The organism is Methyloversatilis universalis FAM5 (assembly GCF_000214035.2).
In the GTDB taxonomy this organism is placed as follows: Bacteria; Pseudomonadota; Gammaproteobacteria; order Burkholderiales; family Rhodocyclaceae; genus Methyloversatilis; species Methyloversatilis universalis.
The window spans coordinates 507,271-561,599 of sequence record NZ_AFHG01000052.1 but is presented as its reverse complement, the minus strand read 5'-3'; the positions used below and the strand labels follow the sequence as shown (position 1 = coordinate 561,599).

The 54,329-nt window shown below is 67.0% G+C and carries 59 protein-coding genes and 3 tRNA genes (2 of these 62 only partly in view); 18 read left to right on the top strand and 44 right to left on the bottom strand.

Annotated elements, in window-relative coordinates; genetic code table 11:
* Positions 1–726, top strand: the 3' portion of a protein-coding gene (locus tag METUNV1_RS13560) for a rhomboid family intramembrane serine protease (RefSeq protein ID WP_008062732.1). Its footprint begins 426 nt before the window's first position; the window shows 726 of its 1,152 coding nt (coding positions 427–1,152); its start codon lies off the left edge, out of view; it ends in the stop codon at positions 724–726.
* Positions 727–733: 7 nt separating this feature from the next.
* On the top strand, positions 734–1,918 hold the full coding sequence (gene dinB, locus METUNV1_RS13555) for a DNA polymerase IV (protein WP_008062725.1): 1,185 nt from the start codon (positions 734–736) through the stop codon (positions 1,916–1,918).
* 51 nt (positions 1,919–1,969) lie between these two features.
* Here the strand turns inward: dinB and METUNV1_RS13550 are convergent, their stop codons facing one another.
* Entirely contained in the window at positions 1,970–2,590 is a 621-nt protein-coding gene (locus METUNV1_RS13550) for a PEP-CTERM sorting domain-containing protein (protein WP_008062723.1), read from the bottom strand.
* A gap of 231 nt (positions 2,591–2,821) precedes the next feature.
* On the opposite strand from METUNV1_RS13550, the gene METUNV1_RS13545 reads away from it, so the two are divergent.
* On the top strand, positions 2,822–3,157 hold the full coding sequence (locus METUNV1_RS13545; RefSeq protein WP_043359922.1) for an HNH endonuclease signature motif containing protein: 336 nt from the start codon (positions 2,822–2,824) through the stop codon (positions 3,155–3,157).
* A 63-nt stretch (positions 3,158–3,220) separates the two neighbouring features.
* Here METUNV1_RS13545 and fae read toward each other — a convergent pair whose 3' ends face one another.
* The 5 genes from fae to METUNV1_RS13520 form a co-directional block, all read right to left on the bottom strand.
* Positions 3,221–3,769 (bottom strand): formaldehyde-activating enzyme, encoded by a 549-nt coding sequence (gene fae / locus METUNV1_RS13540; protein ID WP_008062719.1) that lies wholly within the window; start codon positions 3,767–3,769, stop codon positions 3,221–3,223.
* A gap of 168 nt (positions 3,770–3,937) precedes the next feature.
* Positions 3,938–4,711: a class I SAM-dependent methyltransferase gene (locus METUNV1_RS13535; protein WP_051165241.1), complete on the bottom strand. Its 774-nt coding sequence runs from the start codon at positions 4,709–4,711 to the stop codon at positions 3,938–3,940.
* Positions 4,704–5,186 carry a MarR family winged helix-turn-helix transcriptional regulator gene (locus METUNV1_RS13530; protein ID WP_008062715.1) on the bottom strand — a complete coding sequence of 161 codons (483 nt, stop codon included), beginning with the start codon at positions 5,184–5,186 and terminating at the stop codon, positions 4,704–4,706. The genes METUNV1_RS13535 and METUNV1_RS13530 overlap by 8 nt, the downstream gene beginning before the upstream one ends.
* A 73-nt stretch (positions 5,187–5,259) precedes the next feature.
* Positions 5,260–6,558: a carbohydrate porin gene (locus tag METUNV1_RS13525; RefSeq protein ID WP_242059662.1), complete on the bottom strand. Its 1,299-nt coding sequence runs from the start codon at positions 6,556–6,558 to the stop codon at positions 5,260–5,262.
* A 158-nt stretch (positions 6,559–6,716) separates the two neighbouring features.
* Positions 6,717–7,208, bottom strand: a complete 492-nt coding sequence (locus METUNV1_RS13520; protein ID WP_232416222.1) for a ribonuclease HI family protein — start codon at positions 7,206–7,208, stop codon at positions 6,717–6,719.
* Positions 7,209–7,343: 135 nt separating this feature from the next.
* Here METUNV1_RS13520 and fabI point away from each other — a divergent pair, with 135 nt between their 5' ends.
* The 5 genes from fabI to METUNV1_RS13495 all read left to right on the top strand — a co-directional run bounded on the left by fabI (position 7,344) and on the right by METUNV1_RS13495 (position 12,339).
* Positions 7,344–8,129 carry an enoyl-ACP reductase FabI gene (fabI, locus tag METUNV1_RS13515; protein ID WP_008062711.1) on the top strand — a complete coding sequence of 262 codons (786 nt, stop codon included), beginning with the start codon at positions 7,344–7,346 and terminating at the stop codon, positions 8,127–8,129.
* A 288-nt stretch (positions 8,130–8,417) separates the two neighbouring features.
* Entirely contained in the window at positions 8,418–9,032 is a 615-nt protein-coding gene (locus METUNV1_RS13510) for a LemA family protein (protein ID WP_008062710.1), read from the top strand.
* Positions 9,033–9,035: 3 nt separating this feature from the next.
* Positions 9,036–9,890 carry a TPM domain-containing protein gene (locus METUNV1_RS13505; RefSeq protein ID WP_008062709.1) on the top strand — a complete coding sequence of 285 codons (855 nt, stop codon included), beginning with the start codon at positions 9,036–9,038 and terminating at the stop codon, positions 9,888–9,890.
* Positions 9,891–9,903: 13 nt separating this feature from the next.
* Positions 9,904–10,398: a TPM domain-containing protein gene (locus METUNV1_RS13500; protein ID WP_008062707.1), complete on the top strand. Its 495-nt coding sequence runs from the start codon at positions 9,904–9,906 to the stop codon at positions 10,396–10,398.
* A gap of 63 nt (positions 10,399–10,461) precedes the next feature.
* The gene (locus tag METUNV1_RS13495; protein ID WP_008062705.1) at positions 10,462–12,339 is read left to right on the top strand and encodes an ABC transporter ATP-binding protein; all 1,878 of its coding nucleotides are present in this window, start codon (positions 10,462–10,464) and stop codon (positions 12,337–12,339) included.
* Positions 12,340–12,356: 17 nt separating this feature from the next.
* Here the strand turns inward: METUNV1_RS13495 and METUNV1_RS13490 are convergent, their stop codons facing one another.
* From METUNV1_RS13490 to earP, 3 genes are all read right to left on the bottom strand, one after another.
* Positions 12,357–12,608 carry a hypothetical protein gene (locus METUNV1_RS13490; protein ID WP_008062704.1) on the bottom strand — a complete coding sequence of 84 codons (252 nt, stop codon included), beginning with the start codon at positions 12,606–12,608 and terminating at the stop codon, positions 12,357–12,359.
* 270 nt (positions 12,609–12,878) lie between these two features.
* Complete coding sequence (gene efp, locus METUNV1_RS13485; RefSeq protein WP_008062698.1) at positions 12,879–13,436, bottom strand: elongation factor P; 558 nt, start codon at positions 13,434–13,436, stop codon at positions 12,879–12,881.
* Between the two features lie 111 nt (positions 13,437–13,547).
* On the bottom strand, positions 13,548–14,678 hold the full coding sequence (gene earP / locus METUNV1_RS13480) for an elongation factor P maturation arginine rhamnosyltransferase EarP (RefSeq protein WP_008062692.1): 1,131 nt from the start codon (positions 14,676–14,678) through the stop codon (positions 13,548–13,550).
* A 113-nt stretch (positions 14,679–14,791) separates the two neighbouring features.
* Here earP and METUNV1_RS13475 point away from each other — a divergent pair, with 113 nt between their 5' ends.
* Entirely contained in the window at positions 14,792–15,004 is a 213-nt protein-coding gene (locus METUNV1_RS13475) for a hypothetical protein (protein ID WP_008062690.1), read from the top strand.
* A gap of 80 nt (positions 15,005–15,084) precedes the next feature.
* Entirely contained in the window at positions 15,085–15,993 is a 909-nt protein-coding gene (locus METUNV1_RS13470; protein ID WP_008062688.1) for an HDOD domain-containing protein, read from the top strand.
* Between the two features lie 51 nt (positions 15,994–16,044).
* On the opposite strand, the gene METUNV1_RS13465 is transcribed toward METUNV1_RS13470, so the two are convergent.
* From METUNV1_RS13465 to METUNV1_RS13450, 4 genes are all read right to left on the bottom strand, one after another.
* Positions 16,045–17,193 carry a PEP-CTERM sorting domain-containing protein gene (locus METUNV1_RS13465; RefSeq protein WP_008062686.1) on the bottom strand — a complete coding sequence of 383 codons (1,149 nt, stop codon included), beginning with the start codon at positions 17,191–17,193 and terminating at the stop codon, positions 16,045–16,047.
* Positions 17,194–17,450: 257 nt separating this feature from the next.
* Entirely contained in the window at positions 17,451–19,355 is a 1,905-nt protein-coding gene (locus METUNV1_RS13460; RefSeq protein WP_008062685.1) for an ATP-binding cassette domain-containing protein, read from the bottom strand.
* A 76-nt stretch (positions 19,356–19,431) separates the two neighbouring features.
* Positions 19,432–20,364 carry a lysylphosphatidylglycerol synthase transmembrane domain-containing protein gene (locus METUNV1_RS13455; protein WP_008062684.1) on the bottom strand — a complete coding sequence of 311 codons (933 nt, stop codon included), beginning with the start codon at positions 20,362–20,364 and terminating at the stop codon, positions 19,432–19,434.
* Complete coding sequence (locus METUNV1_RS13450; protein WP_008062683.1) at positions 20,361–21,359, bottom strand: glycosyltransferase family 2 protein; 999 nt, start codon at positions 21,357–21,359, stop codon at positions 20,361–20,363. Before METUNV1_RS13450 ends, METUNV1_RS13455 begins: the two co-directional genes overlap by 4 nt.
* Positions 21,360–21,439: 80 nt before the next feature.
* Between METUNV1_RS13450 and METUNV1_RS13445 the strand changes: the two genes are divergently transcribed.
* The 3 genes from METUNV1_RS13445 to METUNV1_RS13435 all read left to right on the top strand — a co-directional run bounded on the left by METUNV1_RS13445 (position 21,440) and on the right by METUNV1_RS13435 (position 23,793).
* Complete coding sequence (locus tag METUNV1_RS13445; protein ID WP_008062676.1) at positions 21,440–22,879, top strand: ArnT family glycosyltransferase; 1,440 nt, start codon at positions 21,440–21,442, stop codon at positions 22,877–22,879.
* Between the two features lie 30 nt (positions 22,880–22,909).
* Positions 22,910–22,984: transfer RNA gene (locus tag METUNV1_RS13440), tRNA-Arg, on the top strand.
* 248 nt (positions 22,985–23,232) lie between these two features.
* Positions 23,233–23,793: a putative metalloprotease CJM1_0395 family protein gene (locus METUNV1_RS13435; protein ID WP_008062674.1), complete on the top strand. Its 561-nt coding sequence runs from the start codon at positions 23,233–23,235 to the stop codon at positions 23,791–23,793.
* A 20-nt stretch (positions 23,794–23,813) separates the two neighbouring features.
* Here the strand turns inward: METUNV1_RS13435 and METUNV1_RS13430 are convergent, their stop codons facing one another.
* On the bottom strand, positions 23,814–26,018 hold the full coding sequence (locus METUNV1_RS13430; RefSeq protein WP_043359831.1) for a RelA/SpoT family protein: 2,205 nt from the start codon (positions 26,016–26,018) through the stop codon (positions 23,814–23,816).
* 128 nt (positions 26,019–26,146) lie between these two features.
* Between METUNV1_RS13430 and METUNV1_RS13425 the strand changes: the two genes are divergently transcribed.
* From METUNV1_RS13425 to fliR, 5 genes are all read left to right on the top strand, one after another.
* The gene (locus METUNV1_RS13425) at positions 26,147–26,338 is read left to right on the top strand and encodes a YqaE/Pmp3 family membrane protein (RefSeq protein ID WP_008062672.1); all 192 of its coding nucleotides are present in this window, start codon (positions 26,147–26,149) and stop codon (positions 26,336–26,338) included.
* A 123-nt stretch (positions 26,339–26,461) separates the two neighbouring features.
* On the top strand, positions 26,462–26,884 hold the full coding sequence (gene fliO / locus METUNV1_RS13420; protein ID WP_008062671.1) for a flagellar biosynthetic protein FliO: 423 nt from the start codon (positions 26,462–26,464) through the stop codon (positions 26,882–26,884).
* Positions 26,885–26,931: 47 nt separating this feature from the next.
* Complete coding sequence (fliP, locus tag METUNV1_RS13415; RefSeq protein ID WP_269746559.1) at positions 26,932–27,639, top strand: flagellar type III secretion system pore protein FliP; 708 nt, start codon at positions 26,932–26,934, stop codon at positions 27,637–27,639.
* Positions 27,640–27,652: 13 nt separating this feature from the next.
* Positions 27,653–27,922, top strand: coding sequence for a flagellar biosynthesis protein FliQ (gene fliQ, locus METUNV1_RS13410; RefSeq protein WP_008062669.1), 270 nt, complete (start codon positions 27,653–27,655; stop codon positions 27,920–27,922).
* A 10-nt stretch (positions 27,923–27,932) separates the two neighbouring features.
* A complete protein-coding gene (gene fliR / locus METUNV1_RS13405; protein WP_008062668.1) occupies positions 27,933–28,706 on the top strand; it encodes a flagellar biosynthetic protein FliR in 774 nt (257 codons plus the stop codon).
* A gap of 307 nt (positions 28,707–29,013) precedes the next feature.
* Here the strand turns inward: fliR and rpoS are convergent, their stop codons facing one another.
* The 30 genes from rpoS to pheA all read right to left on the bottom strand — a co-directional run.
* A complete protein-coding gene (rpoS, locus tag METUNV1_RS13400; RefSeq protein WP_008062664.1) occupies positions 29,014–29,967 on the bottom strand; it encodes an RNA polymerase sigma factor RpoS in 954 nt (317 codons plus the stop codon).
* Between the two features lie 5 nt (positions 29,968–29,972).
* Complete coding sequence (locus tag METUNV1_RS13395) at positions 29,973–30,980, bottom strand: peptidoglycan DD-metalloendopeptidase family protein (protein ID WP_008062662.1); 1,008 nt, start codon at positions 30,978–30,980, stop codon at positions 29,973–29,975.
* Complete coding sequence (locus METUNV1_RS13390; protein WP_008062646.1) at positions 30,977–31,633, bottom strand: protein-L-isoaspartate(D-aspartate) O-methyltransferase; 657 nt, start codon at positions 31,631–31,633, stop codon at positions 30,977–30,979. Before METUNV1_RS13390 ends, METUNV1_RS13395 begins: the two co-directional genes overlap by 4 nt.
* Positions 31,630–32,373, bottom strand: a complete 744-nt coding sequence (gene surE / locus METUNV1_RS13385; RefSeq protein ID WP_008062643.1) for a 5'/3'-nucleotidase SurE — start codon at positions 32,371–32,373, stop codon at positions 31,630–31,632. The genes METUNV1_RS13390 and surE overlap by 4 nt, the downstream gene beginning before the upstream one ends.
* A gap of 283 nt (positions 32,374–32,656) precedes the next feature.
* A tRNA-Pro gene (locus METUNV1_RS13380) sits at positions 32,657–32,733 on the bottom strand.
* Between the two features lie 68 nt (positions 32,734–32,801).
* On the bottom strand, positions 32,802–33,170 hold the full coding sequence (locus tag METUNV1_RS13375) for a MerR family transcriptional regulator (protein WP_008062641.1): 369 nt from the start codon (positions 33,168–33,170) through the stop codon (positions 32,802–32,804).
* Entirely contained in the window at positions 33,154–33,462 is a 309-nt protein-coding gene (locus METUNV1_RS13370) for an integration host factor subunit alpha (RefSeq protein ID WP_008062640.1), read from the bottom strand. Before METUNV1_RS13370 ends, METUNV1_RS13375 begins: the two co-directional genes overlap by 17 nt.
* A 33-nt stretch (positions 33,463–33,495) precedes the next feature.
* Complete coding sequence (gene pheT / locus METUNV1_RS13365; RefSeq protein ID WP_043359828.1) at positions 33,496–35,865, bottom strand: phenylalanine--tRNA ligase subunit beta; 2,370 nt, start codon at positions 35,863–35,865, stop codon at positions 33,496–33,498.
* 12 nt (positions 35,866–35,877) lie between these two features.
* Positions 35,878–36,909, bottom strand: coding sequence for a phenylalanine--tRNA ligase subunit alpha (pheS, locus tag METUNV1_RS13360; protein ID WP_008062638.1), 1,032 nt, complete (start codon positions 36,907–36,909; stop codon positions 35,878–35,880).
* A 69-nt stretch (positions 36,910–36,978) separates the two neighbouring features.
* Entirely contained in the window at positions 36,979–37,338 is a 360-nt protein-coding gene (rplT, locus tag METUNV1_RS13355) for a 50S ribosomal protein L20 (RefSeq protein ID WP_008062637.1), read from the bottom strand.
* Positions 37,339–37,350: 12 nt separating this feature from the next.
* Positions 37,351–37,548 carry a 50S ribosomal protein L35 gene (gene rpmI, locus METUNV1_RS13350; protein ID WP_008062636.1) on the bottom strand — a complete coding sequence of 66 codons (198 nt, stop codon included), beginning with the start codon at positions 37,546–37,548 and terminating at the stop codon, positions 37,351–37,353.
* A gap of 158 nt (positions 37,549–37,706) precedes the next feature.
* Positions 37,707–38,237, bottom strand: coding sequence for a translation initiation factor IF-3 (gene infC, locus METUNV1_RS13345; protein WP_081471364.1), 531 nt, complete (start codon positions 38,235–38,237; stop codon positions 37,707–37,709).
* Between the two features lie 19 nt (positions 38,238–38,256).
* The gene (gene thrS, locus METUNV1_RS13340) at positions 38,257–40,179 is read right to left on the bottom strand and encodes a threonine--tRNA ligase (RefSeq protein WP_008062632.1); all 1,923 of its coding nucleotides are present in this window, start codon (positions 40,177–40,179) and stop codon (positions 38,257–38,259) included.
* Between the two features lie 196 nt (positions 40,180–40,375).
* Positions 40,376–40,452 (bottom strand) — tRNA-Val (locus METUNV1_RS13335).
* A gap of 65 nt (positions 40,453–40,517) precedes the next feature.
* On the bottom strand, positions 40,518–41,309 hold the full coding sequence (locus METUNV1_RS13330) for a 3'-5' exonuclease (protein WP_008062630.1): 792 nt from the start codon (positions 41,307–41,309) through the stop codon (positions 40,518–40,520).
* Positions 41,310–41,344: 35 nt separating this feature from the next.
* The gene (locus tag METUNV1_RS13325) at positions 41,345–41,755 is read right to left on the bottom strand and encodes a YdbL family probable chaperone protein (RefSeq protein WP_008062628.1); all 411 of its coding nucleotides are present in this window, start codon (positions 41,753–41,755) and stop codon (positions 41,345–41,347) included.
* Positions 41,752–41,925 carry a hypothetical protein gene (locus tag METUNV1_RS13320; RefSeq protein ID WP_008062627.1) on the bottom strand — a complete coding sequence of 58 codons (174 nt, stop codon included), beginning with the start codon at positions 41,923–41,925 and terminating at the stop codon, positions 41,752–41,754. Before METUNV1_RS13320 ends, METUNV1_RS13325 begins: the two co-directional genes overlap by 4 nt.
* Positions 41,926–41,948: 23 nt before the next feature.
* Entirely contained in the window at positions 41,949–43,964 is a 2,016-nt protein-coding gene (locus METUNV1_RS13315; RefSeq protein ID WP_008062624.1) for a hypothetical protein, read from the bottom strand.
* Positions 43,948–44,850: a cysteine synthase CysM gene (gene cysM, locus METUNV1_RS13310; protein WP_008062623.1), complete on the bottom strand. Its 903-nt coding sequence runs from the start codon at positions 44,848–44,850 to the stop codon at positions 43,948–43,950. Before cysM ends, METUNV1_RS13315 begins: the two co-directional genes overlap by 17 nt.
* Before the next feature lie 27 nt (positions 44,851–44,877).
* Entirely contained in the window at positions 44,878–45,585 is a 708-nt protein-coding gene (locus tag METUNV1_RS13305; protein WP_008062622.1) for a ComEA family DNA-binding protein, read from the bottom strand.
* Between the two features lie 36 nt (positions 45,586–45,621).
* Positions 45,622–46,572, bottom strand: coding sequence for a D-glycero-beta-D-manno-heptose-7-phosphate kinase (rfaE1, locus tag METUNV1_RS13300; RefSeq protein WP_008062621.1), 951 nt, complete (start codon positions 46,570–46,572; stop codon positions 45,622–45,624).
* A gap of 24 nt (positions 46,573–46,596) precedes the next feature.
* Positions 46,597–47,772 (bottom strand): lipopolysaccharide assembly protein LapB, encoded by a 1,176-nt coding sequence (gene lapB, locus METUNV1_RS13295; RefSeq protein WP_008062620.1) that lies wholly within the window; start codon positions 47,770–47,772, stop codon positions 46,597–46,599.
* 12 nt (positions 47,773–47,784) lie between these two features.
* The gene (locus METUNV1_RS13290) at positions 47,785–48,024 is read right to left on the bottom strand and encodes a LapA family protein (RefSeq protein ID WP_008062619.1); all 240 of its coding nucleotides are present in this window, start codon (positions 48,022–48,024) and stop codon (positions 47,785–47,787) included.
* 10 nt (positions 48,025–48,034) lie between these two features.
* Positions 48,035–48,340, bottom strand: coding sequence for an integration host factor subunit beta (locus METUNV1_RS13285; protein WP_008062617.1), 306 nt, complete (start codon positions 48,338–48,340; stop codon positions 48,035–48,037).
* Between the two features lie 97 nt (positions 48,341–48,437).
* Positions 48,438–50,144 carry a 30S ribosomal protein S1 gene (gene rpsA / locus METUNV1_RS13280; RefSeq protein ID WP_043359825.1) on the bottom strand — a complete coding sequence of 569 codons (1,707 nt, stop codon included), beginning with the start codon at positions 50,142–50,144 and terminating at the stop codon, positions 48,438–48,440.
* Positions 50,145–50,273: 129 nt separating this feature from the next.
* On the bottom strand, positions 50,274–50,948 hold the full coding sequence (gene cmk / locus METUNV1_RS13275) for a (d)CMP kinase (RefSeq protein WP_008062614.1): 675 nt from the start codon (positions 50,946–50,948) through the stop codon (positions 50,274–50,276).
* Positions 50,945–52,240: a 3-phosphoshikimate 1-carboxyvinyltransferase gene (gene aroA, locus METUNV1_RS13270; protein ID WP_008062612.1), complete on the bottom strand. Its 1,296-nt coding sequence runs from the start codon at positions 52,238–52,240 to the stop codon at positions 50,945–50,947. The genes cmk and aroA overlap by 4 nt, the downstream gene beginning before the upstream one ends.
* Before the next feature lie 37 nt (positions 52,241–52,277).
* The gene (locus METUNV1_RS13265; protein WP_008062610.1) at positions 52,278–53,156 is read right to left on the bottom strand and encodes a prephenate dehydrogenase; all 879 of its coding nucleotides are present in this window, start codon (positions 53,154–53,156) and stop codon (positions 52,278–52,280) included.
* On the bottom strand, positions 53,153–54,250 hold the full coding sequence (gene hisC, locus METUNV1_RS13260; RefSeq protein WP_008062608.1) for a histidinol-phosphate transaminase: 1,098 nt from the start codon (positions 54,248–54,250) through the stop codon (positions 53,153–53,155). The genes METUNV1_RS13265 and hisC overlap by 4 nt, the downstream gene beginning before the upstream one ends.
* A protein-coding gene (gene pheA, locus METUNV1_RS13255) for a prephenate dehydratase (RefSeq protein WP_008062599.1) crosses the window boundary here: on the bottom strand, positions 54,247–54,329 show its 3' end. The gene runs 1,015 nt beyond the window's last position; only the last 83 of its 1,098 coding nucleotides appear in the window; its start codon lies off the right edge, out of view; the stop codon is at positions 54,247–54,249. The genes hisC and pheA overlap by 4 nt, the downstream gene beginning before the upstream one ends.

Here is a 54,329-nt window from a genome sequence, read left to right as displayed (position 1 = left end):
GGCGCGCTGCTGGCCTTCCTCTGGCAGCAGCGCGACACGCTGGACAGGCGCGAATTCGTGCGCCTGTTCTGGGGAGCCGGGCTGTTCGCGGCCATCACCATCGTGCTCGGACTGAACATTCCGGGCATCGACAACGGCGCCCACATCGGCGGTTTCATTTCCGGCCTGCTGGCCGGCGCCGCGCTGGTGCGGCCGCTCGATGCCGACAGCCTGCTCGGCCGCTACCGCCAGCCGCTGGCGTCGCACGGACAGTGGCTGGCCGGTGGCGCGCTGGCGCTGCTCATCGCGGTGCTCATCGTCGCCATTCCGGCCCCGCGCTACCGCTGGAGCGAAGAACTGATGGCGCGCAACGAAATCAGCGACTTCATAGGTCAGGACCGCCAGCTGGTGCGGCGCTGGCAGGCGCTGATCGGCGATGCGCAGCGCAGCGGCGCGAGCTTCGACGAACTGGCCGGCCGCATCGAGAACGAGATCGCCGCACCTTATCAGCAGGGCTTCGACGACCTCAGCGAGCTGCAGCTGAGCCCGTCCGCCCCGTCGGCGCCGACGCTGAGCGCGCTGCGCCAGTACGCCGAAGCCCGGCGCGACGCCTCGCGCGCGCTGGTCGATGGCCTGCGCGCGCACGACATGGCGGCGGTGCGCGATGCGCTGGAGGCCGCCAGCCGGGCCGGTTCGCCGGCCCCTCAGTCACCGTCGCCCCGTACCCCCGCACCGCGCCCCCGCTGACATCGCCATGCGCCGCTGGATCGCCCATCTGGACATGGACGCCTTCTTCGCGTCGGTCGAACTGCTGCGCTACCCGGAACTGCGCGGCCAGCCGGTGGTGGTGGGCGGCGGCAGCCGGCACCCGCCGCTCGTGCAGCCGGACGGCACGCGCCGCTTCGCGCGGCTGCGCGACTATGCAGGCCGCGGCGTGGCGACGACTGCCACCTACGAGGCGCGCGCCTTCGGCGTGCATTCGGGCATCGGCCTGATGAAGGCCGCCGCGCTGGCCCCCGACGCGGTGCTGCTGCCGACCGATTTCGACGAGTACAAGCGCATGTCGCGGCTGTTCAAGCAGGCGGTACTGGAACACGTGGCGCAGATCGACGACCGCGGCATCGACGAAATCTATTTCGAACTGACCGACCTGCCGGGTGCGCAGGACGCCGTCGGTGACGACCCGCACGGCGGCGTCAGGGCGATCGCCGCACGCATTCAGCAGGCGGTGCAGGCGGCGACCGGCCTCAGCTGCTCGATCGGACTGTCGCCGAACAAGCTGCTGTCGAAAATCTGTTCCGATCTGGAAAAGCCGCGCGGCCTCACGGTGATCACCGAAGCCGACATCGCGGCCCGCATCTGGCCGCTGCCGGCGAAACGGATCAACGGCATCGGCCCGAAGGCGAACGCGAAGCTGGACAGCCTGGGCCTGCGCACCATCGGCGACCTCGCGGCGGCCGACCCGCAGGGGCTGATCGAACGTTTCGGCCGCAGCTACGGCAGCTGGCTGACCGAAGCGGCGCACGGCCGCGACGACCGGCCGCTGAGCTACAGCCGCGACCCGAAATCGATCAGCCGCGAAACCACCTTCGAGCGCGATCTGCACGCGAAGCACGACCGCGAGGAACTGGGCGCGCTGTTCACACGGCTGTGCGAGCGGCTGGCCGACGACCTGAAACGCAAGGGGGTGGTGGCCAAATCGGTGGGCGTGAAACTGAGGCAGGACGACTTCCGCATCGTCACCCGCGAACTGACGATGGACCGTTACACGGCCGACGCCGCGGTCATCCGCCGGCATGCCGGGCTGTGTCTGAAGCGCATGCCGCTGGAGCGGCGCTTCCGTCTGCTGGGCGTGCGAGCCGGCCATCTGCTGGCGGCCGATCAGGCCGCCGAGATGCCGGCCGGGCAGGAAGAAGGGCAGCTGGCGCTGCCCTTCTGAAAGGGCGGCAGCGGGTCAGCCCCGACACCGCCCACTTGCCGCCTGCAGACCTCAGATCGGCAGCGCCTGACGCCGGCGACGCACCATCAGCGCGATCGCGCCGAGACCGGCGATCATCATCGCGTAGCTTTCCGGCTCCGGTACCGCGGCCACCGGGCTGGTGAGCGCGAAGCCGAGCTGGGCGCCGGCCAGATTCGGAATGCCGAGGAAGCTGTTCAGCGCCGCACCGGCGCTGTCGGACAGGAAAAGGTTCAGGCCGGACAGCGTGAACAGCGGCACGTCGTTCAGCACGGTGGCGCCGACCGTCACCTGACCGAATATCGTGTCCTGGGCCAGCGTGGTGTCGATCAGGAAGTTCTCCAGATCGACATCGACGCCGTTGCGCGACAGCCGCAGGCCGCTGCCCACGTGTTCGACCTGGGCGTTTGACAGGTCCGGGTCGAGATAGCCGCCGGTGATCGGAAACAGCCCGACCGCGTTGCCGGAGGCATCGAAGGTCAGCGTGCCGCTGCCGAGCGCGGCGACGCCGACGCCCGCACCCAGCAGCGTGGGCGTGGCGGTGAGCACGGTGACGGTGGGGCCGACCGGGGCGATCGGCGTGGCGGCGGACGCGGCCAGCGGGACGGCGGTGAAGGCGGCAAGGGCCGAAGAAAGAACCAGCTTCTTCATCATGAGGTGGACGCTCCTGTGGATAGATGGATGGATGCCGGTCGGGCCGGCCTTGTTGTGTCTATCCTCCCTGCGTAGCCGGCCCTCAGCGTCGACGGCCGCTACGACTTCGTGAGCACACGAAGCGATCCATAGAGCAGGTCACCCGCGCGGCGGTTCCTGAGCCGGATGTCATGTCGGATTCCGCCTACACGGAACCGGTTTCGCCGTCGCCGGTCGATGTGCACCGTGAAGATGCACAGACGCCAGCGCACGCAACTGCCGCCGCTTCCGGTCGCGCCGGCGCGCGCGGACTGTCCGCTGTGCGGGCGCCCTCTGATACCGGGCCCGGCGGTCGATCTGCACCACCTGATACCGAAATCGCAGGGGGGTCGCGAAACCGTGGCCATGCACCGCATCTGCCACCGCAAGCTGCACGCCCTGTTCAGCGAGACCGAACTCGCGCGCGACCTGCACACGCTGGAAGCGCTGCGCGCGCACCCGTCGGTCGCCGCCTTCGTGCGCTGGGTCAGGCGACGGCCGCCGGAGTTCGACGACACGCATCACCGCCCGCGGCGCGCGCCGCGCTGAGCGCCCATGAAGCAAAAAGGGGAGACCGCGGTCTCCCCCTTCTGCAGCGACGTGGCTGCGGCGTCAGATCTTTCCGTCCAGGCCCATCTGGTAGTACTTGTGGGTGATCTTGTCCTGGTTCTCCAGCAGCCAGTCGATGTCCGGCTGGTTGTTCATCGCCTTCTTGATCGCCTTGGCCATGGCCTGACGATGGATGTCGAACAGGATCTTGTGGTCCAGATCCTTGGCGGTGCTCACCATCGGGTTCAGCCACACCGACACGATGATGCCGAGGTCGTTGGCCTTTTCCTTCGGAATGTCGCCGGCGCGCACCGCGTCCAGCACGCCGTTGGCGATGGCGGCCTGCACCGTGCCCATCAGGATGTTGGTGTAGCGGTCGTCCTTCACCGTCACCTTGCTCACCATCAGCGTCAGCGGGCGCACCTGGATGTCGGTGTTCAGGATGGCGAACACGCGGGTGTGACCCTTCACCTGATCGCCGGTCAGCGTGGCCAGCGCGGTACCGACCGGGCCGTCCAGTTCGCCGATGATGACTTCGGGTTCGGCCGCGGTGCCCGGGGGGCCACCGGCGACCAGTGCTTCACCGCTGCGAAAGACGATGCGTTCCGACATGGCTGGGTCTCCTCTGTTGTCGTCCGTGATGTCGTCCTGCGCACCACCTGTGCGCGGACTCATGTGAAACCGAAGTTTCACATGATACAACTTTGATTCACGAAAGAAAGCAGGCCCGGCCTCACCGCGCCCGCACGCCCCGCGCAGGGCCCGGGCCGCACCGGTCGCTCACACCGTTCCGATGCGCATGTTCAGCGGCCACACCACGGTGCGGGGCGTGTCCGCATCGCCCCACAGCGCGCTCAGGTCGCGGGCGAAATCCCGCAGCAGCCGCTCGCCGCCGGCTTCACGCGCCGCCCTGACCGAGGACCAGGTGAGCAGATAGCCGAGAAAGCCGTCGAGCGGCCACTCGACGCGGATTTCGAGGGCCGGGGCGGGGATTTTCGCGAATGGAAAATCGAGGCTCGCATAGCCGCTGTCCACCCGCGCGCGCTCGGGCGGCCAGAAAGGGCCGATCTCGTCCCGATAGAAACGCTGGAAACGTGCGTCGAGCGCCGGCTCCAGCCTGAGCACGCCGTAGCTGATCAGCGCGATCACGGCACCCGGCACCGCCACCCGCCTCACCTCGCGGTAGAAGGCCGGCAGATCGAACCAGTGCGCTGCCTGGGCGGCGGTGATCAGGCTTGCGCTGCGGTCGGCCAGCGGCAGGCGCTCGGCCGGCGCGCACCGGTAGCGCACGCGATCGGCCGGCGCGGTATGCGCGATCTGGTCGGCGCTCGGGTCCACGCCGAGCACCGAGTCGAAATGGGAGGCCAACAGCCGCGTGAACTGGCCATTGCCGCAGCCGACGTCCACCGCCTGCCGGGTATCCGGCGCCCGCGCGGCAAGACGGGCGGCCAGCGCCGGCGGATAGTCGGGCCGGAAGCGGGCGTAGGCCTGTCCGCCTTGGTCAAACCAGTTGCGGCTGCCTGCTTCCGGCGGCTGCCGGTTGCCGTCATTCATCGGCATCTCCCCGGACGGCGGCAAGACGGGCGGAAAAACTTTCGCGTTCCAGTGCCCGGGCCGCCGCGTCCAGCACCTGCCGCATCGGATGGCCGATTTCGTCCTCCAGCCGCGCGATGGCGTCGAAGGTGGCCGCCCAGTGCCGGTCCAGCTGTTCGACCAGCGCCCCGCCCGCCGCCGTCAGCGCGATGCCGCTCTTGCGTCCGTCCTGCAGCGGATGGCGTTCGACCAGACCATCGGCTTCCAGCAGGGCCACCGTCTGACTGATCGCCCCCTGGGTCAGACGGGTGCGCGCGGTGAGGTCGGTCACCGTCGTCGCCCCGGCCTGCAGCGCGCGCAGCACCGGCGTGTAGCGCGCGCGGTAGGGCGTGCGCAGCGGCAGCGTCATCGTGCGGTAGTGCGCCTCCGCACCCTGTTCGACCAGTTCGCCGACATGGCGCAGCAGTTCGCCCAGACCGGGTTCTTGCCTATCCATGCCCGTAAATTACATTAGCAGTAATGCAATTTCAAGGCGGGACGCCGTCGCGTCGGCGCGGAACGAACGTCGGTCAGAACTCGGTGTGCAGCCGGAGCGCGTAGAAACTGGCCGGCCCGCGGTCGGCGTTGTAGCCGGGATTCCACATGCGCTGGTAGTCGGCGGTGACGAAGGTGTGCGACCACGCGTGGAGGCTGTAATAGGTTTCGAACACCTGCTCCGGCCGGTAGTCGAGCGCGCCATCGCCCAGGAAGAATGAAATGCCGCCCGCTTCGAGATAGCGCCGGCGCTCGCGCGACAGCATGTTGCGGACGTAACCGACCCCCAGCGTATCCAGCCCGCGCCCCCACAGCCCGCCATTGACCGCCAGGCCACCGGCCAGCGAAGCATCGGTTTCGGTGAAGGCAAAGGTTTCGCTGCGGCCGTCGGCCTTCATGCCCCGGAAGAACAGGCCCACGTGATCGGACAGCGCCTGTTCCACATTCACGCCGACACCGTACTTGGTCTTCTCGCCGTTGCGCACCGCGAAAATGGCCTGCGGATCGCCGCCCGGATTGGCGCGCAGCGCCTGCAGCGCGTCGTCGAAGGAGGCCAGCACCGCGCGGTTGCGCCAGCCGAGCAGACGCACCCGGCCCGGCCGACCGTCCAGCGTGTGCGCATGCTCGATCTCGATCTGGTCGCCGTAGTGACGCAGGATGCGGTAATCGACTGGCAGTTCGTTCGGCCGCTTCGGGCCGGTCATCCGGCCCAGCCGCAGCACCCAATCGTCCTGGTACCACTCCACCGTCGCGCCCCAGCCAAAGCCGCGCGCGTCGGCCGCGTAGTCGTAGGCCAGCGGTGCCATGAAACCGGCGTTCATGAAATGCACGCGCGGGTCCTTGGCATAGGCGTTGTCGTCGAACACGTCCAGCACCGAAAAATTGCCGGCGGTCAGCACCACCCGGTTGCGGTCGACCGTGCCGGCCATCTGGTTCAGATCGGATTCGGTCCGTTCGTCGCCACCGCCCAGCCCCCAGGTCTGGCGCAGGAAAAGCCGCTGCCGGTAGAGCTTGGGCGAATGTCCGGCGGTGCGCGTCAGTTCGCCATTGGTGAAGGCGGCCGAACCGTCCAGCCCGGAAAACGGCACGCCCTGCGTGATTTCCGGATTCAGGTAAAGCTCGCCGCCCTGCCACGGACGCAGGCCGAAATAGCCGGTCGCGGTGGCGGTGTAGCTGCGTTCGCGCGCGGCGAGCAGACTTTTCGGACCGCTGTAGTCGGCGTCCATCCGCGGTTTGACCTGCCAGCCATAGGTGCCCTGGAAGCGGGCAGTCCAGGTCTCGTACTCCGCCGGCACCGCCAGCGCGGACCCGCCGACAGTCAGCGCCCCTATCACCGGCAACACACGCCACAGCCGGTCCGCCGCAAAAACTCCAGATCCCACGTCCGTCTCTCCAGTCCGTTCCAGCCGGAAAACGCCGCGCGGCCGCAGGGGCCGGCGATCCAGCATCATCGATTTCCATTGCAGCCGTGCGCGCGTGCGACGGCCGCCGGTCAGACCACCTGCACGCCCCGCCTGCGCCGCGGCCGGCCCCGCCCGGGCACCGGTGCCGGCTTGTCCGGCAGCCCGAGGGCCGCGCGCGAAAGGCGGTCGGCATCACGGTTACGGTGGCGCGGCACCCAGCGCAGCTCGACCTGTTCGAAACCGGCCAGCGTCGTCGCCACCGCACTCAGCTGACTGCACAGCGGCTCGACCGTGGCCCGCCTGTCGCCGTTCAGATGGCGCAGCACGACATCGCTGTCGCCGGTCACCTGCAGCCGCCGCGCCCCTTCGGCCCACGCCCGTTCGAGCGCCATGCGCAGCGCGTCCAGCTCGGCTTCGTTGTTGCAGCCGTGGCGGCTGCCGGCCTGCGACAGCTCGATGCGCCGGCCGTCCGGCGCGACGATGAGGGCGCCCAGGCCGAGACGCCCCGGATTGGGCCAGGCACAGCCGTCGAACCAGAGCTGCCAGCGGTCGGGAGGGTCGGATTCGGGAGGCGGTGACACGGCAGGCGACATGCGGGCAAAGCGCGATGGTGCCACGCAGCGGCGCAGGCTGCCGGTCCGCGTGGCGCCCGGGCCGGCTTCCCCTATAATCCGCCCTCCCCCAACCGGCCGGATGCCGGAATTCTGGAGACGCACATGGGCTTTCTCGCCGGCAAGAAGATTCTGATCACCGGACTGCTGTCCAATCGCTCGATCGCCTACGGCATCGCGCAGGCCTGCCACCGCGAAGGCGCGGAACTGGCGTTCACCTATGTGAGCGACCGCTTCATAGACCGCGTGGCCAAGATGGCCGCCGAGTTCGGCTCCGACATCGTGCTGCCCTGTGACGTGAACGACGACGCGCAGATCACCGGCCTGTTCGACGAACTGGCGAAGAAGTGGGACGGCCTCGACGGTCTGGTGCACTCGATCGCGTTCGCCCCGGGCGAAGCGCTGGACGGCGACTTCCTCGACGGCCTGTCACGCGAAGCCTTCCGCACCGCGCACGAAGTGAGCGCCTACAGCTTCCCGGCGCTGGCCAAGGCGGCACGCCCGATGATGCAGGGCCGCAACGGCTCGGTGCTCACGCTGTCGTATCTGGGCGCAGTGCGGGCGCTGCCCAACTACAACATCATGGGTCTGGCCAAGGCCAGCCTGGAAGCGTCGGTGCGCTACCTCGCCGCCAGCCTGGGCCCGCAGGGCATCCGCGCCAACGCGGTGTCGGCCGGCCCGATCAAGACGCTGGCCGCCTCCGGCATCGGCAACTTCGGCAAGCTGCTGGCCTACAACGAGAAGGTCGCCCCGCTCCGCCGCAACGTGACCATTCAGGAAGTGGGCAATGTCGCCGCCTTCCTGCTGTCCGATCTGGCCAGCGGCGTGACTGGCGAAGTGACCTATGTCGACGCCGGCTTCAGCCAGACCGCGCTGGGCGCGGTGGACTGAGCTCCGCGCCGGACCGGCGCAGCCGCTGCTGATGGCCCATCCAGACGGTGTCTGCCGTCCGGATGGGCCGTTTTCTTTGCGGCCCTGCAGGCGCGCTCCGCGGTCCGGCCCGTCTGGCAGGCCGGCTCCGCAACGCGCTGGGCTGGATCAGACGCCGCCGCCCGATCGCCGAAACACGCGGCAACGCCTGCGGCGGCCGCAGCGTCACATCCGGCCTGTATCCTTCTTGCATCCGGGGGCCTGCGCCCCCATCTTCGACCGCGTCGGAAGATCAACTGGAGGCAGGAAATGCGCAAGCTGTGGATGTCTTTGCTCGCCCTTCTCACGGTCACGCTGCTGTCCGGCTGTGGCTACAACACGCTGCAGACCGGTGACGAACAGGTCAAGGCGGCCTGGGCCGAGGTGCTGAACCAGTACCAGCGGCGGGCCGACCTGATTCCCAATCTGGTCAATACGGTCAAGGGCTTCGCCGAGCAGGAGAAGGAGGTGCTGACCCGGGTGACCGAAGCACGCGCGAAAGTGGGCGCCATCCAGGCCACGCCGGAACTGATCAATGACCCGCAGGCCTTCCAGCGCTTCCAGGCGGCACAGGGCGAACTGGGCGGCGCGCTGTCGCGGCTGCTGGTGGTGACCGAAAACTATCCGCAGCTGAAGTCGGACCAGAACTTCCGTGACCTGCAGGCCCAGCTCGAAGGCACCGAGAACCGCATCGCGGTGGCCCGCAACCGCTACATCAAGGCGGTGCAGGACTACAACGTGACGGTGCGCTCCTTCCCGAGCAACCTGACCGCCATGGTGTTCGGCCACCAGGTGAAGCCGGGCTTCACGGTCGAGAACGAAGCCGAAATCTCGCGCGCGCCCAAGGTGGATTTCGGCGGTGCCGCACCGCGGCCTGCCCAGTAAGCGATGAATCCACTGCACGCACTGCGCACCGCTCTCGGTGCGCTGCTGCTGTTCGCGCTGCTGCTGTGCGGCAGCCCGGTGTCCGCCGAAGTGGCGGTGCCGCCGGTCGCGCGCGTCAGCGACCAGACCGGCACGCTGACACCGGCCGACGTCGCCGCGCTGGAACGCACGCTGGCCGATTTCGAGGCGCTGCGCGGCAGCCAGATCGCGGTACTGATGGTGCCCAGCACCGCGCCCGAAACCGTGGAACAGTACGCGCTGCGCGTCGCCGAGGCGTGGAAGCTGGGCCGCAAGGGCGTGGACGACGGCGCCCTGCTGCTGGTGGCGAAGAACGACCGGGCGCTCCGCATCGAGGTGGGCTACGGACTGGAAGGCGTGCTGACCGACATCGCGGCCAAACGCATCGTGTCCGACGTGATCGCGCCGCGCTTCCGCGAAGGTGACTACGCGGGCGGCCTCCGCGCCGGTGTCGATCGCATGATGCGGCTGATCGAAGGCGAGCCGCTGCCGCCGCCCAAGCGCGCCTCGTCGGACGGTCAGGGCGGGCTGGAACAGTACGCGCCGCTGCTGCTGGTGGTGGCTTTCGGCCTGGGCGGCGTGCTGCGCGCGATGCTGGGCCGGCTGCCGGGGGCACTGGCCACCGGTGGCGTGGTGGGCTTCATCGCGTGGATCGTGATCGGCCTGCTGCCGGTCGCGATCTTCGCCGGCATCGTCGCGCTGTTCATCACGCTGTTCGGCGGCGGACGCGGCATCGGTGGCGGAGGCTGGGGGGGCGGCTACGGCGGCGGTGGAGGCGGTGGCGGTTTCAGTGGCGGCGGTGGCGGCTTCGGCGGCGGCGGCGCCTCGGGGCGGTGGTGACATCGGTGACGACATGATTCAGCGTCTTTTCAGACATCTGTGCGCCTTCGCCTGGCGCACGCGGCGCGCACTGCCGCAGGCCGCGCTGGAGGCGATCGAGATCGCGATCGAAGCCAGCGAGGCGCGCCACGCCGGCGAACTGCGGGTGGTGGTCGAACACGCACTGCACCCGGGTGCCATTCTGCGCGGCCAGACCGGCCGCGAGCGGGCGGTCGATCTGTTCTCGACACTGCGCATCTGGGACACCGAGCACAACAGCGGCGTGCTGATCTATCTGCTGATGGCGGATCACGACATCGAAATCGTGGTCGACCGCGGCATCCGGGCGCGGGTACCCGACGCGCGCTGGGCGGAACTGTGCCGGCAGCTGGAGATCCGGCTCGCGCAGGGCGAGTTCCGCGACGGGCTGCTGCAGGCGGTGGCCGCCATCACCGACGAACTGAGCCGCCATTTTCCGTCCGCGGACGCCCGACACAACGAACTGCCGGACCGCGTGCTTGTCCTGTAGCTTGTGCGCTATGGTCGCGGGTCGCAGCGGGCCGCCGAGGGCCGGCTGCACGCGGAGAATGCCTTGCTGAAGTTTTTCGAGAACCGGATCGACCCCTACCCCGAAGGCACGCCGCCGGTGCCGCCTCACGGGCTGTTCCCCTTCCTGTGGGCCTGCACCCGCGGCATGCGCGGGTATATCGCGGTGATGACGCTGTGCACCGCGGCCATCGGCGTGTTCGAAGCGCTGCTGTTCGCGATGCTGGGCGACATCGTCGACTGGCTTGGCAAGGTCGAGCCGGCGAAGCTGTGGGAACGGGAAGGCGGCACGCTCACGCTGCTGGCGGTCATCCTGCTGGTGAGCCCGCTGGTGATCGCGCTGCAGACGCTGCTGAAGCATCAGGCGCTGGCCGGCAGCTTTCCGATGCGGCTGCGCTGGAACTTCCACCGCCACATGCTCGGCCAGAGCATGAGTTTCTATCAGGACGAGTTCGCCGGCCGGGTCGCCACCAAGGTGATGCAGACCGCGCTGGCGGTGCGCGACACCTGGATGATCGTGGCCGACATTCTGGTGTTCATCGTCATCTACTTCGTGACCATGGTGAGCGTGGTCGGCGGCTTCGACCTCGCGCTGCTGCTGCCCTTCGGCGGCTGGCTCGCGCTGTATGTCGCCGCCATGTTCTATTTCGTACCCCGGCTGGGCAAGGTGGCGCAGTCACAGGCGGATGCGCGCTCGCTGATGACCGGGCGCATCACCGACGCCTACACCAATATCGCGACCGTCAAGCTGTTCTCCCACACCTCACGGGAGGCGAACTACGCGCGCGAGGCGATGCGTGAATTCATGCGGCCGGTGCAGGCACAGTTCCGGCTGGTGAGCGGCTTCGAAGTGGTGAATCACATGCTGAGCATGGGGCTGATCGCTTCCACCGCCGGCATGACGCTGTGGCTGTGGACCCACGGCCAGGTCGGCATCGGCGCAGTGGCGGCCGCCACCGCGATGGCGCTGCGGCTGAACGGCATTTCGCACTGGGTGATGTGGGAGCTGGCGTCGCTGTTCGAACAGATCGGCACCGTGCGCGACGGCATCAACACGCTGTCGCGCGCGCACGCGGTGGTCGACCGGCCGGACGCGCAGCCGCTGCGGGTGACGCACGGCGACATCCGGATCGAGGACGTCACCTTCAACTATGAGAAGCCGCGCACCCCGGACGGCGGCGCGGTGATCGACCGCCTCACGCTGCACATCCGCCCGGGCGAGAAGATCGGCGTGGTCGGACGCTCGGGTGCCGGCAAGACCACGCTGATCAATCTGCTGCTGCGCTTCCACGACCTGCCGGCGGGCCGCATCCTGATAGACGGGCAGGACATTGCCGGTGCCACCCAGGACAGCCTGCGCGCGCAGATCGGCATGGTGACCCAGGACACCTCGCTGCTGCACCGCTCGGTGCGCGACAACATCCTGTACGGACGGCCGGACGCGAACGACGCCGACATGGTGGCCGCCGCGAAACGGGCCGAAGCGCACGGTTTCATCCAGGGCCTGGTCGATCCCAAGGACCGTCGCGGCTACGACGCGCACGTCGGCGAACGCGGCGTGAAACTGTCCGGCGGCCAGCGCCAGCGCATCGCGATCGCGCGGGTGATGCTGAAGGACGCGCCCATCCTGCTGCTGGACGAAGCGACCAGCGCACTCGATTCCGAAGTCGAAGCCGCCATCCAGGACAGCCTGTACCGGCTGATGGAAGGCAAGACCGTGGTCGCCATCGCCCACCGGCTGTCCACCATCGCCGCGATGGATCGCCTCATCGTGATGGACCGCGGCCGCATCGTCGAAGAAGGCGACCACCGCAGCCTGCTGGCCCACGGCGGCCTGTACGCGCGGCTGTGGGCGCACCAGAGCGGCGGCTTTCTGGCCCCGGACGTGGACGACGCGCTGGCCGTGCGGGCCGAAACCGTCTGAGTGCGCGGCGATGCCGCTCAGGCGGCGCGGCGGTCCGGAAAGCCGATCACGTCCGCACGGCGGCGGCGCTCGATGCGGGGCGGCACGCTCATCAGGCAGGCGCCGTCGTTGTCCGCGTTGCCGCCGGCTGCCTGCCAGGCCTCCGCTGCCGCCAGCTGACTTTCCCATGACAGAAGGTGCTCGCGATGGGACGCCGCCACTTCGAGCGGCGGAATGAACTCGGATTCGAGTGCGTAGGGCAGGAAATCAGCGTGGACTGCACGTGACATCGTCATCTCCTCCTGTGTGGATGTGCGGATCAGGCACCGACTCAAGATTGACACGCCGGTTTGACGGAAAGATTTCAATGTAGGCACTGGCGCCCTCAATGTCCTGATGCAGCGCAATGAAAAGCCGTCTTCAGGGAAATTTCCCGGCCCGCCACAATCGCCCTCTTGTGCCGAGGCCGCCGGCCGCGATCCCGCCGCGAAGGCAAAAAAAAGCCCCGTCGATGGACGGGGCCTTTTGCTTCGGCTCGGGTGCCCGGGCACGCATGCCGATCACTTCACGCGGTTCTTGTATTCACCGGTGCGAGTATCGATTTCGATCTTGTCGCCGATTTCGCAGAACAGCGGCACCGCCACTTCGTAGCCGGTGTTGATCTTGGCCGGCTTGAGCACCTTGCCCGAGGTATCGCCCTTGACGCCCGGCTCGGTGTAGGTGATTTCACGCACGACCGAGTTCGGCAGTTCGACCGAGATCGCGCGGCCTTCATAGAACACCACTTCGCAGCCCATGCCGTCTTCGATGTAGTTCAGCGCGTCACCCATGTTCTCGGCTTCCACTTCGAACTGGTTGTAGTCGGCGTCCATGAACACGTACATCGGGTCGGCGAAGTAGGAGTAGGTCACTTCCTTGCGGTCGAGGATGACCACGTCGAACTTGTCGTCGGCCTTGTAAACCGTCTCCTGACCGGAGCCGGTCAGCAGGTTCTTCATCTTCATCTTGACGACGGCAGCGTTGCGGCCCGACTTGTTGTACTCAGCCTTGAGCACGACCATGGCTTCGCTGCCGATCTTCACGACGTTGCCAGCGCGCAGTTCCTGTGCGGTTTTCATGCGGTGTTCCTGTGGGGATGGAGGCCGGCCGGCAAAGCCCCGTGACCCGTCAGTCGGGCCCCGGAGCTCCTTGCAACCCCTGTTGCAGTGCCCGTCGCGGCAAACCCGGCATTATATAGGTGTCTGATTAAACGAAACAAGCTGGCTTGCAAGGTCGGGCTGCCGGGCGAGGCAGGTCGCCCAGGCCTCCGCGTGCTTCTGCAGCGCGGGCAAGGCCAGGAAAAGCGCCTGCCAGCCGCCGGGCGACAGCGGAAGATCGCGGTTCCAGGCCGCATGGGCCGCGCGCAGCGCCTGCGCCGGGGCCGGGTCGAGATCCGCGCACAGACGGTCGAGGAAGGCATCCAGCTTCACGAGGTGGGCATCGTCCTGCTGGCGGTAGATGTGCCAGAGCAGCGGGCGGGCGGCCCACTGGGCCCGCACGAAGGAATCTTCGCCGCGCACGATGTTCAGGTCCGCGTGCCAGAGCAGCGCGTCGTAATCGTCCTGGTCCATGAAACGCAGCGGGCGCAGTTCGAGCGCGCCGCGCCGGTAGGCCTCTCCTGGCCGGAGCGCCCGCCCGTAAAGGGCTTCGATCGCGGCCAGGGCCCGGCCTTCCGGTACCCAGAGCTGGGCGGGCCGGGAGCCCGCCGCCAGCGCGTCGAGGAGCGTGGCGATGGCCGGACTTTCGTAACTGAACAGCGACAGCTGCAGCGCGCCCGGATCAGGCTGCATGCCAAGGCGGGCGAAGGTCGCCTGCTGCAGCGCCCCATCTCCGCGCCATGCGTCACGCCGTGCGAACAGATCACGCTCGCGCAGCAGGCCGCCGGTACGCGGCGTGAAACCGGGAAAGAAGAAATGCTTGGCCAGGCCGGTCGCCGGATCGCGCGAAGCGAGACCGTGGCAGCCTTCGACCCAGTCCTCGGCGCTCAGATATTCCAGATTGAACCAGCGCGGTGGCTGTGGACGCGCGGCCATCGCATCTATATAGCTGCGCGGCAGCTCGCAGGCGAAGGCCTCGATCACGCAGGCGGCCGGTTCGATGTCCGCGGGCAGCGTGGTCCATTGCCGGACTTCGATGCCGCCCTCGTCCCAGCCGCCCGGCTTGATCCGCGCCAGCGCTTCCGGCGCGTCGATCCATAGCCGTATCCGCCAGCCATGGTCGGTCGCCAGCGCTCTGGCCAGGCGCCAGCACACGCCGGCGTCACCGAAGTTGTCAATGACGCGACAGAACAGATCGGCGTCCGGCCCTCGCCCGGCATGCATGCGTGAAAAATCTCCAGTCAGGGGTGCGACAAGCCTTCAAGTCGGCGAACCCGATGTCGTAATCAGCCTTGCAGCTGCGATCGACCACACGTAACAGTATCAGGAGTCCCGACATGTCCATGCCGCGCCCGACGTCCGAAGCACTGGGTTTTCGCCATACGCACCGCCCGCTGAAATCGGGTGAGCCCATCCCCTCCATGCCCAGCCTGTTCGACCAGATCGCGCAGATCAACGCGATGGCGATGGTGGCCGAGGCCGGCGGCGAAGCCGACAACGACAGCCTGCGGGTCGACAGCTACGATGAAGAAGACGACCTGAACGACTGAGCGTACGGCGCGGGAGTCATCCCGCCTTCAGGAAGGGTGCCGTGCCGCCGTTAACAGGTCATCGCAACGAGGACCTGACGATGCGCGACGCGTCCACTGCAACGCTGGAAGGCTGGGTCGCCTACATGGGCGACAAACCCCTGCCGGTGCTCGCCCGCACCACCCGGGAGCTTGCCCTTTTGCGCGAGACCGAAAACACGGTCAGCGCGCGCACCATCGCCCAGGTCATCCTGCACGATCCGCTGATGACGCTGCGGGTGCTCGCCTTCATCGAGGCGCGGCGCGGCCGCAGCCAGCATACCGACATCACGACAATAGAGCGGGCGTTGATGATGATAGGCATCACGCCCTTCTTCGCTCACTTCGAGTCGCTGCCCACGCTGGAGGACCACCTGCACGGCCATCCGCAGGCCCTGCTCGGCGTGATGCGGGTCATCGCGCGCGCGCGCAAGGCCTCCGCCTGGGCACGCGAGTGGGCACGGATGCGGCACGACATCGACGTAGATGAAATCACGGTCGCCACGCTGCTGCACGATGTGGCGGAAATCCTGTGCTGGGTGTTTGCCCCGAAACTGTCGCTGAAACTGCGCGACATCCTGCGCGCCAACCCGACCATGCGTACGGCGGCTGCGCAGAGAGCGGTCTTCAACGTCACCTCGCACGATCTGCAGCTCGCGCTCGCGCGTGCCTGGAAACTGCCTGCACTGCTGGTGGAACTGATGGGCGGCGCGGCCAACCCGTCACCCCGGGTGCGCAACGTGCAGTACGCCGTCAATCTCGCTCGCCACAGCGCCAAGGGCTGGGACGATCCGGCGCTGCCGGACGACTTCAAGGACATCGAAGAACTGCTGCACATCAGCCACGAAGCCCTGCTCGGCCGGCTGGGCCTGCCGATGGACGGTTCTCCGCCGCCCACGCTGCCTGAGCACGCGGAAGACGTCGGGCTGCCGGCGGACACCGCGGGCAGCGAACCCGACACGAAGCTGTAAGAAGAAAAAAGCCACCGCATGCGGTGGCTTTTTTCCTGGGGGAGGCGGCAATCAGCCGAGACGGCGACGTGCCCAGGCCATTGCGCCGAGCGCAGCGGCGGTCAGCGCGATCGCGCCGGGTTCCGGTACCGGATTGTCCGGCGTCACCGCCTGGGTACCGAGGAACAGCTTTTCGTCACCGCCGTTCAGCGCGTACTTGTCCGGGCAGTCGCCCACGGTCTGGTTCTGCTTCGGCTGCGCACGGATGGCGCTGAAACCGGTCTCGCTGCCGCAGCCCAGACGGTAATCGACGTGTATCGCGTAGTCGGCCAGATTTACACCCGGGGTCTTCATCAGGTTGGTGACGATCTGGTCCAGCTCCGGCATCACGATGGCGTAGGCCGCGCGGTCGCCGCCGAGGTTGTGCTCGACCTTGCGGGTGTAGCTGCCCGCGCAGTCGACGATGATTTCACCGCCGGGCACCGACTGCAGACAGACCGGGCCACCGGAGCGCACGAAATCGGCCAGATAGGGGTCCTGCCGGCCGGCATCGGTCAGCGCCCCCGGTGCCGTGTACAGGCCGGTATCGCCCAGAATGATGCCCGACCCCCCTGAACCGTCGAAGGTGGGCAGACCACCGTAGGTCGACACGTGGTCCTGATTGAAATCGTTGCTCAGGTCGAAACGGCCGAGGATGGAATTGGTGCTGATCTGGGTGATTTCGACCCGCATCCAGGCCGCGAGGCTGGCGCGGTCTTCGCCACTGCCGATTTCGTTGTTGGCGAAGAAGAACACCAGCGAATTGGAACTCAGGTTCAGTTCGGCATTCAGCGCCGAGAGACTGGCATCCCACCAGCCCGGGCGGTCCCAGTTGCCGTCCAGCTGCCCGGCCAGACTGTTGGGCTCGTTGGCGGTCGTGGTGCGGAAACCTTCGACGGTATTGGCGTTGGGCGTTTCGAAGGCGTCATCGACACCGGCATTGGTATTGCCGAGCTGGCCGTCCGCACCCAGGCCCAGCTTGGTGAACACGCTGATCTGACCCGGGCCGGACATCACCTCCAGACCGGCAATCGGCAGCGAATAGGAGCGTGCGTCGCCGTAGGTGACGTAACCGACATTGCCGAGATTGACGGTCGGCGCCGCAGTGGCGGCCATCGCCGCCGACAGCGCAGTCAGCGCGGTAGCTGCCCGCAGCCTCCGGGTGTAAGCACGCTTGTCCATGATCTGTCTCCGATTATTGTTTGCCCGAAACCCGGGAAATTTTCCCGACCGGTATCGCAGCTATAGCAAATCGTGAGCCAGACAATGGGGCGCACACGCAGCCTCATGATTTTGTTTCAGAAATACTACACGGGAAATTTACCCATTAACTGCGTCACGAAGACTGTCAAAATCGCCGACATGGCCGCACGCGCACCGGCTGTCCGGAACACGTTCACCGCGGCACAGTACTCGCGTCGTGCGGCGGGGCATACGCCCTAGCGCCGCGACTCCAGCTCTTCCCAGCGCAGCATCGCGGCGTCGATCTCGGCGGCCAGTTCGCCCAGACGGGTCGACAGCTTCGCGGCATCCTGACCGCTCACCGTGCCGCCGGACAGGCGATCGGTCAGCGTCCCCTGCTCAGCCTCCAGCGTGGCGATGCGGTCCGGCAGCGCATCGAGTTCCTTCTGTTCCTTGAAGCTCAGTTTCGTCTTCTGCGCGGCGGCCGGCTTGTCGGCCTTGACCACCGGGACGGCCGCCGCGGGCTTCGTCGCCGCATTCGCGGTCACGTTCGCCGGTACGGCCGGCGCCGTGGCGCGCTGCGCCACCCAGTCGCTGTAGCCGCCGACGTATTCACGCCAGCGACCCTCGCCTTCATAGGCGATGGTCTGGGTCACCACCGCGTCGAGGAAGGCGCGATCGTGCGACACCAGCAGCACGGTGCCGTCGTAGTCCTGCAGCAGCTGCTCCAGCAGATCCAGCGTTTCCATGTCGAGGTCGTTGGTCGGCTCGTCCAGCACCAGCACATTGGCCGGCCGCGCGAACAGGCGCGCCAGCAGCAGCCGGTTGCGCTCGCCGCCGGACAGCGATTCGACCTTGGCGCGTGCGCGCTGCGGCGGGAACAGGAAATCGCCCAGATAGCCGATCACGTGGATGCGCTTGCCGCCGATCTCGACGAAGTCCGAACCCGGGCTGATCACTTCGGCCAGCGTGGCCGATTCGTCGAGCTGGGCGCGGAACTGGTCGAAATAGGCCACCTGTATGCGGCTGCCGGTGCGCACCCGGCCTTCGTCCGGCTCCAGCTGGCCGAGGATGAGCTTGAGCAGCGTGGTCTTGCCGGCGCCGTTCGGGCCGATCAGGCCCACCTTGTCGCCACGCACGATTCGGGTCGAGAAGTCGCGCACGATGGGCCGCTCGCCGTAGCGCTTGCTCACGCCTTCAAGTTCGGCCACCAGCTGACCCGATGCTTCGCCGCGGTCCAGTTCCAGCTTGGCTCGCCCCATCTGGTCGCGGCGCGCCTCGCGCTGGGCGCGCAGTTCGTCGAGCCGCTTTACACGGAACTGGGCGCGGGTACGGCGGGCTTCCACGCCCTTGCGTATCCATACCTCCTCCTGTGCCAGCAGCTTGTCGGCGCGCGCGGATTCCAGCGCTTCGGCCGCCAGTTCGTCCACCTTGCGCGCCACGTACTCGGCGTAGCGGCCGGGATAGCTCCGCAGCACGCCGCGGTCCAGCTCGATGATGCGGGTGGCGAAGCTGTCGAGGAAGCGGCGGTCGTGGGTGATCACCAGACTCGCACCGCGGAAGTCGTTCAGCAGCGTTTCCAGCCAGGCGATGCCGTCGAGGTCGAGGTGGTTGGTCGGTTCGTCCAGCAGCAGCATGTCCGGCTCCGACACCAGCGCGCGCGCCAGCGCGACGCGCTTTAGCATGCCGCCGGACAGTGACTCCACGGTTGCGTCGCCCGGCAGGTTGAGCTTCACCAGCGCCTGTTCGATGCGCTGTTCGAAGCGCCACGCCTGGTGGTGTTCCAGCGCGTCCTGCAGTTCCGCCATGCGGTCGAGCTTGCCTTCGTCGCCATGGGCCACCGCCTCGGCCACGTCGTGGTAGTCGATCAGCAGCTGCGACAGTTCGCCCAGCCCTTCGGCGATGGCGTCGAACACCCGGGCGCCCGGCGCGAACTGCGGTTCCTGCGCGACATAGGCGATCCTGATGCCCGGCTGCCGCCAGGCGGTGCCGTCGTCCAGCCGGGCGTCGCCGGCCAGGATCTTGAGCAGGCTGGATTTGCCGGTGCCGTTGCGGCCGATCAGCGCCAGACGTTCGCCTGGCTCGACCACCAGCACGGCGTGGTCCAGCAGGGGCAGGTCGCCGAAGGCAAGGCAGGCGTTATCGAGGGTGATCAGCGGCATGACGGAATGAGGGCGATGCGAAGGCGGGCGCGCAGTATACGCCCCGCCCTCTCCCGGCCCTCACTTCACGCGGAAGTCAGCCGGCGCCGGGCGCCGCGCGACGCGCGAACATGAGGCCGCCAAGCGCGGCCTGCGTCAGGCCGTACAGGCCATAGATCAGCGCAGCCCCGACCGCCTGCGCCGCCGGCACGCCGAAAGCCGCCAGCGCGACACCTGCGGCCGCTTCGCGCGTGCCCCAGCCGCCGACGCTGACTGGCAGCGCGGCCATCAGGAAGATGGGTGCGGCGGCGGCGATCCACACCGAGGCCGGGAGGTCGAGACCGACCGCACGGCCACCGAAAGCCAGCGCCGCGATCGACAGCGCCTGCACCGCCAGCGAAGCGCCCATCTGCAGCGCGTACTGGCGCAGCGCCTGCGGCCGCATCAGCCGCGACTGCACGCGGGCCAGCGCGGCCATGATGCGCCCGCCCGCCGGGTCGAGCCGCAGCGCGATCAGAGCCAGCGGGGCGACCAGCAGCACGACACCGCCGGCCACCGCGAGCACGTCGAGCAGCACCGGCGGCCACGGCAGCGCGATCACCAGATGGTCCTGCGCGAACGGCAGCGCGAACGCGCCGATGGACAGCAGCACCCACAGGCCGCTCACCCGGTCCAGCACCACCGACAGCCCGGCATCCAGCGAAGGCAGGCCGGCCTGCCGCAGTGCCAGCGCGCGGAACAGGTCACCGCCGACCACCGCGCCCGGCAGCAGCGCATTGAGCGCCATCGCCCTGAAGTAGGTGGTCAGCGCGAACAGCGGACGCACCGCCGCGCCCAGCCACTGCGTAAGCAGACGCCAGCGCAGCGCGGAGGCGATGTTGGACGCCAGAGCCAGCGCAAAACCGGCGGCCAGCCATCCAGAGTCCGCCCCGGCGAGGGCGGTCTGCAATGCGGCCGGATCGGCCAGCCGCACCACCGCGAACAGCAGCGCGGCGGCCGCGACGACGCGCAGCAGCGCAGCGCGCGTCATCGGGCGTGATCGTCCTTCACGTGGTACTGCGGCCGGCCGCGCCCCTCGTGATAGATGCGGATGAGCAGTTCACCGACCAGACCGGCCACGATGAGCTGCAGGCCCATCAGCAGCAGCATGACGCCGGCCATCAGCAGCGGGCGGCCGCCGATGTCCTCGCCGGCCAGCTTGACCAGGCCCAGCCAGCCGAGAATGCCCAGTCCGGGCGTGGCCAGCCACAGGCCGAGCGCGCCGAAGGCGTGCAGCGGCCGCTGGCGGTAACGCATGAAGAAGATGATGAGCACCAGGTCGAGAATGACCCGGAAGGTGCGGTCGATGCCGTACTTCGATACACCGCGGGTACGCGCGTGGTGGCGCACCGGCACTTCGTCGATGCGCGCGCCGGCGTCGCGCGCCAGCGACGGAATGAAGCGGTGCAGTTCGCCGTACAGCCGGATGCGGTCGATGATGTCGCGCCGGTAGGCCTTCAGCGCGCAGCCGTAGTCGTGCAGATGCACGCCGGTCGAACTGGAAATGAGCTTGTTGGCGATCACCGACGGCAGGCGGCGCGACAGCGCCTTGTCCTGCCGCTGCTTGCGCCAGCCGGAAATCATGTCCACGTCCGGATCGGTGTCCAGCCGGTCGATCAGCGCCGGAATGTCCAGCGGGTCGTTCTGCAGGTCGCCGTCCAGCGTCACCACATAGCGGCCGCGCACCCGGTCGAAACCGGCCTGCAGCGCGCTCGACTGGCCGTAGTTGCGCACCAGCCGCACCGGTTGCAGCCACGGGCGGTCCTTCGCCAGTTTCAGCAGCAGCCGGCCGCTGCCATCGCGCGAGCCGTCATCGACCAGAATCAGTTCGAAGCTGCGGCCGGTCGGGGTGAGGGCCTCATCGACACGGCGCACCAGATCCGGCAGGTTTTCCGCCTCGTTGAACACCGGAATCACGACGGAAATATCGACCGCGTAGCTGCGCGCCGCGTCATCCGCGGTGACGACCGTGGGGGATTGATACAATTTCGACAACCTTTCAAAAACACGCCGGTCGCGTCGCGACCGGCTCAAAATATTCGCTCACGGGCACCCGCCTGACCACGATGCCCTCATCCCGCACATCCGTATCGAATGGCTGGACGCTGTTCGGTCTGCTCGCGCTCTACTTCGCCGCCCACCTGGCCGCCCGCGTGTTCGCGTCCGACGCGCTCGAACTGGACGAAGCCGAACAGGTGCTCTGGACCCAGCAATTGGCCGCCGGCTACGGCGCGCAGCCGCCACTCTACACGTGGCTGCAATGGACGTTCTTCCAGATTCTCGGCGTATCGGTGCCGGCGCTCGCGCTGCTGAAGAACCTGCTGCTGGCCACCACCTACACCTGCACCTGGCTGGCCGCCCGCCGTCTGGTCGCGCCGCCGCTGGCGGTGCTGGCTGCCGCCTGCATGCTGCTCATCCCGCAGATCGGCTGGGAATCGCAGCGCGATCTCACCCATTCGGTGCTGGTCACCTGTCTGGCCAGCGCTTCGCTCTACGTCGTGGTGCGCCTGCTCGACGAAGGCCCGCGGCCGGCACTGTACATCGCGCTCGGGCTGCTTGCCGGCTTCGGCATGCTGTCCAAGTACAGCTACGCGGTGTTCGCCGCGGCGCTGGCGCTGGCCGTATTGCTGCGGCGCGACGCGCGCGCGGTCTGGCTCAACCCCTGGCTCATCGCCAGCGGCGCGGTCGCACTGCTGGTTTTCCTGCCGCACGGCCTGTGGCTGATCGACCACTGGCAGGCCGCCAGCGCACGCACGCTGGAAAAGCTCAACACCAGCGGCGGTGCGGTCGCCGGCGGTCCGCTGCGCGGGCTGACCAGCCTGGCCGGTGCGATCGCCGCCACCGTGGCCGGCCTCTATCTCATCCTCGCCCTGGTGTTCGGCCGCGCCGCTTTCCGCCGCGATGCGGCCAGCCCCTGGCCCCGCTTCTGGCGCCATTATCTCATCGGGCTCGCGCTGTTCATGCTGGCCATGGTGTTCGTCGGCGGCGCCACCCATTTCAAGGGTCGCTGGCTGCAGCCGCTGCTGTTCGTCGCACCGCTGATGTTCTTCAGCAGCCGGCCGCATCTGGCCGACAGCCCGCGACTGGGCGTGCTGCGCGGCGTCCTGGTGGTGTTCGGCCTGCTCTACCTGTCACTGGCGGCCGGCCGGCCGCTGCTCGATGGCTGGCGCGACCGGCCGGACGAACTGAACGAGCCGGCGCTCGAACTGGCCACCGCGCTGCGCGCTGCCGGCTACGACGGCCACCTGCCCATCGTGACCGACACGCCCGTGTTCGGCGGGGTGCTGCGCCTGCGCTTCCCGGATGCACCGGTGACCGTCTGGAAGGCAGGCGCCCCGGCACCGCTGTTGCCGGAAGGCCCGCGTCTGGTGATCGGCCGGGGAGCGGCGGCGGGCGAGCTGCTCGAGCGGAGCGGCGTAGGCGAAGGCACCCGGCTTGCCCTGCCCTACCGCCACGTGCGCCCGGACCTTCCGCCGGTCGAATACCGCTACGTGCTCGTGCGCTGAGCCGCCCCGCGGTTACAATCGCGGCCCTGCGGCTCCATAGTTGAATGGATACAACAACCCCCTCCTAAGGGGTAGGTACAGGTTCGATTCCTGTTGGGGCCGCCATTCAATCAATGACTTGGCGGCGACCGGTTGTCTGAAGAACCGGCCGATCACGGTACAGCACCGCGCGCTGCGGCACACACCGGGGTAGAGGTGCGGTCGGCAATCGACGCGGTAAGGCCGCCCGGGGCACTCCAGCCCCCCCTCTCGAGCCGGATCTGCGGGCCCGCCACGCCCTCAGGCTTTTTTCGGTCCGCCGGTCTATACCGTAAAGGCGCCGGCGCTGCGGCGCGACCTGTCCGGTGTCGACCATGTCGCTTTCAGCCCTGTCCTCATCGCTGTCCGCCACTGCTCCGATCGCGGCCGGTACCGGCAACCGCTCGTCCCTTCCCTCAGCAACGCAGGCGCTGAGCGCGGAAGACGAAGCGGTGCTGCGCAAGCTGCAGGCCCGCGACCGTGAAGTGCGCCAGCACGAACAGGCGCATCTTGCGGCGTCCGGCGGACTGGCGACCTCGGGCGCGCGCTTCAGCTATCAGCGGGGACCGGACGGCGTCGACTACGCGGTGGGCGGGGAAGTGAGCATAGACACGGCCCCCGGCCGCACGCCGGAAGAAACACTGCAGCGGGCACGGCAGGTGCGTGCCGCTGCGCTTGCGCCGGCCCAGCCCTCGGGCCAGGACCTTGCGGTGGCCGCACAGGCGACGCGCATGGCACTGGATGCCCAGACCGAACTGGCGCAAGACACCCGCGGCAGCACGCCACCCGCACGCGAGGTCACCACGGACGTCCAGCGCGCTGCGGACGCCGCGCTGGCGATGTACGCCCGTACGACGCAGGACGCCCCTTCACGCGTCACCGACAGCTACGCCTGAGGGCGCCGACCCGGCCCGGCTCAGTAGCCGCGCCGCGTCTCGACCACGCCATCGACGTCGCGAATCAGCCCGAGCACTTTCTGGATCTGGCCGACGCCGACGATTTCCACCGTGAAGTTCATGCGCGCCATGCCGGCCTTCGATTGCGTGCTGACCGCAGTGACATTGATCTTCTCGCGCGACAGCACTTCGGATATGTCGCGCAGCAGGCCCTGGCGGTCGTGCGCCTCGACGTGGATGTCGGCAGCGAAGCGCGCGTCCGGATCGCGGCCGGCCACTTCGCCCCACTGCGCGTCGATCACCCGCTCCGGGTTGCGCGCCACCATATTGATGTAGTTCGGGCAGTCGCTGCGGTGGATGGCCACACCGCGGCCGCGGGTGACGAAGCCGGAGATCGGGTCCGGCGGCGCCGGCTTGCAGCAGCGGCCAAGCTGGGTGAGCAGCTTGCCCACGCCTTCCACCAGCACGCCGCGCTCGCCGGTAGCACGCGGTGCGCGCGGCTTGATTTCGGGCTCTTCGGGCGGCAGTTCCTCGCCCTTCAGCGCGACATGGATGGCGCGCGGGCCGACCTCGCCGTGCGCGCAGGCGATGTGCATCGCATCCACGCTGTTGTAGCCCAGCTTGTGCGACAGCTCTTCCAGACTGGTCTGGGTGGCGCCCTCGCGCGCCAGTTCGCGGGCGAGCCAGGCACGGCCCTGCGCCAGCGTTTCGCCTTCCTCGATCTGGGCGAACCAGCGGCGCACCTTCTGGCGGGCGCCGTGGGTGGAGATGTAGCCCTGCTGCGGCACCAGCCAGTCACGCGAAGGGCCGCCCTGCTTGGCGGCGATGATTTCCACCCGCTGGCCGTTGTCCAGCGGCGTGTTCAGTGGCACCAGCTGGCCGTTGACCCGGGCGCCGCGGCAGCGGTGGCCGAGGTCGGTATGCAGCCGGTAGGCAAAATCGACCGGGGTGGAGCCGGCCGGCAGATCGATCACCTTGCCCTGCGGCGTCAGCACATAGATGGTGTCGTCCAGCGCGGCGCGCTTGAACTGTTCCACCCACTCGGAGTGGTCGGCGATTTCGTCGCGCCAGGACAGCAGCTGGCGCAGCCACGCGATCTTGTCGTCGTAGTCCTTGTCCTGCCCGGACCCTTCCTTGTAGCGCCAGTGTGCGGCCACCCCCATTTCGGCGTGGCGGTGCATGTCCCAGGTGCGGATCTGCACTTCCAGCGAACGGCCGTCCGGCGCGATCACCGCGGTGTGCAGAGACTGGTAGTTGTTGCCCTTGGGCTGGGCGATGTAGTCGTCGAACTCGCGCGGCAGCGGGTGCCACAGCTGGTGCACCACGCCGAGCGCGCCGTAGCAGTCGCGCACAGACTCGACCAGCACGCGCAGCGCGCGCACGTCGTACACCTCCGAGAACTCGAGCTTCTTGGCCCGCATCTTGTTCCAGATGCTGTAGATGTGCTTGGGCCGGCCCTGGATGTCGGCCTGGATGCCGGCGGCCTGCAGTTCCGCCTTGAGCCGCGCCATGGATTCGGCGATGAAGGCTTCGCGCTCGACCCGTTTTTCGTCCAGCTGCCTGGCGATGCGCTTGTAGGTGTCCGGCTCCAGGAAGCGGAAGGACAGATCTTCCAGTTCCCACTTGAGCTGCCACACGCCCAGCCGGTTGGCCAGCGGCGCGTAGATGTCGAGCGACTCGCGCGCAAGCTGCAGGCGGTCATCGTTCGGATGCGCGGTCAGCCAGCGCAGGGTCTGCACCCGTGACGCCAGCCGCAGCATGACCACGCGCACGTCGGCCACCATGGCGAGCACCATCTTGCGCAGCACTTCGGCCTGGTTGCCGCCGCTGTCCTGGCCGGCGACCTGCTGCGACGCGTGCGCGCGGGTGATCAGCCGCAGATTGTCCAACCGCTGCAGGCCGGCCACCAGTTCAGCCACCGCCGGACCGTAGGCGGTGGCGATCTGTTCGCCGGCGTCCTCCTGCACCTCGTGCAGCGGGAACAGCAGCGCCGTCAGCCGGGTTTCCAGATCGAGGCGCAGCGAGGCGCAGATGAGCGCCTGGCCGAGCACGTGCTCGCCGATCGGTTCGCCGGTGCCGAGCGCGCGCTCGGCGTACAGCGGCATCACGCGGTCATGCGCGGTGCGCAGCAGTTCCGCTTCCGCGTCGCCCAGACCGTCGGTCAGCAGTTCGAGGGTGGTGCGCGCCGCGTCGGCGCTGGAGAGGGAGTGCACAACTGAAACCATGACGCGATTATCCCGGATTCGCACGGCAGCCGCTTGCGGCGCAGCAACATGCGGCCCGGCGACCGGGCTTCAACTCGCCAACGGAATCTTGTACCGTCGCCGGACAGCCCACCCGACGGGAGTCCTTCATGCGCCTGCTGCTCGCCATTTTCCTGCCCTTTACGGTGTTCTTCACGATAGGGCGGCCGTTCGCCGGCATCCTGTGCCTCATCCTGCAGCTCACGCTGATCGGCTGGCTGCCGGCCGCGCTCTGGGCGGTGTATGCGCTGAGCCAGTACAAGACCGAAAAGAAGATCGAAGAGGCGCTGAGCCGTCGCTGACTCCGACACGCCCCGGCGTCCGCGCCGCCCGCCCCCAGCGCGCGAAGCGGCGGCCGGAAATCGGGCCCTTTATCCGGTCTATTCCCGGCCTGATTCACGCCCCGCCCGCGCTACGCTGGCGCCATGAAATCCGTATCACCCCTTTCTGCGTCGCTTCTGCTGTCCCTCGTCGCCCTGCCGCTGCAGGCCGCCGAGCCTGCCGCGGCGGCCGCACCGGCGAGCGGCGCGGCCGCGGTGGTGCAGATGCTGGGTGCACTCGGCGTGGTGCTGGCGGTGCTGCTCGGCGCGATGTGGCTGCTGCGCCGGCTGTCCGGCAGCAAGCTGGCCGGGACGGCCGCGATCCGCACCGTGGGCGGCATCGCGGTCGGTACGCGCGAGCGCGTGCTGCTGCTGGAGGTGGGCGAGCACTGGCTGGTGGTGGGCGTGGCGCCCGGATCGGTCACCGGCATCGCCACGCTGCCGCGCGGCGAACTGCCGGAAGGCCCGCAGGCGTCCGCGCCTGATTTCGCCAGCGTGCTGGCACGGCTGAAAGGCGGTCGTCCGTGATGCGCCGTCCCGCGCTCGTGCGCAGCATGCTGCTGCTCGCACCGCTCATGCTGGCCGGCAGCGAGGCGCTGGCGCAGGCCATGCCGACGCTGACCAGCACGCCTGCACCGGGCGGCGGCACGAACTGGTCGCTGTCCATCCAGACCCTGCTGCTGCTCACCAGCCTGTCCTTCCTGCCGGCAGTGCTGCTGATGATGACCAGCTTCACCCGCATCATCATCGTGCTGTCTCTGATGCGGCAGGCGCTGGGCACCCAGAGCAGCCCGCCCAACCAGGTGCTGATCGGGCTGGCGATGTTCCTCACCTTTTTCATCATGGCGCCGGTGGGCGAACAGATCTACACCCAGGCCTACCTGCCGCTCAGCGAAAACCGGATGAGCTTCGAACAGGCGCTGGACGTCGGCAGCAAGCCGCTGAAGGCCTTCATGCTGAAGCAGGTGCGCGAGCCGGACGTGGAGCTTTTCATGCGGCTGTCGAACACGCCTAAGGTGAATAGCCAGGACGAACTGCCGATGCGCGTGGTGGTGCCGGCCTATGTCACTTCGGAACTGAAGACCGCCTTCCAGATCGGCTTCATCGTATTCATCCCCTTCATCATCATCGACATGGTGGTGGCGTCGGTGCTCATGTCCATGGGCATGATGATGATGTCGCCGGTCATCGTGTCGCTGCCGTTCAAGCTCATGCTGTTCGTGCTGGTCGACGGCTGGAACCTGCTGCTCGGCACGCTGGTGGCGAGCTTCGGACAGAACTGAAGGAGTCCATGACATGACACCGACCACTGTCGTCGACATCGGCCGGGACGCGGTCGAAGTGCTGCTCATCGTATCCGCCCCGATGCTGGGTGCCGCACTGGTGACCGGCCTCATCGTGAGCATCTTCCAGGCCGCGACCCAGGTGAACGAGATGACGCTTTCGTTCATTCCCAAGCTGGTGGCGGTATTCGTGGTCATCATCGTTGGCGGCCCGTGGATGATCACGCTGATGACCGAGTACATCCGCCGGCTCTACTCCGCCATTCCATCGCTGATCGGATAGGGCCCGCGGCGTGATTTCGCTGAGCGCCGCCCAGCTCGACCTGTGGATGGCCGCCTTCCTGTTTCCGCTGGCACGGGTGCTGGGGCTGGTTGCCGCCTCGCCGCTGTTCAACAACCGAGCCTTCCCCGCTCGCATCCGGCTGGGGCTGGGTGCAGCCATGACCGTGGCGCTGATTCCGGCGCTGCCGCCGTCCGGCCTGACCGTGGGTTCCTGGCCCGGCATGCTGGCGCTGGTGCAGCAGATGCTGATCGGCATCGCGCTGGGCTTCTCGATGCGCATCGTGTTCACCGCCATCGATCTGGCCGGCGAACTGATCGGCCTGCAGATGGGTCTCGGCTTCGCGATGTTCTACGACCCGGACAACGCGGCCCAGTCGCCGGTGATCGCCGAGTTTCTCGGCCTGCTCGCGATGCTCATCTTCCTGTCGATCAACGGCCACCTGATGATGCTGGCGGTGCTGGGCAACAGTTTCGAATGGTGGCCGGTCGGGGCTGACCTGTTCCCGGCCAACGGCTGGGCCGCGATCGCCCGCTGGGGTGGCACCGTGTTCTCGGCGGGCGTCATGCTGGCACTGCCGGTGATCGCGGCTCTGCTGGTGGTGAACATCGCGCTGGCCGTGCTCACCCGCGCCGCGCCGGCGCTGAATCTGTTCGCGATCGGCTTCCCGGTCACGCTGATCGCCGGCTTCGTCATGCTGCTGCTGTCACTGCCCTTCATGGCGCCCTCGCTGGAGCGCCTGTTCGACTACGGCCTCCGCACCCTAGCCCAGCTCGCGATGGGGTGAGGCAGGGGTTTCGCGGCGCACTGCGCCGCGCCTGCCGAACCGTCCGGCTGTGCAAAGCCGGACGTGGGGCCAAGCGGGGGTTTCGCGAAGCACCGCTTCGCGCCCGCTGAACGGGCTGGCTGTGCAAAGCCAGCCCTGGGGCGGCGGATCGGCGCGGGCATCCTCAGAAGGGAGATTCTTCGCTCGCCGCCTCCCCGAACCGGCCAGCGGTGCAAAAGGGGAATTTCGCGGGTAACGGATCGGCGCGGGCACAGCCAGAAGGTCGATCCGCGCAGACAGCCCGCCGTCCGCGCCCTGCCCTCAGACCCTAAAGCAGCACATCCCGCGACACCCCCGCCCTGCGGAGGATCTTGCGCAGCTGCGCCAGCGCCTCAAGCTGGATCTGGCGCACGCGTTCGCGGGTCAGGCCCAGCCGCTCGGCCAGCTCTTCCAGCGTGGCAATCTCGCTGCCATTGATGCCGTAGCGGTACTCGATCACCGTGCGCTGCTTCTCGCCGAGCTGGCTGATCCAGGTCTGGACCAGCGAGCCGATCTCCGCATTCTGGATCTGCACGTCCGGACCTTCCTGGTCGTCGTCGGCCAGCGATTCGCCGATGGACAGCGACGGGTCGATGTCCAGCGGCGCATCCAGCGAGGCGGTGTGCTCGTTCAGCGACAGGATGTGGCGCACGTCCTCGACCGGCTTGTCCAGCACCTGCGCGATGTCCTCGGCGCAGCAGTCGCCGCCGCTCTTCGATTCCAGATTGCGCATCGTGCGCAGCACCTGGTTCAGTTCCTTCACCACGTGCACCGGCAGCCGTATCGTGCGCGACTGGTTCATGATGGCGCGCTCGATGTTCTGCCGTATCCACCAGGTGGCGTAGGTCGAGAAGCGGAAGCCGCGCTCCGGGTCGAATTTCTCGAGCGCGTGGATGAGGCCGAGATTGCCCTCCTCGACCAGGTCGAGCAGCGGCATGCCGCGGTTCAGGTAGTGCTTGGCGATGTTCACGACCAGGCGCAGATTGCGCTCGATCATGGTCTGACGCGCCTCGAAGTCGCCCAGTCGCACCCGCCGCGACAGCGCCAGTTCCTCCTCTGGCGTCAGCAGCGGGTTGGCGCCGATCTCGTTCAGGTAGAGCTGGGTGGCGTCGCCGAGGAATTCGGCTTCGGCAGGTTCGACCGTTTCGGCCGCCGCTTCCGGCGTGTCGATGTCGCTGATGGCCGCGTCGTCCTCGATCGGTTCGACGGGTTCGGCATCCTCGGGCAGCGACAGGTCGGACATGGCGTCTATCTCGGCGGCAGGTACTTCAGCGGATCAACGGGTTTGCCCTGGCGGCGTATCTCGAAGTGCAGCCGGGGCTTGCCGGCTTCGGTGTCGGTGTCACCGAGCTCAGCGATCTTTTGTCCGCGTTTCACGTTGTCGCGTTCCTGAACCAGGATTTTGCTGTTGTGCGCGTAGGCGGACAGATAGGTGTTGTCGTGTTTGATGATGACCAGTTTGCCATAGCCGCGCATGGCCTCGCCGGCATACACGACACGACCGCCTGCGGCGGCCAGCACCGGGTCCCCGCTCTTGCCGGCCACGTCTACGCCCTTGTTCGATCCTTCGCCGAAACGGCCGATGATGCGGCCCTGTGCCGGCCAGCTCCAGTCCAGCCCCTCTTCGGAGCGGGTCGAGTCGGGCGCGCCGGCGGCGGGCGTGGTCGCTGCAGGCGCGGCGGCGGGGGCAGCCGCCGCGGCCGGTGCAGCGACACCGGCCGCGACCGGCGTCGTCGGGGCCGTTGAAGCGCCCTTCAGCCTCGCGAGCGCGGCTTCCGAATAGGCTTCGACGCCGCCGCGCGGCTCACGCTTCAGCTGGGCGCTGTTCGCCGCATCCGCGGGCGCAGTCTGGGCCGGCTGCTGCACAGGCGCAGGCGCGGTATCCAGCGGGCGCGACTCGACCGCCCCCGCACCGAGGACCGGGCGGGTTTCCACCGTCCCTTCGGGCGGCGACACGCGCAGTTCCTGGCCGATGCGGATGAGGTTGGGATTGTCCAGCTTGTTCCAGGCCACCAGATCGCGCCAGTCCTGGCCGTACTCCAGTGCGATGCCGTACAGCGTTTCGCCCTTGGACACGATGTGGAAGCCGCTGCGCGCCGCGGGTGCGGCGGCCGTGCCGGTGACGGCCGGCGTCGTGGCGGCGGAAGATGGCGGCGTACCCGCAGTCGTGCGGTCCTCGACCGGAGCCGGTCGCGTGCCGGCGCAGGCGGCCAGCAGCAGGCTCACGGCGGACAGCGCACACAGCGTTCTTTTCATTCAACCCCCGGCAGGAGCGGTACGAAGCGCACCGCATCCAGTTTTGATTCGACAAAGCGGTGCTGCGGCTGATGCTCGATCATGCGCAAAGTCTGATCACCGGCACCCACCGGCAGGATCAGACGCCCGCCCTCGGCCAGCTGTTCCAGCAAGGGCATGGGCACCGTGGTCGCCGCAGCGGCGACGATGATTGTATCGAAGGGCGCCTCGGCGGCCAGACCCACCGTGCCATCGGCATGTTTCAGCCGCACGTTCGGCAGGCGCAGCGGCCGCAGGTTGCGCTTGGCCAGCTCGAGCAGCGGCGCGATGCGCTCAACCGCGTAGACGTCCTTCGCCAGCTTGGACAGCACCGCCGCCTGGTAGCCGCAGCCCGCGCCGACCTCCAGCGTCTTCCCCAACTGACGCCCGCCGGCGCGCAGAAGTTCGATCATCCGCGCAACGATGAAGGGCTGGGAGATGGTCTGCTGGTAGCCGAGCGGCAGCGCCGTATCTTCGTAGGCCCTGCTGCGCAGCGCCTCTTCGACAAACTGATGGCGAGGAATGGCCTGCATGGCCGCCAGCACGCCCTCGTCGCGGATGCCCGAGGCCCGCAGGCGATCGACCATGCGCGCGCGGGCGCGGGTCAGCGCGAGGCTCGCGTCCGCCGAAATCATGCGCCCAGCCAGTCCCGGATCTGCCCCATCTGGGCCACATGGGTCAGATCGATCTGCAGCGGCGTGATCGACACGTAACCGTTGGCCGTGGCATTGAAATCCGTGCCCTCGCCCGCGTCCTGCGCGGCACCTGCCGCACCGACCCAGTACACCGTCTCGTTGCGCGGGTTGATCGTGCGCACCACGGGTTCCGCCTTGTGACGGCGGCCGAGGCGGGTGATCTGCGTGCCCTTCAGTTCTTCGGTCGGCAGATCGGGCACATTCACATTGAGCAGCACCGGCGCCGCAAACGGACGCTCGGTCAGCCGCTTCACCAGATCACGGGCGATGCGCGCCGCGGTGTCGTAGTGCGCACTGCCCTTGCGGGTCATCGACATCGCGATGGCCGGTACACCGAGCAGATAGCCTTCGGTCGCGGCCGCTACCGTGCCGGAATAGATGGTGTCGTCGCCCATGTTGGCGCCGTCATTGATGCCGGACACCACGATGTCCGGCAGGTGATCGAGCATGCCGGTCACCGCCAGATGCACGCAGTCGGACGGCGTGCCATTCACGTAATAGAAACCGTTGCGCGCGCGGCGCAGGATGAGCGGGCGGTCCAGCGTGAGCGAATTGCTGGCGCCGCTGCGGTCGGCCTCGGGCGCGACCACGGTGACGTCGCCCACTTCGCCGAGCGCGCGTGCGAGCGCTTCGAGGCCGGGAGCGAAATAGCCGTCGTCATTGGACAACAGGATGCGCATGGAAAGGTGCGATGAAGTGTGCGACCGGCCATCGCTGACCGGACAGGGACCCCGGCGAGGGGCCGGAAGAAGGCCGCTCATGCATCGGATGCAATGCCGTCACGACCGGCGTCCGAGACGCCTGAACAGCGCTGGAATATAGCACAGGCGCGCCTTGCAGCCGGCAGGCGGAGCGCCCGGGGTCGACGCGCTGGCGTTCCGGCGAACGTCCGGTTGTCGGACCGGACAGGCCGCGGAAAAGAAAAAGGCCACTTCGAAAAGTGGCCTTCATCCGTGATTCAAATGGTCGGGGCGGCGGGATTCGAACTCGCGACCCCTTGCACCCCATGCAAGTGCGCTACCAGGCTGCGCTACGCCCCGACTCAGCCAACGAGTATAACAGCGCTGAAGCGCTTGAGCGCACATCGGCATGAAAAATGAAGGTGCCGTCAGCCCAGCAGATCGAGCAGTGCCTGCAGTTCACCGCGCAGCGCCGCGATGTCGACAGCCGATTCAGGCGGCTGTTCCGGCACGCCGGAACGGGGGTCGTTGTCGTCCAGCCGGTTGCGTGCGCCGCTGATGGTGAAGCCTTCTTCGTACAGCAGCTGGCGTATGCGCCGTACCAGCAGCACTTCGTGGTGCTGGTAGTAGCGCCGGTTGCCACGCCGCTTCACCGGCTTGAGCTGGGTGAATTCCTGCTCCCAGTAGCGCAGCACGTGCGGCTTCACCCCGCACAGCTCACTCACTTCGCCGATCGTGAAATAGCGCTTGGCAGGAATCGCAGGCAGCGCCTGCGGTTCCTTATTCGTCGTTTCCATCGTAGGCGATGCCCTCGACTGCCGACTTCAGTTTCTGACTGGCATGGAAAGTGACGACACGCCGCGCGGTGATCGGAATTTCCTCTCCGGTCTTGGGGTTGCGACCCGGGCGCTGCGGCTTGTCGCGCAGCTGGAAGTTACCGAATCCCGACAGCTTCACGCCGTCGCCGCTTTCGAGCGCGTCGCGGATTTCGTCAAAGAACGCTTCGACCATATCTTTGGCTTCGCGCTTGTTCAGTCCTACCTGTTCGAACAGCATCTCAGCCAGTTCGGCCTTGGTCAGTGTGGTCATGCGGCTTCCTCTTGCTCCCTTCGCCCCGCCGCCTCAGGCACGCAGCCTAGCGCCGAATTCACGCTGTGCGTGGTTCACCAGTTCCTGCACGGCGGCATCGACTTCCGCGTCCGCCAAAGTACGTTCAGTATCTTGCATAAGTATACGGAAAGCAAAGCTCTTTTCCGACTCTGAGATACCCTTGCCCTGATACAGATCGAACAGCGCGATGTCCTGAACGATGGCTGGCGCCTTCGCCTTCAGACCGTCCATCACCGCCTGTACCGAGGTCATGCGCGGCAGCAGCAGCGCGATGTCGCGACGCACCGAAGGCTGGCGCGACCGGGTGCGGTGGCTGGGCATGGGGCGGTCGAGCAGCGGCTCGACATCCAGTTCGAACAGCACCGGCGCGCTGCCCAGTTCGTAACGCTGCACCAGTTCCGGATGCAGTTCGCCGATGTGGCCGATCACTGCGCCATCCAGCGTGATCGACGCCGAACGGCCCGGATGCAGCGCCGGATGTACAGCCACCGCGAAGGTCGCCTGACGCGGCCAGAGCAGCGCTTCGACATCGGCCTTCACATCGAAGAAATCGACCGCGCGGGTGGGCGACCCCCACTGTTCGGCATGCACGCCGCCCCAGGCGAGCGCGGCGATACGCAGCGTCTGCGCGTAGCCGGCCACCGGACGCGCCTCGGCATCCTTGGCGAAACAGCGACCGATCTCGAACACGCGCACGCGGTCGATCTGGCGACGGCGGTTGGTTGCGACGTTGTCCACCAGGCCGCCGATCAGCGACGAGCGCATGACCGACATCTGGCTGGCGATCGGATTGGCCAGCACCACCGGCGCATCGTTGCCGGCGAAATCGTGCTCCCACGCCTTCTCGACGAAGGCGAAGTTGATCACTTCCTGATAGTCGCGACCGGCCAGCAGATGGCGCAGCGCGAACGCGCCACGGCGCGCTTCCGGCAGCTCGGGCATGGCCAGCCGGCCGGTCGGCGGCACGGTCGGAATGTTGTCGTAGCCGTGCAGGCGGGCCAGTTCCTCGATCAGATCGACCTCGATCTCGATGTCGAAGCGCCAGCTCGGCGGCTGCACCACGAAATCGCCGCCGTCGCGCTCGAAGGCGAGCCCGAGCCGGCCGAGCAGCGTAGCGATCTGGTCGTCGCTGAACTTCACGCCGAGCACGCGCGCAGCGCGGGCCGGGCGCAGGCGCACCGGCGTGCGCGGCGGCAACTGCGTGGTCTGGTCATCGACCGGCCCGGCTTCGCCGCCGCACAGTTCAAGGATGAGCTGGGTCACACGCTCGACACCGGCCACGGTGTCGGCGAAATCGACGCCGCGTTCGAAACGGTGGGCCGCTTCGCTGGAGAAGCCATAGCGGCGGGCACGCCCCTGGATTGCATCCGGATGCCAGAAGGCGGCTTCGACATACACGTTGCGGGTGTCGTCGGTGCAGGAGGTCGACGCGCCACCCATGATGCCAGCGAAACTTTCAACGCCGGCGTCGTCCGCGATCACGCCACAGTCGGCGGTCAGTTCTATCGTCTGGTCGTTCAGCAGCTTCAGTGTTTCGCCCGGCTTCGCCCAGCGCACGGTGAGTCCGCCCTGCACGCGGTCGAGATCGAACACGTGGTTCGGCCGGTTCATTTCCAGCATGACGTAATTGGAAATATCAACCAGCACAGACAGCGAACGCATGCCTGCGCGTTCGAGCCGGCGCTTCATCCAGTCCGGCGTCGCCGCCCGCGCATTCACATTGCGGATGACACGGCCGGAAAAGCGGCCACACAGATCGGCATTCTCGATCTTTACCGGCAGACGGTCGGCAATGCTCACTGGGGCCGCCTGGATTTCCGGCAGACGGACGGGGGCGCCGGTCAGCGCCGCCACTTCACGCGCGATGCCGGTCATGCCGAAACAGTCGGCGCGGTTGGGCGTGAGCTTGATGACGAACACGCTGTCATCGAGGTCGAGATAGTCGCGGATGCTGGTGCCCACCGGTGCATCGGCCGGCAGTGCGAGCAGACCGGACGCTTCGTCGGAAATGCCCAGTTCGCGCGCGGAACACAGCATGCCGCTGCTCTCGACACCGCGCAGCTTGGCGCGCTTGATGTCGATGCCCGGCAGCTTCGCGCCCACGGTGGCGCACGGCACCTTCATGCCAGCGGCCACGTTCGGCGCACCGCACACGATCTGCAGCGGCTCGCCGCCGGCATTCACCTGGCACACGCGCAGGCGGTCGGCGTCCGGATGCGGCGCGACCGCCAGCACTTCGGCCACCACCACACCGGTGAAGGCGGCAGCGGCCGGTTCCAGTTCCTCGACTTCGAGGCCGGCCATGGTCAGCAGATGGGACAGGGCAGCGGTGTCGATCGCCGGATCGACGAAGCTGCGCAACCACTTTTCGGAAAATTGCATGTCGGTGAACCCTCAGCTGAACTGGCTCAGGAAGCGCACGTCGCCGTCATAGAACAGGCGCAGGTCGTTGATGCCGTAGCGCAGCATGGTCAGGCGGTCCGGCCCGAAGCCGAAGGCGAAGCCGGTGTAGCGTTCGGCGTCGATGCCGCAGTGACCCAGCACGTTCGGATGCACCATGCCGCAGCCGGCGATTTCCAGCCAGCGGCCGGCCAGCGGACCGCTCATGAAGGCGACGTCGATTTCGGCCGACGGCTCGGTGAAGGGGAAGAAGGACGGGCGGAAACGCACGTCCAGCTGGTCGGTTTCGAAGAAACGATGCAGGAAGTCGCTCACCACGCCTTTCAGGTCGGCGAAGCTGACCGATTCGCCCACCCAGAGGCCTTCGACCTGATGGAACATCGGCGAATGGGTGGCATCGGAATCGACCCGATACACACGACCGGGCGCGATGATGCGGATTTCCGGCATCGCCTCGGCACCGCCGTGCCGGGCTACATGCGCCTGCATGTAACGTACCTGGATCGGGCTGGTGTGGGTGCGCAGCATGACGTCGCTGGCGCCTTCAAGATAGAAGGTGTCATGCATCGAACGGGCCGGATGGTTCTCCGGCGTGTTCAGTGCGGTGAAGTTGTGGAAGTCGGTTTCGATTTCCGGGCCGTCGGCCACATCGAAACCGATGCCGCGGAAGAGCTGTTCGATGCGTTCCAGCGTACGCGATACCGGGTGCAGACCACCCCGCAGCTGACCGCGTCCGGGCAGCGTCACATCGAGCGCCTCTTCCGCCAGCCGCGCCTCCAGCGCCGCGCGACGCAGTGCCTCGCGACGCGCTTCCAGCGCCGCTTCGACCTTCTGCTTGACCACATTGATGGCGGCGCCCGCTTCCTTGCGCGCCTCGGGGTCCAGCTTGCCCAGCCCCTTGAGCTGTTCGGTCAGGCTTCCGGATTTGCCCAGATAACGCGCCTTCGCCTGTTCGAGCGAAGCGGCGTCAGCCGCGGCAGAAAAATCGGATTCAGCTTGCGAAACAAGGGCTTCCAGATCACTCATCGACGTCTACCCACTGAATTCAGGAACAAAAAAAGGAGGCCAGGCCTCCTTTTTTTGCGTCTTGCACGCTCAGGCGGCGAGCTTGGCCTTGGCTTGGTTCGCAATCGCTGCGAATGCAGCCTTGTCGAACACGGCGAGGTCAGCCAGCACCTTGCGGTCGACCTGGATCGAAGCCTTGTTCAGGCCGTTGATCAGGGCCGAATAGGTCATGCCCAGTTCGCGGGCGGCGGCGTTGATACGCACGATCCACAGCGAACGGAACTGACGCTTGCGCTGACGACGGTCGCGGTAGGCATACTGCCCCGCCTTCATCACCGCTTCTTTGGCGATGCGATATACGCTCTTGCGACGGCCGCGGTAACCCTTGGCCTGATCGAGGACTTTCTTGTGACGGGCGCGCGCCGTTACACCACGCTTGACTCTCGGCATCTCTGGGTCTCCTTAAGCGTAGGGCAACATGTTGCGGACGCGTGCGTCGTCCGTGGCGTGGACCGCCGTCATACCGCGAAGCTGACGCTTCGACTTGGTGGTCTTCTTGGTAAGGATGTGGCGCTTGAACGCCTGCGAACGCTTGATGCTGCCGCTCGCCCGGACCTTGAAGCGCTTTGCAGCGCCCTTCTTGGTCTTCATCTTGGGCATGACAAAACTCCATTTATGTCATCTTCACAGGTGGCGGCGAACCTATCGCTGCACTTTCGGACCCGTGAACACTTTTTTTGCCGGCGCTTTCACGCCGGCGACGCGAAGCCGGAGCTTCGCGCATCGCCGGGTTTCCCCGGCAGATCCTTCAGTCCGTCTCAGGACTTTTTCTTCTGCGGCGCCAGCACCATGATGAGCTGACGGCCTTCCAGCTTCGGGAACTGCTCGACCACCGCGATCGCCTCGAGATCGTTCTTCACGCGTTCGAGCAGTCGCATGCCGAATTCCTGGTGGGCCATTTCGCGACCGCGGAAGCGCAACGTCACCTTCGCCTTGTCGCCGTCCAGCAGGAAGCGGTTCAGATTGCGCAGCTTGATCTGGTAGTCGCCCTCATCCGTACCCGGACGGAACTTCACTTCCTTGACCTGGATCTGCTTCTGCTTCGACTTTGCCTCGGCAGCGCGCTTTGCTTCCTGGTACTTGAACTTGCCGAAATCCATCAGACGACAGACCGGCGGCTTGGCCAGCGGCGCAATTTCGACCAGATCGAGCCCGGCTTCTTCCGCCATGGCCAATGCCTGGCGTGAAGACATGATTCCGAGCTGCTCACCTTCGTCGCCTACGAGGCGGATTTCAGGTGCGTTGATCTCCGAATTGGTGCGCTGCGATTTTTGCTGACTGATGCTCATGCTCCCGAGACGAAAAAAATCAAGCCGTGCGATCGATGCCCCTGCTCGCGATTTCATCAGCCAGACGCTGAATCAGGTCGCTGAGAGACATCTGCCCGAGGTCAATATTGCCGCGGGCACGCACGGCCACCACGTTGGCTGCCTTCTCCTTGTCGCCGACGACAATCTGGTAAGGCAGCTTTTGCAAGCTATGTTCGCGGATTTTATAGTTTATTTTCTCTCCGCGCAAATCGCATTCGACCCGGAGACCGGCTTGGCGTAGCGCGTTTGCAACGTTTTGCGCGTATTCGGCCTGTGCTTCCGTGATGCTCATCACCACCACCTGCACCGGCGCCAGCCACAACGGGAAGTTGCCGGCGTGGTTCTCGATCAGGATGCCGATGAAGCGCTCGAGCGAACCGAGCACTGCGCGATGCAGCATGACCGGGCGCTGGCGGGTGTTGTCTTCCGCAACGTATTCGGCGTGCAGACGCTCAGGCAGCACGAAATCGAGCTGCAGCGTGCCGCACTGCCAGGAGCGGCCGATCGCGTCCTTGATGTGGTACTCGATCTTCGGACCATAGAAGGCGCCCTCGCCCGGCAGCTCTTCCCACTGCATGCCGGACGCCGACAGCGCATCGCGCAGACCGGCTTCGGCGCGGTCCCACACGTCGTCCGAACCGGCGCGCTTGGGCGGACGCAGCGACAGCTTGACCGCCACATCGGTGAAGCCGAAATCGCGGTACACCGTCTGCAGCAGTTCATTGAAGGCGATCACCTCCGACGTGATCTGGCCTTCGGTGCAGAAGATGTGGGCGTCGTCCTGCACGAAGCCGCGCACGCGCATCAGGCCGTGCAGCGCACCGGACGGCTCGTTGCGATGGCAGGAGCCGAATTCGGCGATGCGCAGCGGCAGATCGCGGTAGGAATGCAGCGAGTTGTTGAAGATCTGCACGTGGCCCGGGCAGTTCATCGGTTTCACCGCGTAGTCGCGCTTTTCCGACTCGGTGGTGAACATGTTCTCGCGGTAGTTCTCCCAGTGACCCGATTTCTCCCAAAGCACGCGGTCCATCATCAGCGGCGTCTTCACCTCGCGGTAGCCGGCGCGGTCGAGCGCAGTACGCATGTACTGCTCGATCTGCTGCCACACCACCCAGCCCTTCGGGTGCCAGAACACCATGCCCGGCGCCTCTTCCTGCATGTGGAACAGGTCGAGCTGCTTGGCCAGCCGGCGGTGATCGCGCTTTTCTGCCTCTTCCAGCATGTTGAGGTAGGCGTCCTGCTCGTCCTTCTTCGCCCAGGCGGTGCCATAGACGCGCTGGAGCATTTCGTTCTTCGCGTCACCGCGCCAGTAGGCGCCGGCCACCTTCATCAGCTTGAACACCTTGAGCTTGCCGGTGGACGGCACGTGCGGGCCGCGGCACAGATCGATGAAATCGCCCTCGCGGTAAAGCGACACATCCTGATCGGCCGGAATCGACGCGATGATTTCCGCCTTGTAGTGCTCGCCGATGGACTTGAAAAAGTCGACCGCCTTGTCGCGCGGCCACACCTCACGGGTCACCGGAATGTCCTTCTTCGCCAGTTCGGCCATGCGCTGCTCGATCGCCACCAGATCTTCCGGCGTGAACGGGCGCTTGTACGAGAAGTCGTAATAGAAGCCGTTGTCGATCACCGGACCGATGGTGACCTGCGCGTCCGGGAACAGCTCCTTCACCGCGTAGGCCAGCAGGTGAGCGGTCGAGTGGCGGATGGTGTCCAGGCCGCCGGCATCCTTGTCGGTCACGATAGCCAGCTGCGCATCGCGCTCGATCACGAAGGAGGTGTCGACCAGCTTGCCGTCCACACGGCCAGCCAGCGCCGCCTTGGCAAGACCGGCGCCGATCGAGGCGGCGACGTCGCGCACCGACACGGCGGATTCGAAACTGCGGACCGAACCATCAGGCAGGGTGATGTTGACCATGGCGGTGCTCCGGAAATCGGTAACGGGGATGTAATGGAATCTATGGACGAAAAAAAAGTGCGGCCTTGGCCGCACTTTTCTGTCTGCGCACGTCAGAACGTGCGTCTTTGGCTGCAGGCCTCAGGCAGTGATCGATACCGGGGTGAAACGAGTTCGCGGTGTCATAACGCTGCCTTTCAAGCCCTGCAGTGTGTGTTGGTAGGCGCGATTGGACTCGAACCAACGACCCCCACCATGTCAAGGTGGTGCTCTAACCAGCTGAGCTACGCGCCTGAAGAGAGGGCGCAAGTATAGCGAAATCTCGCGCCTGTTCAAGACATTTTTTCAAGCAGCCCCGATCAGGCGGTTTTCCATGCCGCCAGATACTCCTTCCAGTGCTCGCCAGGCTGGGTCGCCAGCCACTCGCGCACGAAGGCGATCTCGGCGTCGTACTGCGCGCGGTCGAGCACGCCGCGCATCAGCTGGAAGCGCTGGAACACCAGGAAGGTATTCAGCACATCGGTTTCGCAGTAGTCGCGGATGCTGGCGATCTCGCCGCGCTGCCAGGCGCCCCATACCGCCGATCCGTCCATGCCCAGCTTGCCCGGGAAACCGATCAGCTTGGCCAGGTCGTCGAGCGGCGCGTTGCCGCGGCCCTGGTAGAGCGCAAGCAGGTCCATCAGGTCGAGATGGCGCGAGTGGTAGCGGCTGATGTAGTTGTTCCACTTGAACTCGCGCGCGTCCGGGCCGTCGCCCTCGCCCATCTCCCAGTAGCGCGGCGCGGTCACGCCGTGGATCAGGCCGCGGTAATGCAGCACCGGCAGATCGAAGCCGGCGCCGTTCCACGACACGATCTGCGGCGTAAGTTTCTCGATGCCTTCGTAGAAGCGCTGGATGATCTGGCCTTCGCTGTTCTCCGGCTCGGACAGCGACCACACTTTCAGCGACTTCGCGTCGCGCAGCGCGCACGAAATGACCACCACCCGCTGCAGATGCAGCGGCAGGAAATCGTGCCCGACCGCAGCGCGCCGCTGCTGAAAGGCGAATTCCGCCACTTCGGCGTCGGACAGTTCGTCCGGCAGATTGTTGAGCGTGCGTATGCCGGCGATGTCCGGAATGCTTTCGATGTCGAATACGAGTACGGCAGCCATGTGGAATATCGAATGACCTTGTGTTGTTCGTTGAGTTACTTGCGTGACCACTGGCCGCCCGACTGGACATACCAGCCGGGCTGGGCGCGTTCGATCCAGCGCTGGGCGAAAGTGTTGCGGATGTCCGCCTCCCATTCCGGATGACCGTTGGCGCGCGCGATCTCGCGGTAGAGCGCGGCGCGATCCGCGTTTTCCTGCGCGACCAGACCCTGCACCGCCTGCCGTTGCGCCAGCGGTACCGCGCTGGCATCGCGCAGCGCGACCGTGCCATCGGCGCCGAGGCCGACCGCACCGGAGGCGTAGTGCGGCGCGAGCTGCGCGTGCCGCGCCTGCATGCCGGACTTGATCTGGCTGATCGCCGGCGTGTTGATTTCAAGATTGCCCTGGGCCCAGGCGGCAGACGCCACCAGCGCGGCGAGCAGCGCGATGCGCTTCAGTGCGTTCATGGCTGCTTCCCTTCCGGCTTCGCGCCCTGTTCCTTCTTCAGCTGCCACACCTCGTCGATGATGCGGTCAGCCGCCTTCTCGGCTGCGGCAGCCGGGAAATAGATGTTGATGGTGACGCAGCCGGACAGCATCGCGGCCGCGATCAGCAGTGCGTACAGCGCTCTGTTCATTGCATTCCTCGTTTCACGGCCGCTCACCTGACGACCGGTGTTGCGCCGGTCACCCGCGACAGCCTGTCCAGCAGTTCGGGCCAATCAACGCGCCGATTGTAGCCAACCACGCTCAGCGCCGGGACGCCGCCGCCCTCGATCAGTACGAAGCCCCCGCCCTTGTGGTCCAGTCCATCCATGTCGCACACGCCATCGCGCAGCACGCAGCTCAGCCCGATGCGACGGTAGCCGAAGCGCTCGAAAAAACCGAGAAAGCTGCGCTGTATCGCCGCGGCTGCACCGGGGCCGCCCAGCGCGGTGATGTTCTGCACTGCGCGCTGGCTGATGACGCGAGGGTAGTCGCCTTCACTCGATCTTATGCGTGCGTCGAAAGCCACCGGCCGCCAGCGCAGCAGTTCCAGCCCGGTCACGTCGCCGTCCAGCCGGCCGGTCACCCGTCCGAATTTCACCGTGTCGGTCAGCGCTTCCAGATCGATGTAACGCATCTGCAGGTCGGCAAGCACACGCGGGGTGGCACCGAAAGGTTCGACCAGTTTCAGGCCAGTGGCGGCGACATAGCCGTCGAACACCCGGATGAGCATCTGGCCGTCGAGCGCCAGCACGCCGTCGCGCCAGCGCACCCCGGGCACGCTGGCGGCGAAGCTGCCTGCCATGCGCGGCAGCCCGAGTGCCTCGCTCAGTGCCGGCATCGACACCGGCTCCAGATCGAAGGACAGATCGCCACGCCAGCGCCCGTCGTCCTGTACGAATTCGAGCTGGTTGAGCCGCAGCCCGGCATCGAGCACCGGAATGCGCACCGGTTCCATCGATACCCGGTCAGGCGACAGCACCGCACGCAGTTCGAACGGGCCGAGCGGAATGCGCCCGAAGTGCGCGCCGGCCACGGCTGCGCGCGCTGCGGTCGGCTGTTCGCGCTGCCAGGGCAGATCGGCATCCACCCGATCCAGGGACCAGCGGCCCGCCGCGTCAGCCAGTGCCACGCCGTGCAACTGCAGCCGCGCGGTCTCGGGCCCCTGCGCATCGACCGACAGCGTCATGTCCGCGCGGCCGGACAGCGCCAGCGCAGGCCAGCCGTGTACCGCCGACAGCGGCGCGATGAAGCGCCCGTTCAGCGCCTCGAGGTCGAAGGCCTGCCCGTCGATCCGGGCGCTGCGCAACGCCGGCGCACCGGCTGCGGACCGGCCCCAGTCCGCAAAAAAGCTCAGCCGCCCCACCTCTGCCAGATCCAGCGCACCGTCGCTCAGCGTCAGCTGCCCGGAATCGAGCGCAAAGCGGCTGGCCAGCGCGGTCCCGCCGCCCTTCAGATAGACCGCATCCCACAGCAGCTCGCCGGCATGCCAGTCTGCAGACAGTTCGCCGTTCCAGCGGGCGCCATCGGCCCGCGCACGGATTTCGATGCCGAGCGCCAGGCCCTCGGCCGCGCGCAGACCGTCCGCCGACGAAAAACGCGCGTCCTGCAGATCGAGACGCGCGGCGATGCGCATCGAGCGGCCGGCGCCGAAATCGCTCAGCTGCGCATCGATATCGACGCGGCCGGCCGGCGTGTAGGCCGCCACCGCCTTCTGCAGCACCGGGTCCAAGGCCACCAGGCGTACCAGATCTGCAGCCCGGGTGTTCAGCCGCAGGTGAGGGTGCGCGCCCGCGAGCGCGCCTTCGATGTCGATCGGCGGGCTGCCCGGCGGCTGCACGCGAGCCTTCAGGGTGCGCTGCGCACCGGTCAGCGAAAAATCCAGCTGCCACGGCGAATGACCGTGGGCGCGCAGCACGCCGCCGCGGCAGCGCATTTCGGGATGCAGGGAAAATTCGGCGCAGTCGAGCCGCAGATCGGACAGGTCGCGTCCAGCAATGCGGGCCTGCGCGATGCGCAGCCGCGCCGGCCCGCGATCGAGGGACTGCAGCGACACGCTGACCTGTTCCAGGGTCAGCGCGGGTGCCTGCAGGCGGTCGAAGCTCAGGTCGAGTGAGGCCTGCGACGCGGCGGAGGCCGCCAGCGTCAGCGCGAGGACGACGCCACGCAGGCGCTCAGGAAGGGAACACACCCGTCGAAAGGTAGCGGTCGCCGCGATCGCACACGATGCTCACGATGGTCGCGTTCTCGACCTCGGCCGCAATGCGCAGCGCGACCACCATCGCCCCGCCGGAGCTGATGCCGGCGCAGATGCCTTCTTCCCGTGCCAGACGGCGGGTCATTTCTTCGGCGTCGTGCTGGCCGACGTATTCCAGGCGATCGACGCGGGTGCGGTCGTAGATCTTCGGCAGGTAGGCTTCCGGCCATTTGCGTATGCCGGGGATCTGCGCCCCCTCTTCCGGCTGGCAGCCGATGATCTGGATGTCCGGATTCTGCGACTTGAGATAGGTCGACGTGCCGATGATGGTGCCGGTGGTGCCCATCGAACTAACGAAATGGGTGACGCGCCCCGCGGTGTCACGCCAGATTTCCGGTCCGGTGCCTTCGATGTGGGCGCGCGGATTGTCGCTGTTCGCGAACTGATCGAGGATGATGCCGCGGCCTTCGTCGCGCAGCTTTTCCGCGGTGTCGCGCGCCAGCTCCATGCTGCCTTCCTTGGCGGTCAGCACCAGTTCGGCGCCATAGGCCGCCATGCTCTGGCGGCGCTCGACGCTCTGGTTCTCGGGCATCACCAGAATCATCTTGTAGCCACGCATCGCAGCGACCATGGCCAGCGCGATGCCGGTGTTGCCGCTGGTCGCCTCGATCAGGGTATCGCCCGGCTTGATGTCACCGCGCTCCTCCGCGCGCCGGATCATGGACAGCGCCGGCCTGTCCTTCACCGAGCCGGCCGGGTTGTTGCCTTCGAGCTTGGCCAGGATGACATTGCCGCGGCGGTCGTTGTCCGCCCCGGGAATGCGCTGCAGGCGAACCAGCGGCGTGTTGCCGACGAAATCTTCGAGCGTCTTGTAGTGCATGGCTGCATTGAATCCAGTGTGGCCGCCTCAGCGCGAGCCGGCCGGTTTCGGAGGTCCGCCCGCCGGCTTGGGCGGCGCGGACGAAGACGTATCGGCTGCCGGTGCGGCAGTCGTGGCAGCGGGCGCGCTGCCCGCAGGACGGGGCGGCGCACCGGCCGGTCGTGCCGGCGGCGCAGACGCCTCTGAATGCGATGAAACCCCGGACGAACCGGCACCGGCAGGTCGCGGTGGCGGCGCCGACGAGGTCTGGCCGCTGCTGGCCGGGCGCGGCGGTGCAGTCGCCGGCTTCGCTTCCGGCACCGGTGCGACCGGTGGCTCGGACGAAGCGACCGCAGGGTGGCGGCGCATGAACATGAAAGCCGCGGCGGCAAGCACCACCGCCAGCCCGACCATCCACCACGGGAAGCCACCGGTGGCGGCCGGAGCGGCAGTGGGCTCGGTCGTCGATGAAGCGGCGGGCGCCGAAGGTGAGGGTGCCGACGACGCCACGGCACCGACGGACAGCAGCGGCTTCAGTTCGGCGAAGGTCTTGTCACCGATGCCCTTCACGTTGCGCAGTTCATCAACCGACTTGAAGGCCCCGTGCTGTGAGCGGTAATCGACGATGGCCTGGGCACGGCTGGGGCCGACGCCGGGCAGTGCATCAAGATCGGCCACGGTGGCGGTATTGAGGTCCAGCGCGGCGAACACCGGTGCCACGAGGCAGAGCAACAGCATGCAGGTCAGACGGCGCATGACCTCTCCCGGAAGGATGACAGACTAAGGATACCCTCAGGCAGGGCTGTGGCGCAGGTCGGCATCCAGCTCATGCAGCGCACACACCGCGGTGCCCAGCTTGCCGACCACGATGCCGGCCGCGCGGTTGGCCAGACGCATGGCATCGACCTGGGAACTGCCGCTGGCCATCATGACCGCCATCGTGGCGATCACGGTGTCGCCTGCGCCGCTCACGTCATACACCTCGCGCGCGAGCGCGCGCTCGTGCACGACACCGTCGGCGGCGTACAGACTCATGCCCGCGTCGGAACGGGTGAGCAGCAGCGCGCCCAGATCGAGCTGTTCGCGCAGCGCGTGCGCACGGCGTGCGAGGTCGTCGTCGTCGGCCCAGCTGCCCACCACTTCGCGCAGCTCGCTGCGGTTGGGCTTGAGCAGCGTGGCGCCGGCGTAGCGGGTGTAGTCGTCGCCCTTGGGGTCGACCAGCACCGGCTTTCCGGCAGCGCGCGCGATATCCATCATGTCGCGGATGTCGGCCAGCGCACCCTTGCCATAGTCGGACAGGATGACGATGTCTGCATCCTTCACCCGTCGCGCGAACTCGTCGAGCTTGGCGCACAGCACCTCGCGTGCCGGTGCGCTTTCGAAATCGATGCGCAGCAGCTGCTGCTGGCGCCCGATCACGCGGAGCTTGATCGTGGTGTCGAGCTGGGCATCCTCGTGCAGGCTGGCGGCAATGCCGGCGCCCTGCATCTGGGCGCGCAGCGTGCGACCGGCGTCGTCGGCGCCGACCACCGACAGCAGGCTCACCTGCGCACCGAGTGCAGCACAGTTGCGCGCCACATTGGCCGCGCCGCCCGGGCGTTCCTCCACCCGGTCGACCTTCACCACCGGCACCGGCGCCTCGGGCGAAATGCGCTGCACGTCGCCGAACCAGTAGCGGTCCAGCATCACGTCGCCAGCAACCAGGATGCGCGCGGCGCGGGTATCGGGAAGCGTCAGGCTCATGCTCGGGGCGTGCTCAGTGGGTGATCAGGGCGTGAGATCGAACTCTTCGGTACGCTTGGGCGGATAGGTTTCCCAGCCGCCGCAGGCCGGGCAGCGCCAGTGGAACTGGCGGGCCTTGAAGCCGCAGCTGTCGCAACGGTAACGCGCCACGCGCCGCGTGTGGGCGTGGATGATGTTCTTCATCAGGTCGGAATCGGTGCGCGCTTCCGGCGGCAGCGTCTGCATCTGCGCCTCCAGCAGCTTGTCGAGTCCGAGCAGCGTCGGATTGCGGCGCAGCTCTTCACGCACCAGGGTCAGCGCGCCGGAGGGGCCTTCGGCGTCCAGCTCTTCCTTGAACACCACGTCCAGCAGATCCAGCGAGGCGTGGCGCTCCAGATAGCTTTTCAGCAGCGTAATGCCCTGCCGCTCGCGTCCCAAGCGACGGTAGGCGTCCGCAAGGCGGGCGGCGACCAGGGCCAGATAGACCGGGTTCTGCTGCTCGATGCGCTGCCAGTGCTCGATCGCCTCCTCCCACTTCTGGTCGGCGGCGGCGGCATCGCCCAGCAGCATCAGGGCGCGCACACACTTGCGGTGGGTGCTGAGTGCCTCTTCCAGCTGCGTGCGGGCGTCGGCCAGGCGGGACTGGGCCAGCGCCTGTGTGGCCAGTTCGCACAGGAACTGGGCGATGTCCTTCTGGGCGCGATGGGATTCGGTTTCAGGCAGCGCGCGGGCGATGTCGATGGCCTTCAGCCACTCCTTCTCCTGCTGGTAGATGTCCAGCAGATGATGCAGCGCATCAGTGTCGAGCGCGCTGCCGCGCAGGCTGATGAACACGTCCTCGGCACGGTCCAGCAGACCGGCTTTCAGGAAATCCAGGCCCAGTTCCAGCCGCGCGGCGAGTCGCTGTTCCGGGCGCACGTCCTCGCGCGCGGCCAGCGCCTGGTGGATCTGGATCGCGCGATCGGTTTCACCACGACGGCGGAACAGATTGCCCAGCGCGAACTGCAGCTCAGCGGTCTGCGGATCCTTGCTGGTCGCTTCGATGAAGGAATCGATGGCGCGGTCCGGCTGTTCGTTCAGCAGGAAATTCAGACCGGCGAAATAGGAGCGCGGCAGCGAGCGCGACTCACGCACCAGATGACGGATGTCGATGCGCGCGGCCAGCCAGCCCAGACCGAAGAACAGCGGCAGGGCCAGCAGCCACCAGAGTTCGATTTCCATGGAGATGCGGACTCAGTCGGGCTGCGCCGACCGCTCTTCGCGCGGGGTCGCGCGAGCCGTCGCGAGCGACCATCCGGCGAAGGCGCCCAGCACGGCACCGACCAGGAAGAGGATGAACAGGACGAGCGACAGTTCGACCTGCCATGCCTGTCCGAAGAAGAAACGCACCGTCACCGGATCGCTGTTGCGCGCGGCCAGGCCGAGCAGCAGCAGGAAGACGACGATGCGCAGCAGCCATTTGAGGATCGCCATGCCGGCGTTCTCAGGCGGCCTGCACAGGGGTGCCGACCGCGTTGTCCACGCGTTCGCGCAATTCCTTGCCTGCCTTGAAATGCGGCACCCGCTTCTCGGGCACCATCACCTTCTCGCCCGATTTCGGGTTGCGACCCACGCGCGGCGGGCGGTGATTCAGCGAAAAACTGCCGAAACCGCGGATTTCGATGCGGTCGCCCCGCACCAGCGCCTCGGTCATTTCATCGAGGATCATCTTCACCGCGTAGTCAGCGTCCTTCGCGACCAGTTGCGGGAAGCGGGTCGCCAGCCGGGCAATCAGTTCGGATTTGGTCATGTCGGTCCAGATGAACAGGAGCGTGCTTGCCGGAGGAACACAAGACAACGCCGCCCGGAGGCGGCGTTGTCCGTTCGACTCCGGATCGTCTAAACGATCAGGAGTTCTTCAGCTTCGCCTTCAGCAGTGCGCCCAGGTTGGTGGTGCCGCTGCTGGCCGAAGTGCCTTCGGCCTGGATCTTCTGGATGGCGTCGTTCTGTTCAGCCTGATCCTTCGCACGCACCGACAGCGTGATCGAACGGGTCTTGCGGTCCAGATTGACGATCATCGCCTCGACTTCGTCGCCGACGTTGAGGATGGTGGTCAAGTCTTCGACGCGGTCACGCGAAGCTTCCGAGGCGCGCAGATAACCTTCGACATCCTCGTTCAGCGCGATCACGGCGCCCTTGGCATCCACCGTCTTCACGGTGCCACGCACGACGCTGTTCTTGTCGTGGGTCGCGATGAAATTGGTGAAGGGGTCCCCATCCAGCTGCTTGACGCCCAGCGAGATGCGCTCTCGCTCGACATCGATCGACAGCACGACGGCTTCCACTTCGTCGCCCTTCTTGTAGTTGCGAACGGCTTCTTCGCCGGCCAGCGACCACGACAGATCGGACAGGTGGACCAGACCGTCGATGGCGCCGGTCAGGCCGATGAACACGCCGAAGTCGGTGATCGACTTGATCTGACCACGGACCTTGTCGCCCTTCTTGTGGTTCATCGAGAAGTCTTCCCACGGATTCGGCATGCACTGCTTCATGCCCAGCGAAATCCGGCGACGGTCTTCGTCGATTTCCAGAATCATCACTTCGACCTCGTCGCCCAGCTGGACAACCTTGGTCGGGTGGATGTTCTTGTTGGTCCAGTCCATTTCGGACACGTGGACCAGGCCTTCGATGCCCTGTTCGATCTCGACGAATGCGCCGTAATCGGTCAGGTTGGTCACCTTGCCGAACAGGCGGGTGCCCTGCGGGTAGCGGCGCGAGATGCCCACCCACGGATCTTCGCCCAGCTGCTTGAGGCCCAGCGACACGCGGTTCTTCTCGGCGTCGAACTTGAGCACCTTGGCTTCGACCTCGTCGCCCACCGCCAGCACTTCCGACGGGTGACGGACACGGCGCCAGGCCAGGTCGGTGATGTGCAGCAGGCCGTCGATGCCACCGAGGTCGACGAATGCGCCGTAGTCGGTGATGTTCTTGACGATACCCTTGACGACGGTGCCTTCCTTCAGGGTTTCGAGCAGCTTTTCGCGCTCTTCACCGGCGGTCAGTTCGAGCACGGCGCGACGCGACACAACCACGTTGTTGCGCTTGCGGTCGAGCTTGATGACCTTGAATTCGAATTCCTTGCCTTCGTACGGCGTGGTGTCCTTGACCGGACGCAGGTCGACCAGCGAACCCGGCAGGAAGGCACGGATGCCGTTGGTCATGACGGTCAGGCCACCCTTGACCTTGCCCGACACCAGACCCTTGACGATGGAGCCGTCGCCCAGTGCCTTTTCCAGTTCGTTCCATGCGGCGATGCGCTTGGCCTTGTCGCGGGACAGACGGGTTTCACCGTAACCGTCTTCGAGCATTTCGATGGCGACGCTGACGTAATCGCCGGGGGCGACCGTCAGTTCACCGCGATCGGTGCGGAACTCGTCGATCGAGATGTAGCTTTCCGACTTCAGGCCGGCATTGACGACGACGAAGTTCTGATCCACGCGCATGACTTCGGCGGTGATGACTTCACCGGCGCGCATTTCCTGGCGCGTGAGGCTTTCCTCGAACAGCGCGGCAAAACTTTCCATGGAGTCTGACGACTGGGCAACTTGGGACATTGGCAAAAGCCGCTTGCGCGGCAACGGGTTAGGTATGAACACAACATGACCGGAACAGCCCGGTCACGCACCTTGGCGGCCGGAACCCCGACCGCCTCTTACACGCCGGAAAACCGGCCACTCACGACATCACTGCGGGTTTCTTTCGCGCCAGGCGTCGAGCACAAAGCGGACGGCAGCGTCTGCGCTCATCGAGCTGGTGTCGAGCAGCAAGGCATCCGGCAACTGCACCAGCGGTGCATGGGCCCGGTTGCGGTCTCGCTCGTCCCGCTCCCGCAAATCCTGCGAAAGACTTTCCAGATTAGCAGAAACACCTTTTTCGATCAACTGCTTATAGCGGCGCTCGGCGCGGATCTCGACGCTGGCGGTCAGGAACACCTTGAGCGCGGCATCCGGAAACACCACCGAGCCCATGTCCCGGCCATCACCGACCAGACCCGGCGCCTGCCGGAAGGCGCGCTGGCGCCCGAGCAGCGCGGCACGCACACCGCCGAACACCGCCACTTTCGACGCACCGACCGATGCCGCCTCGCTGCGCATCGCGTCGGACACCTCCTCGCCGGCCAGCCAGGTGGCGCCATCGGCGAAACGCACGTCGAGCCCGGCCGCGATCTGCGTCAGCGCCGCCTCATCATCGAGCGCGACGCCGGCCTTGATCGCGGCAACCGCGGTCAGCCGGTAGAGCGCACCACTGTCCAGCAGGTGAAAACCCAGCGCTGCAGCCACGCGCGCCGCGACCGTACCTTTGCCCGACGCCGACGGCCCGTCGATCGCGATGACCGGAATGCCGCCCTGCCCGTTCATGCCGCGACCTCCGCCCAGCGCGCGAAATAGTCCGGGAAGGTCTTGGCCACGCAGCCCGGATCCATGATGCGCACCGGCACCCCGCCCAGCGTGGCCAGCGAGAAACACATGGCCATGCGATGGTCGTCGTAGGTGCCGATGGCGGCGTGCGGCGTCAGCGCGGCCGGCGGCGTGATCGCGAGGTAATCCGCCCCCTCCTCCACGATGGCGCCGAGCTTGCGCAGTTCGGTGGCCATCGCGCTGATGCGGTCGGTTTCCTTGACCCGCCAGCTGGCGATATTGCGCAGGCGGCTGGGGCCGTCGGCAAACAGCGCGCAGATGGCCAGCGTCATCGCGGCGTCCGGGATGTGGTTCAGATCAAGATCGAAAGCGGACAAACGGCCGCTTTCCGGCGCCTGCGCCTCGATCCAGTTCGGCCCCATCGTGATGCGCGCCCCCAGCTGCTCCAGCGCCTGGGCGAAGGCCACATCGCCCTGCACCGAGTCACGGCCCACGCCTTCGACCCGCACCGGACCGCCACCGATCGCGCCGGCAGCCAGAAAATACGAGGCCGACGACGCGTCGCCCTCGACATAGCAGTCACCGGGCGACACATAGCGCGCGTTGGCCGGCAGCTCGATCGCCTGCCAGCCCTGGCGCTCGGCAGCTACGCCGAACTGGCGCATCAGCGCCAGCGTGATGTCTACATAGGGCTTGGAAATCAGTTCGCCCTCGACCTCGATGCGCACCGCACGGCCGGTCAGCGGCAGCGCCATCAGCAGACCGGTCAGGAACTGGCTGGATACGTCACCGCGCACCCGCACCACCGCCGCGTCGTTGAGCCGGGCCGCATGGATGCGCAGCGGCGGATAGCCCTCATTGCCTTCGTAATCGATGCGCGCACCGACCTGGCGCAGCGCGTCGACCAGATCGCCGATCGGGCGCTCGTGCATGCGTGGCACGCCGTGCAGACGGTATTCGCCGCCCATCAGCGCCAGCACCGCGGTCAGCGGGCGGAAGGCGGTGCCTGCGTTGCCGAGGAAGAGGTCCGCCTTGCGCACCGGGAAGTGACCACCGGTGCCGCGGACGCGATAGTCGTCGCCCCCGGCGTGCTGCCAGTCCACCGACAGCGTGCGCAGCGCGTCCAGCATGCGGTCCACATCATCCGACGACAGCAGATCGTGCAGCAGCGTGTCGCCTTCGGCCAGCGCAGCCAGCAGCAGCGCACGGTTGGAAATGCTCTTGGAGCCCGGCAGCCGCAGCGTGCCGCGTGCGGTGCTGACCGGAGGAAGATCGAGGAATTCGGTTTTCATCGTGCGTAAGCGGGGCCGGTCCGGCCCCGGAAGAGGTTCAGCCCTGGCGTTCTGCCCAGGCGGTACGGGCGGCCCGCGCGCTGCCGATGCGCGCTTCAAGGTCGGCGGCGTCGCCGGATTCGATCAGTTCCCGGTAATACGCCAGTTCCGCCTCGTAGGCGGACAGCTCGGCCAGCAGCGCTTCTCGGTTGGCGAAGAAAATGTCGCGCCACATTTCGGGGTGACTGGCGGCAATGCGGGTGAAATCGCGGAAGCCGCCACCGGCGAGATTGAAGATTTCCTCCGCGTTCGGCCGCTCGGCCAGTTCCGATACCAGTGCGAAGGACAGCAGATGAGGCAGGTGGCTGACCGAAGCCAGCCAGCGGTCGTGATGTTCGGGCGTTGTTTCACTGATCAGCGCACCGCACACCCGCCACGCCTGCCGCACGAGATCGACTGCGACGGACGCATTCTCGGCCAGCGGCGTCAGCACGACCCGGCGCTTTTCGTACAGATCGGCGCGGGCGGCAGACGGCCCGCTCTTCTCGGCGCCGGCAATCGGATGCCCGGGCACGAACTGGCCGATGCGTGCGCCGAAGCATTTGCGGGCCGCGGCCACCACGTCGCCCTTGGTGCTGCCAGCATCGGTCACCACGGTATGCGCGGGCAGATGCGGCAGCATGCCGGCCATCACCGCATCCATTTGGCCCACCGGCATGGCCAACATGACCAGATCGGCGCCGTCCAGCGCGGCCGCCCAGTCCGATTCCGCCCGATCTATCAGGCCCAGCTCGAGCGCTTCACGCTTGCTGTCGCTGCTGCGACCGACACCAACCACCTCACCGACCTGCCCGGCACGGCGCAGCGCCGCGGCGAACGAGCCGCCGATCAGGCCGACACCGACGACGACCAGGCGTCCGATCAGCGGTGCGCTCACGCCAGCGCCTTCTGCAACGCGTCGATGAAGCGGGCGTTCTCGGATTCCAGCCCGACCGATACGCGCAGCCACTCCGGCATCGCATAGCCGGCGATCGGACGCACGATGACGCCCTGCTGCAGCAGTCGCTGGTTCACTCCCGCGCCGTCACCGGCACGGAAGGCGATGAAGTTGGCGTAGGAGCGGATGTAGCCGATGCCGGCGCCGTCGAAGAAGGCGGACAGCTGCTTCAGTCCGGCCGCGTTCAGTTCGGCCGAGCGGCGGACGAAGTCCTGATCGGCCAGCGCCGCCACTGCCGCGGCCAGACCGACATTGGTCACGTTGAAGGGCTGGCGCACGCGGTTCAGCAGGTCGATCACGTCCGGCTGGCCGATGCCATAGCCGACCCGCAGACCGGCCAGACCGTAGGCCTTCGAGAAGGTGCGCGACACCAGCAGGTTCGGGTAGCGCGCCAGCCAGCGCGCGCTGTCATAGGCCAGCGCGGCCGGAAGGTATTCGCTGTAGGCCTCGTCCAGCACCACCAGCACGTCCTGCGGCACCGAAGCGATGAAGCGCTCGAGCGGACCGGCTTCGATGAAGGTGCCGGTCGGATTGTTCGGGTTGGCGATGAACACCACCCGCGTGTCGTCGCGGATGGCTGCGCGCATCGCATCCAGATCGCAGCCGAAATCACGGGCCGGCACCTCGATGCCGGTGGCACCGGCCGCCAGCGTCGCCAGCGGATACACCGCGAAGGCGTGCTTCGAATACACCGCGCTGCGGCCCGGGCCGAGCAGCGCACGGGCGACCATTTCCAGCACGTCGTTGGAACCGTTGCCGAGCACGATCTGGTTCATGCCCAGATCGTGGTGACGCGACACCGCCTGCTTCAGTTCGAAGCCGTTGCCGTCCGGATAGCGCGGCACTTCAGTGATCGCCGCCAGCGCCGCCGCCTTCGCCCGCTCGCTCATGCCGAGCGGATTCTCGTTGGACGCCAGTTTGACGATGCCCGCCTCTTCAAGCCCCATTTCGCGCGCAAGCTCTGAGATCGGCTTGCCCGGCTGGTAGGGGGAAATGGAACGGATATGCGCCGCAGCGCTGTCGAACACGCTCATGAATTGTTCACCGACACGGGATAGGAGCCGAGTACCTTCAGCGAACCGGCCTCCGCGCGGATGCGCGACAGCGCACGCG

Excerpts from the sequence above, each read along its gene's own strand:
- dinB (WP_008062725.1), top strand. The coding sequence starts at position 734 with ATGCGCCGCTGGATCGCCCATCTGGACATGGACGCCTTCTTCGCGTCG.
- METUNV1_RS13550 (WP_008062723.1), bottom strand. The coding sequence starts at position 2,590 with ATGATGAAGAAGCTGGTTCTTTCTTCGGCCCTTGCCGCCTTCACCGCC.
- METUNV1_RS13545 (WP_043359922.1), top strand. The coding sequence starts at position 2,822 with ATGCACAGACGCCAGCGCACGCAACTGCCGCCGCTTCCGGTCGCGCCG.
- fae (WP_008062719.1), bottom strand. The coding sequence starts at position 3,769 with ATGTCGGAACGCATCGTCTTTCGCAGCGGTGAAGCACTGGTCGCCGGT.
- METUNV1_RS13535 (WP_051165241.1), bottom strand. The coding sequence starts at position 4,711 with ATGAATGACGGCAACCGGCAGCCGCCGGAAGCAGGCAGCCGCAACTGG.
- METUNV1_RS13530 (WP_008062715.1), bottom strand. The coding sequence starts at position 5,186 with ATGGATAGGCAAGAACCCGGTCTGGGCGAACTGCTGCGCCATGTCGGC.
- fabI (WP_008062711.1), top strand. The coding sequence starts at position 7,344 with ATGGGCTTTCTCGCCGGCAAGAAGATTCTGATCACCGGACTGCTGTCC.
- METUNV1_RS13510 (WP_008062710.1), top strand. The coding sequence starts at position 8,418 with ATGCGCAAGCTGTGGATGTCTTTGCTCGCCCTTCTCACGGTCACGCTG.
- METUNV1_RS13505 (WP_008062709.1), top strand. The coding sequence starts at position 9,036 with ATGAATCCACTGCACGCACTGCGCACCGCTCTCGGTGCGCTGCTGCTG.
- METUNV1_RS13500 (WP_008062707.1), top strand. The coding sequence starts at position 9,904 with ATGATTCAGCGTCTTTTCAGACATCTGTGCGCCTTCGCCTGGCGCACG.
- METUNV1_RS13490 (WP_008062704.1), bottom strand. The coding sequence starts at position 12,608 with ATGTCACGTGCAGTCCACGCTGATTTCCTGCCCTACGCACTCGAATCC.
- efp (WP_008062698.1), bottom strand. The coding sequence starts at position 13,436 with ATGAAAACCGCACAGGAACTGCGCGCTGGCAACGTCGTGAAGATCGGC.
- earP (WP_008062692.1), bottom strand. The coding sequence starts at position 14,678 with ATGCATGCCGGGCGAGGGCCGGACGCCGATCTGTTCTGTCGCGTCATT.
- METUNV1_RS13475 (WP_008062690.1), top strand. The coding sequence starts at position 14,792 with ATGTCCATGCCGCGCCCGACGTCCGAAGCACTGGGTTTTCGCCATACG.
- METUNV1_RS13470 (WP_008062688.1), top strand. The coding sequence starts at position 15,085 with ATGCGCGACGCGTCCACTGCAACGCTGGAAGGCTGGGTCGCCTACATG.
- METUNV1_RS13465 (WP_008062686.1), bottom strand. The coding sequence starts at position 17,193 with ATGGACAAGCGTGCTTACACCCGGAGGCTGCGGGCAGCTACCGCGCTG.
- METUNV1_RS13460 (WP_008062685.1), bottom strand. The coding sequence starts at position 19,355 with ATGCCGCTGATCACCCTCGATAACGCCTGCCTTGCCTTCGGCGACCTG.
- METUNV1_RS13455 (WP_008062684.1), bottom strand. The coding sequence starts at position 20,364 with ATGACGCGCGCTGCGCTGCTGCGCGTCGTCGCGGCCGCCGCGCTGCTG.
- METUNV1_RS13445 (WP_008062676.1), top strand. The coding sequence starts at position 21,440 with ATGCCCTCATCCCGCACATCCGTATCGAATGGCTGGACGCTGTTCGGT.
- METUNV1_RS13435 (WP_008062674.1), top strand. The coding sequence starts at position 23,233 with ATGTCGCTTTCAGCCCTGTCCTCATCGCTGTCCGCCACTGCTCCGATC.
- METUNV1_RS13430 (WP_043359831.1), bottom strand. The coding sequence starts at position 26,018 with ATGGTTTCAGTTGTGCACTCCCTCTCCAGCGCCGACGCGGCGCGCACC.
- METUNV1_RS13425 (WP_008062672.1), top strand. The coding sequence starts at position 26,147 with ATGCGCCTGCTGCTCGCCATTTTCCTGCCCTTTACGGTGTTCTTCACG.
- fliO (WP_008062671.1), top strand. The coding sequence starts at position 26,462 with ATGAAATCCGTATCACCCCTTTCTGCGTCGCTTCTGCTGTCCCTCGTC.
- fliP (WP_269746559.1), top strand. The coding sequence starts at position 26,932 with ATGCTGGCCGGCAGCGAGGCGCTGGCGCAGGCCATGCCGACGCTGACC.
- fliQ (WP_008062669.1), top strand. The coding sequence starts at position 27,653 with ATGACACCGACCACTGTCGTCGACATCGGCCGGGACGCGGTCGAAGTG.
- rpoS (WP_008062664.1), bottom strand. The coding sequence starts at position 29,967 with ATGTCCGACCTGTCGCTGCCCGAGGATGCCGAACCCGTCGAACCGATC.
- METUNV1_RS13395 (WP_008062662.1), bottom strand. The coding sequence starts at position 30,980 with ATGAAAAGAACGCTGTGTGCGCTGTCCGCCGTGAGCCTGCTGCTGGCC.
- METUNV1_RS13390 (WP_008062646.1), bottom strand. The coding sequence starts at position 31,633 with ATGATTTCGGCGGACGCGAGCCTCGCGCTGACCCGCGCCCGCGCGCGC.
- surE (WP_008062643.1), bottom strand. The coding sequence starts at position 32,373 with ATGCGCATCCTGTTGTCCAATGACGACGGCTATTTCGCTCCCGGCCTC.
- METUNV1_RS13375 (WP_008062641.1), bottom strand. The coding sequence starts at position 33,170 with ATGGAAACGACGAATAAGGAACCGCAGGCGCTGCCTGCGATTCCTGCC.
- METUNV1_RS13370 (WP_008062640.1), bottom strand. The coding sequence starts at position 33,462 with ATGACCACACTGACCAAGGCCGAACTGGCTGAGATGCTGTTCGAACAG.
- pheT (WP_043359828.1), bottom strand. The coding sequence starts at position 35,865 with ATGCAATTTTCCGAAAAGTGGTTGCGCAGCTTCGTCGATCCGGCGATC.
- pheS (WP_008062638.1), bottom strand. The coding sequence starts at position 36,909 with ATGAGTGATCTGGAAGCCCTTGTTTCGCAAGCTGAATCCGATTTTTCT.
- rplT (WP_008062637.1), bottom strand. The coding sequence starts at position 37,338 with ATGCCGAGAGTCAAGCGTGGTGTAACGGCGCGCGCCCGTCACAAGAAA.
- rpmI (WP_008062636.1), bottom strand. The coding sequence starts at position 37,548 with ATGCCCAAGATGAAGACCAAGAAGGGCGCTGCAAAGCGCTTCAAGGTC.
- infC (WP_081471364.1), bottom strand. The coding sequence starts at position 38,237 with ATGAGCATCAGTCAGCAAAAATCGCAGCGCACCAATTCGGAGATCAAC.
- thrS (WP_008062632.1), bottom strand. The coding sequence starts at position 40,179 with ATGGTCAACATCACCCTGCCTGATGGTTCGGTCCGCAGTTTCGAATCC.
- METUNV1_RS13330 (WP_008062630.1), bottom strand. The coding sequence starts at position 41,309 with ATGGCTGCCGTACTCGTATTCGACATCGAAAGCATTCCGGACATCGCC.
- METUNV1_RS13325 (WP_008062628.1), bottom strand. The coding sequence starts at position 41,755 with ATGAACGCACTGAAGCGCATCGCGCTGCTCGCCGCGCTGGTGGCGTCT.
- METUNV1_RS13320 (WP_008062627.1), bottom strand. The coding sequence starts at position 41,925 with ATGAACAGAGCGCTGTACGCACTGCTGATCGCGGCCGCGATGCTGTCC.
- cysM (WP_008062623.1), bottom strand. The coding sequence starts at position 44,850 with ATGCACTACAAGACGCTCGAAGATTTCGTCGGCAACACGCCGCTGGTT.
- METUNV1_RS13305 (WP_008062622.1), bottom strand. The coding sequence starts at position 45,585 with ATGCGCCGTCTGACCTGCATGCTGTTGCTCTGCCTCGTGGCACCGGTG.
- rfaE1 (WP_008062621.1), bottom strand. The coding sequence starts at position 46,572 with ATGAGCCTGACGCTTCCCGATACCCGCGCCGCGCGCATCCTGGTTGCT.
- lapB (WP_008062620.1), bottom strand. The coding sequence starts at position 47,772 with ATGGAAATCGAACTCTGGTGGCTGCTGGCCCTGCCGCTGTTCTTCGGT.
- METUNV1_RS13290 (WP_008062619.1), bottom strand. The coding sequence starts at position 48,024 with ATGGCGATCCTCAAATGGCTGCTGCGCATCGTCGTCTTCCTGCTGCTG.
- METUNV1_RS13285 (WP_008062617.1), bottom strand. The coding sequence starts at position 48,340 with ATGACCAAATCCGAACTGATTGCCCGGCTGGCGACCCGCTTCCCGCAA.
- rpsA (WP_043359825.1), bottom strand. The coding sequence starts at position 50,144 with ATGTCCCAAGTTGCCCAGTCGTCAGACTCCATGGAAAGTTTTGCCGCG.
- cmk (WP_008062614.1), bottom strand. The coding sequence starts at position 50,948 with ATGAACGGGCAGGGCGGCATTCCGGTCATCGCGATCGACGGGCCGTCG.
- aroA (WP_008062612.1), bottom strand. The coding sequence starts at position 52,240 with ATGAAAACCGAATTCCTCGATCTTCCTCCGGTCAGCACCGCACGCGGC.
- hisC (WP_008062608.1), bottom strand. The coding sequence starts at position 54,250 with ATGAGCGTGTTCGACAGCGCTGCGGCGCATATCCGTTCCATTTCCCCC.